This is a genomic window from Rothia sp. HMSC061C12 (assembly GCF_001815755.1).
GTDB classification, from domain to species: domain Bacteria; phylum Actinomycetota; class Actinomycetes; order Actinomycetales; family Micrococcaceae; genus Rothia; species Rothia mucilaginosa.
In genome coordinates, this window is record NZ_KV821843.1 from 122,612 (window position 1) to 179,498 (window position 56,887).

The window sequence follows — 56,887 nt, forward strand, 5'->3', positions numbered from 1 at the left end:
GACGAGGCGACCGGCCAGTTCTACCTGCACTACTTCTCCGTCAAGCAGCCCGACCTGAACTGGGAGAACCCGAAGGTCCGCGAAGAGGTCTACGACATCATGCGCTTCTGGCTGGACAAGGGCGTGGACGGCTTCCGCATGGACGTCATCAACCTGATTTCTAAGGACCTCTCCTTCCCCGAGGATCCGGCAGTCCTCGCTGGCGGCCTCGACAACTCCCTTGCTGTCGCAGCTAACGGCCCGCGCGTGCACGAATTCCTGCAGGAGATGAACCGCGAGGTCTTGAGCAAGTACCCGGTCATGACCGTGGGCGAAACCCCCTGCGTGACCGTGGACGACGCCGCACTCTACACCGGCTTCGACCGCAACGAGCTGCAGATGGTGTTCCAGTTCGAGCACATGGATGTGGACGCCTCCGAGGGCGGCGTGACGGGCAAGTGGTCCGACCGCCGCTTCAACCTGGTTGACCTGAAGAAGGTCCTCACCCACTGGCAGGAGGGTCTGCACGGCCGCGGTTGGAACTCTCTGTACTGGAACAACCACGACCAGCCCCGCACCGTCTCCCGCTTCGGTAACGACTCCCCCGAGTACCGCACCGTCAGCGCCAAGATGCTGGGCACCGTACTGCACCTGATGCAGGGCACCCCCTACATCTACCAGGGTGAAGAGCTGGGCATGACCAACGTCTTCTTCGACGACGTCAAGGACTACAACGACCTGGAAATTCACGACTCTTGGCGCAAGTACGTTGAAGAGTCGGGCCGCGTTTCCGCTGAGGACATGCTGCGCTACATCAGCGCCTCCGGTCGCGATAACGCCCGCACCCCCATGCAGTGGACCGCTGGCGAGAACGCAGGCTTCACTTCCGGCACCCCGTGGCTGAAGCTGAACCCGCGCTACACCGAAATCAACGCGGAGGCAGAGCTCGCTGACCAGGATTCGGTGTTCTACCACTACCGCGATCTGATTAGCCTGCGCCGCGAACACCCGATTGTCCTGACCGGCGAGTACCGCCTGCTGGATGAAGAGGATGACCAGGTTTACGCCTACCTGCGCGTGAACTCCGATGAGGACGCCGCCGCAACCGGCGAGCGCGCACTGCTGGTCGTCGCGAACTTCACCGATGACGCCGTTCAGCTGAACTACGCGGGCGGCAACCTGGATTCGGTGGTGCTAACCAACTCGCAGGCACTCTCCCCGACTGAGCTGAAGGCAATCGAGAACACCCCGAAGCTGATTAGCTCGAACTATCGCGACGAGAACCGCGAGTTCACCGACGAGGGTACCTTGCTGCGCCCCTACGAGGCGAAGGTGTACCTTTTCGGTAACGCCAAGTAGTCGTACCCCACTCATACTGTGCGAAGGGGGACCAGAAACGGACATTCCGGTCCCTCTTCGCCCTATACTTCAATCACAGACACCTTTTCCCTCTTCGGCGTAACCGCCGGTACAGAAAGGCAATTATGAGCAACTCCGAGGCATACGAGGTTCCCTCCTACGAAGGCCGCCAGTGGTGGAAGGAAGCCGTGGTGTACCAGGTGTACCCCCGCTCCTTCAACGACGCTAACGGCGACGGTATCGGTGATCTGAAGGGCATTACCGAGAAGCTGCCCTACCTGGCTAAGCTGGGCATCAACGTCATTTGGCTCTCCCCCGTGTTCGACTCTCCGAACGTGGACAACGGCTACGACATCTCTGACTACTTCGCGATCATGAGTGACTTCGGCACCATGGAAGACTTCGATGAGATGCTCGAAACCGCCCACAAGCACGGTATCAAGATCCTGATGGACCTGGTCGCAAACCACACCTCCGATGAGCACCCCTGGTTCAAGGAATCCCGCTCCTCCAAGGACAACCCCTACCGCGACTACTACATTTGGAAGGATCCGAAGGGCTTCGACGAGGACGGCAACCCGATTCCTCCGAACAACTGGGCGTCCGAGTTCGGCGGCCCGGCATGGGAGTGGGACGAGGCGACCGGCCAGTTCTACCTGCACATCTTCTTCAAGGAACAGCCCGACCTGAACTGGGAAAACGAGAAGGTTCGCGAGGACCTGTACTCCATGGTCCGCTGGTGGCTGGACAAGGGCGTTGATGGCTTCCGCCTGGACGCTATCAACATCATCTCCAAGCCCGAGGGCTACCCGGATGACCCCTCCACCGACTACGAGAAGCACACCTCCTCGATTCCGTTCGTCATTACGAACGGCACCATGGTGCACCCGTGGATGAAGGAGCTCACCCGCGAGACCTTCAGCCGCTACGACGTGATGACCGTGGGCGAGACCAGCGCAACCAGCCCCGAGGACGCTAAGCTGTGGGCTGGCTACCACACCGGTGAGCTGAACATGATCTTCCACTTCGATCACATGGGCGTGGATAACGACCCGAACGGCAATCTGGGCGGCAAATGGTCCTACGCGCCCTACAAGCTGACCGAGCTCAAGCGCATCCTGAACGACTGGCAGACCACCCTGGAGGGTAACGCCTGGGGTTCGTTGTACTGGAACAACCACGACCAGCCGCGCGTTGTCTCCCGCTTCGGTAACGATTCGGATGAGTTCCGCACCCTGTCCGCTAAGCAGCTGGCGACCACTCTGCACTTCATGCAGGGCACCCCGTACATTTACCAGGGTGAAGAGCTGGGCATGACCAACGTGAAGTTCGATTCGATTGAGGATTACCGCGATGGTGACTCGATCCGCTTCTATGAGGACATGCACGTTGACCACAAGCGTCTAAGCCACGAAGAGGCGATGCAAGCGATTTACATTAAGGGCCGCGATAACGCTCGTACCCCGGTTCAGTGGGATGCCTCCGCTAACGGTGGTTTCAGCCCCGAGGGTGTGACCCCGTGGATTGCTGTGAACCCGAACTACCCGGCGATTAACGCTGAGGCTGTTCTGGCTGATGAGGATTCGATTTTCTACCACTACCAGCAGCTGGTGGCTCTGCGCCGCGGCAAGCTGAAGGATCTGATGGTTTACGCAGCCTTCGCTCCGGTGGATTCGGTTCAGGTTCCGCACAACGAGGATGAGGCTGTGTACGCCTACACCCGTACCGGTGGTGCGGATGGCAGCCCCGCGAACGAGTCTTTGCTGGTGATTTCGAACTTCACTGCCGAGGAGCAGGAGCGCGACTTCGCTGTGCTTGCTGAGGCTCGTGAGGCTGGTGCTCGTGTTGAGCTGGTGAGCTCGAACTACAAGGACGACGCGGGTTCGACCCTGCGCCCCTACGAGGCGAAGGTGTACCACATCGTTCGCTAAGCGCTGTAGCTCGTTGAGTGCTACCGCGTGCCGATAAGGTGATAGACAGCAGAAGGAGGGTGAGGCTTATGCCCCGCCCTCCTTTTGTGTTGTCTCCTGCGTGGTCTCCTGTGTTCTCCCGGCGTGCTTTCTTGGCTCTACTTAGCTGGAGGCTCTACTTAGGTGGCGAAGACGAGCTGCAGGATTGGCACGGCGAGCGCTATCATTCCTATGCTGACGACCGCCCCTGCGGCGATGACGGGGGCTGCGGTGCCTTCGTGCCGGTAGTGGGTTTCTAGAATGACGATATTAGCTGCTGGCGGCAGAACAGCCAGAAGGAAAAGCACCTGCGGATGCGCGAGCAACTGGTCAAAGTGCACGCCCGCCGTATCGTGTGCCCAGCGGGCAAGCGCCAGCACGCCGACGCTGTAGACGCTCACGAGCCCGGCGCGTAGGAGAGCCCATCCGGCGGCGCGGGTCAGGTCTGTGCGGTGCAGTTTGGCGGCGCCGAGCCACATACCCAGCACGATCATTCCGATAAAGCTGAAAACCCAGGTGAGCACCCGGTAGAAACCCGCCCCGTACTGGCTCAGGATGGGCCCGGCGGGCAGGCAGAGCAGTCCCACCACCACGGCGATAACGGGCGGGCTGGTACGCAGACCCCGCAGTACCGTGCGGAGGGTTCCGCCACGGCTCCTAGCGGCTCGTGCATCCGGTGCGTTGCCCTCCCCTACCCCGGCCTCTGTCTTGGAACCACCGCGTAGCAGCGAGGTGCCCAGGATATTGCCCATGATGGAGTTGCCGATATACGCGCCAATGTACACGCGCACGGCTTCCTCGCCCCAGAATCCGGCAACCACAGGGATGCCGAAGAGTCCCGCGTTCAGGTAGACGAAGGCGAGCTTCTGCACGGGGTCGCCGGTGATGCGCCCGGCACAGAGCACGCCGAGGAGCATCAACACCATGGTGGAGGCGGCGACAAAGAACAGTTCGGGACGGCTGGTTGCGACAGTGTAGATGATGACGGCGGGAATGATCCAGCGGGTCAGCAGGGTTGAGGCGTCTTCTTTGAGGCGGGTGCTCCAGCGATCGGGTAGCAGTAGCGCGAGCCCCAGACCTAGACCTAGGTAGATGAGTGGGAGGATGATTCCCATGCTCGTTCCTTTCGCTGTAGCTCTGCTGTTTTTGCCGCGTTAGGGCGTGTCTAATAACCCTACCCTGAACCTTCAGGTTGAGGTTGATTATTTTTTCTCTGTGGTTTTCGGATTTTTCGCGTCATATTGCATCATATTCCGCCAAACCCTCGTTTTTTATGCGGTTCGCTTCTAATCTTGAAATATAGAAAGGATATATTTTCAGCGTATTCTTTCAATCTATCGCCGACACTCATTTTCTCGCATCATTAGACGCGCTGTTGTTTCTTCTCATGCGAGGTTATACGCTCAGGAGCCCGCAATGCAGCAACCGTATCTTTCTTCTCCTCCCGATGCTGGAGGCGTCCCCCACCGCTCCGCAAAGACCCCCGCGAAGGCGCAGGGGCAGCATGCCGGTGTGCATATTCCGTGGCGCTCTTCTGCGGCCCCCTCAGCAGTGAACGCTTCGACTGCAGTGGCTGAGCCTGTTGTTGCTTCTGCTGCGCCCGTAGCGTCTATGAGCGGTCCTGAACGTACGTTTAGGGTCCCGCACCCGGTGCTGAGTGCTATCTCGTGGCTGATTGCGGCTGCGAGCGCTGCGTGGCTTGTGATTCTGGGCGTCTCGTTGGCGTTGAATGTCGCCTCGGGTGTGAGTCACGATTCTGAGTTTATGATGCTAACCTACGGCGTGTACATGGCGTGCGCATTTGGGTTCTGCTGTTTTGGCACGTTTTTTGCTCTGCATTTTGGGTTGGGGTCGAGCGCTCATTGGCGTGATTCGATTCGTCATCCGCACCACCCGCATTAAAGTTTTTATTTCTCGTGTGGTTTTGTGGAGAGTTTTTAGTTCTTTTATTTGAACTCTTGTTTTAAATATTTTGGCGTTTTTCTTTAAAATTCATGCGAAAAATCTAGGCTACGGAGTATTTTCAGAAACGCTCATATGAAAGAAGCCGCCCGGCGCATCACAGCAGGATGCACCGGGCGGCTCCTTACGGGGCTTCAGCCATCTTAGGTTGCACACTCAAAGGGGTTCAGGAGCCGAACATGCAGACGCTCAAAATCTTTGACATTGCGCGTTACGAGAGTAAGACCATGAGTCAAAGCAGTTGCAGCGATCCATGCGTCGTTCTCCGGCGCTTTATCCGGCACGTGAAGCCCTGCACAACAATCAGCTACAGCTCCGTCAATGACAAGAGTTCGTTTCTGAAATTTCTCTCGAACTGCCAAAAACCACTCACGCAGATAAGCACCTTGTATCGGATCTTTACGCTCCATAGCAAGCACACCGCGCTCTAGTTCCATAAGGGTCACGACGCTAATATAGAGTGGCTTTTCTGAATAACGGCGAAACCACGACTCAAAAACAGGGTCAGCCTTACCGCGTGAGAGCTTCCACAACTCAGAAATAATATTGGTATCAAGCAGGTACATCGTTGTCCCCTAGAACTCTACAATGGGGCGCTGATGTGCGGAACGTTCTGCCGTGGGGAATTCTTCGGGCAGGTCCATACCTTCAGCAGGTTGAGGGTAGTTTGCGAAGAAATCATACAGGGAAGAGCTCTCATTCTGGCTACGCGAATACTCTTCATAGGTCATAAGGACATAGGTGGGTTCACCACGCTTAGTGATAATAACGGGTGATTGCTGAGCCTGCTTCTGGGCTTTGGCGAGATTTTGGTTGAACTCGCGGCTGGTCATAACGGTCATAATTTCCCCCTTGCTGCTCACGACATGAAAACATAAATAATGTAACTACGTAGCTACATTATATTTTCCTTTCAGTACTACGACAACCCCTCCATCTTCAGACCCGCTATATATCGTTAGGAAGATACGAAGAAGCCGCCCGGCGCATCACAGCAGGATGCACCGGGCGGCTCCTTCACAGGCTCCCAGCTACAAAGCTAGGTAGCCCACAGCGGGATTACTCCCACTCAATGGTTCCCGGGGGCTTGGAGGTAACATCCAGCACCACTCGGTTAACGTCCTTGACCTCGTTCGTAATACGGTTCGAGATCTTAGCCAGCAGGTCGTACGGCAGGCGCGACCAGTCAGCGGTCATTGCGTCTTCCGAAGAGACCGGGCGCAGAACAATCGGGTGGCCGTAAGTACGGCCGTCACCCTGAACACCCACGGAACGAACGCCAGCCAGCAGAACCACGGGGCACTGCCAGATGTGCTCGTCCTGACCTGCTGCGGTCAGCTCTTCACGCACGATAGCATCAGCGGCACGCAGGGTCTCCAGGTTCTCGCGGGTAACCTCGCCGACAATGCGGATGCCCAGGCCGGGGCCGGGGAACGGCTGACGTGCCACGATTTTCTCGGGAACGCCGAGCTCACGACCGATAGCGCGAACCTCGTCCTTGAACAGGGTGCGCAGCGGCTCCACCAGTTCGAAGGTCAGGTCGTCGGGGAGGCCGCCCACGTTGTGGTGGCTCTTAATGTTTGCGGTGCCGTCGCCGCCGCCGGACTCGACAACGTCCGGGTACAGGGTGCCCTGGACCAGGAACTTGATGTCTGCGCCCTCTTCGCCTGCTTCGGCAATCAGCTTGCGCTGTGCCTCTTCGAAGGAGCGGATGAACTCGCGGCCGATAGCCTTACGCTTCGCCTCGGGCTCGGTGATACCCTCGAGTGCGGAGAGGAAACGCTCCGACTCGTCAATGGTGATGACCTTAATGCCCATGGATGCTGCGTAGTCCTGCTCAACCTGTTCACGCTCGCCTTCACGGAGCAGACCGTGGTCGATGAAGAAGCAGGTGAGCTGGTCGCCAACAGCCTTGTGCACAAGTGCTGCTGCCACGGATGAGTCAACGCCGCCGGAGAGCGCGCAGATAACGCGGTCGTTACCGACCTGCTCGCGGATCTTTGCGACCTGCTCTTCGATGATGTTGTTGGTAGACCAGGTAGGCTTCAGGCCTGCCACATTGTAGAGGAAGTTCTCCAGAGCGACCTGGCCATAGTCGGAGTGCTTCACCTCGGGGTGCCACTGCACGCCGCCGAGCTTGCGGGACTCGTCCACGAATGCTGCCACGGATGCGCCGGGGGTCTTTGCCAGCACCTCGAAGCCTTCGGGGGCTTCGGTCACGGAGTCGCCGTGAGACATCCACACGTTCTGGGTGGTGGGGGTGCCGGTGAGGAAGGAGGAGTTCTCAGCGCAGACCACAGCGTCGGTTGCGCCGTATTCGCGCAGACCGGTCTGGGCGACGGTGCCGCCGAGGGTCTGAGCCATCACCTGGAAGCCGTAGCAGATACCGAAGATCGGCACGCCAGCTTCGAACAGGGCTTTGTCGCCCTTGGGTGCGCCATCGGCGTAGACCGAGGAGGGGCCACCGGAGAGCACAATAGCTGCCGGGTTCTTGGCGAGCATCTTCTCGGTGCTCATGGAGTGGGGGACGATTTCGGAGTAGATGCCGGCTTCACGCACGCGACGAGCAATGAGCTGCGCGTACTGTGCACCGTAATCTACCACCAGGACGGGACGCTCTTCGAGCTGGTCCAGGTTCACAGAGTTGGTCACGAAAATTACCTCAACGTGTTGGTACTAATCCGCGCACTTGCGCGGGGATATATCTATTTTACGCTATCGCGTTGTGGGGTTGAATGCCCGCGGCGCGGGAACTATTCCGCACTTTGCCGGTCATTCCACCGCATCAAGACAGCGATATAAGAAAGCACCGCCCGGCAACGGAGTTAACGTCTCCATAGCCAGGCGGTACATTATAAAAACAATTCTCTTCGTTTATCCCTTGAACTGAGACATATCAATACGCCGGTCGCAGAAGTCAGCCACCGCATCGCTGTGCGTAGCAATAATGGCACAGGCCCCAGCGTTCACCATCTCCCGCAGAATATCAAGTACCTGCGCCTCATTCTCGGCATCCAGGGCACCAGTCGGCTCATCCGCCAGAATCAGGGACGGTTGCTTCAACATAAGCCCAGCAAGCGCCACGCGCTGTTGCTCACCACCCGAGAGTTGGTAGATAAGAGACTTCTCTCGCCCAGACAAACCGACCCGCTTGAGGACGGACTCTAGCTCTTTACGGCTCGGGCGCTGCGAACGCGGCATAACCGCGAGCGGTCCGAGGACATTCTTTTCAACGCTCTCCCCTTCTACCAGGGCATAGTTCTGGAAGAGATATCCTAGACTATCACGGCGGAAATGACGGCGGGTTCGCGAGGATGAGCCGCTCAACATTGTTCCTTGGAAGGTATATTCTCCTTCGGTAAAGTCGGTCAGGGTCCCTAGACAGTTAAGGAGAGTGGTTTTTCCACTTCCGGAGGCACCAGTTAGGGCTAGCATCTGTCCTGGGGCTACGACAATGTGGACATCAGCAAAAATAGGATGCCCTGCAATACGCACAGACCCTCCGCTTACGGTCAGCAGATTTTCTGTTTTTAAGATGGACGCCATCAGTACATTTCCTTTCGCGCATGATTGGCAACTGCAACTCGGTAGCCTCTGCCAAAGGCCAATAAACTCATACCAATCGACACAATAACGGTGGACGTGAAGAGTACCGTTGCCAGCACTGCAATAACAGATGCAGTCTCAGCCCCAGCATTGAGATACTGCTCGTGGGCCAAGCTCGTTAGTTGGAGAACCCCATAGCTAATGACAAGAGTCGTTAAAACCGCCTCCCCAATGAGAACCCCACGGAAAGTCTGGGTCGGATGCATACCGTAGGTAAAGGAACGAGCAATACGCTGCTGATGTTCTGCGCAGTACACGCGTGCGTACTCCAGAAGGGTCACAAGACACAAAACGGAAAGGATAATGAGCGCATACAAGCTAATGCGTTGTTCGCTCTGCATCCTGCTTGTGAGACTAAAATATTTTTCACTCACCGGCAGAATTTCACCTACATAGCTTCGAGCCGCACTACCCTCAAGAGATTCGAGAGCTTTTTGCCGATCCTTAATGAATGCCCCGTTCTGGCTGAAGGCAGCAACGAGCATCTCCATTCTGTCGGTCAGCACAGTTTTCGGGACATACACAATAATGGGGTTCTGTACAAAGTAGTTAGCTTTGGTACCGTCACCATATGTGTAGGAGCTCGTTACAGTCTCATATGCTCTCAATTCCGAAAGCTCAGCTCGTGGAGCTTCTAAATTGTTCGAGGGAGAAGAGCTATCAGCCGAGTCAAAGGCACTAGAGGCAAGGCGCCTTATATCATCGGTGTGCTTTTCCAATTCCTGGGGATAGTAGACGCTAAGACCGCTACGACTTTCCAGGTCTTCAAGAGGAGGTAAGCCTGCTGGCAGGGATTCAGGATTACTATCCAGGTATTCACGATTCACGTACAGAAAGGTGCGACCTAAGCTCTGATCAGGTTTCAGAGAGTCTGATTCATTCTTTCCGGCTCTATAAGCTTCAATCGATTCATCGGATGTATAGACAGGGTTCTCCGCACTAGCGAGGATGACGTTATCAGATTCTACTTGTTCTTTACTCCAGCCCTGAAGGTTCTGGATGTCACTAGCCTTATACCGGAAACCATTAAAGGACACACTATATCCGCTACTCTGAAGCACCGCGGGGCGGGCTTGATTGAGTGCATGGACTTGCTGAGTCGTGTAAGCCAAAGTGATTAGAGTAGCAACAACAAGGATGAGCGCCAAAGAGCGGCACGCCCAGCTAGCCGCATAGGTAATACGCGTGGGTACCTTTCCTTTAAGGGCTTGTCCAATAGGTATAGCTACAGTAAATACACAAGCCACATAATGCAGCAGAAGCATAAGGCCCAACATCCAGCACAACAGAATAAGCTGAACTTTCAGTGTCAAGGCCGCAAAAGCCCACGAATTGTACAGAGCGAGGAATGCATAGAAAAGGGCGTAGAGGCCCAGAATTCCGCCAAGAATAGCAGGCCCTGATTCTAGCAGCTGTGCACTGTAGACACGGTTTAGGGATGCACCATGCAGACGCAGGCGCGCGCTTTTTTTCGTCTGCCGGAATACGGCACCAATCAGAGCCGTACTAAGGGCTAGGCATGTTGCGATAAAGGCATACCCGCTTGGGGTTCCCATGTAGTACCCTGTAATGCTTCGGAGATTGAGAACATCGTATTCCGTTACATGCGCACCATTTTCACGCAGGGTAGTGAGCAACTGGGCACGTTGCTGGTCACTACCGCCATAAAGGTTGTAGAGACCTCGAGCTTCTACAACCTTGCCCGGATTAAGCCTTTTGACCTCAACGCGGTCTTCAGGAGCATAGGAAGGGTATCCCGTTTGCTCCCACCTACGTACAGTATTTTCGGCACCACAGAATTCGAGTACGATACCGTGCCGAGTATCTGACACGTCAAGGGTGCGACGAGCTATAGCGATGCTGTTCTTCTCCGCTTCCTGACACATATTCTCCAGAAATTTGCGAGTATCTACGCCTTCACTGATAGAAGGAATCTGGAGGTTACGGGTATGCCCAAGAGACATCTCCGAGTTGATACTCAGAAGCATGAAGAAGGGGAACACGATGGAGGCGAGGGTCGCCCATAGATAAACTGAGGTGAGGACCGATACATACCGGCCAAATCGGAATCGGCACTTAAGCATGGGGATTCGTTTCTGTCATATGGGCGGGCCGCCTGATAGATTCGCTCAGACGGCCCGCCAAATATTTTGCATATTAGCTTCCTGCATCATCTGCAGGACCATATTGCTAGTACGCTATAAAATATTCAACGTGCTTATTTCTAACAATGGTTGTTATAGTAAGCTTCGTTAGTGTGGTTCCAGGAACGAGCAGACGAAGCCCTAGCCGTGGTAAAGGGCTTCTTACATCCGGAGTAAACCCAGTCCCTTCCCCAAACGGTTGCGCTATGCCATTCTTCTTGTGGTAATAACGAGACCACACGCCCCAGATAGACGAACCATAGTCCCAAGTACCACCACGCACATCAACAACAGTCGCCGCAGCCGGGACAGTTGCGACAGGAGCGGCGGTCAGCGCCGTCGCGCTCAATGCGATAGCGGCAAGAACCTTCTTAACAGGGGTAGCGATGATACCCATTTCTAATCTCCTTCAATAGGTATATCCATATGGTATTGAACTTACACTTTTGCATAAGTTCTTCCTGAGAATATAGACCTTAGCCATCGCTCTCACTAGATACACTACAGTGAAAATATAACCCCCGACACTATAAAATGAGAAGGTTTCACAACGTGGCATAAATTTCATTATTCCAAAGATAGTGACTCGCGCCCTATCCAAAAGAACACCTCAAAGCAATACCGCCCGGTAGCCGGAGGGATAAACCCATCAGCCACCGGGCGGTGATTCATGAAGCTACATTAGCCGCGGTACGCGGGGACCACGGTCAGGTCAGCCTTCTGGAACTTCTTCAGATCCAGGTAACCGCAGTTAGCCATTGCGCGCTTGAGCGCACCGACAATGTTGCTGGTGCCGTTCACGTGGTGCGAAGGACCGTACAGGACTTCCTCCAGGGAGCCGACAACACCCAGCGGGGTGCGCACGCCGCGCGGGAAGTCCAGCGAGTGCGCCTCGTTGCCCCAGTACCAGCCCTGGCCGGGAGCCTCGGATGCGCGAGCCAGCGGAGCACCCAGCATGACAGCGTCAGCGCCCAGTGCGAGAGCCTTCACCATGTCGCCGGAGCGGCCCAGGGAGCCGTCAGCAATCACGTGCACGTAGCGGCCGCCGGACTCATCCAGGTAGTCCGAACGTGCCGCAGCCACGTCGGCGATAGCGGTTGCCATGGGTGCGGAGATGCCCAGGCCCTGGCGGGTGGTCTGTGCGGAACCGCCGCCGAAGCCCACCAGCACGCCGGCTGCGCCGGTACGCATCAGGTGCTTAGCCTGCGAGTAGCCAGCAACGCCACCAACGATGACCGGAACGTCCAGCTCGTAGATGAACTTCTTCAGGTTCAGCGGCTCGTGCGAGGTGGAAATATGCTCAGCAGAGACGGACGCGCCACGGATGACGAACAGCTCAACGCCCGCCTTCACCACGGTCTCGTAGTGCTCCTGGGTGTTCTGCGGGCTCAGGGAGCCTGCAACGACCACGCCGGAGTCACGAATCTCTTCCAGGCGTGCAGTGATCAGTTCCGGCTTAATCGGCTCGGAGTAAATCTGCTGCATGCGGGTGGTTGCGGAGGCGGGGTCCGCCTCGGGCAGCTCAACAATCTCGTCGAGCAGCGGCTGCGGGTCCTCGTAGCGGGTCCACAGACCCTCGAGGTTCAGCACGCCCAGGCCACCCAGCTTACCCAGTGCAATGGCGGTCGCCGGGGACATGACCGAGTCCATGGGCGCACCAATGATGGGGGTGTCGAACTTGAAGGCGTCAATCTGCCAGGAGGTGTCGACGTCGCGGCGGTCGCGGGTACGGCGGGTGGGCACCAGCGCCACATCGTCCAGGGAGTAGGTGGGGCGGGCGTTCTTGGAGAGGCCAATCTGAATTTCAGACATGGGGTGAATCCTTTCGAATTCGGTTTGAGGGGTGCCGCTGGGCGTTATTCGCGCCGATGCCCGCCCGATACCTGAACGGTTATGGGGCGGGCTCAACGGCGCATGGTGTGCACACCATGCGGCGAATCATCGTTGGTGATGCGTTTTAGGCGCGGTAGTTCGGTGCCTCAACGGTCATCATGATGTCGTGCGGGTGCGATTCCTTCAGACCTGCGGGGGTGATGCGCACAAACTGACCCTTGTGCTTGAGCTCCTCGATGGTGCGGGAACCGACGTAGAACATGGTCTGGCGCAGGCCGCCTTCGAGCTGGTGAATCACTGCGGAGAGCGGGCCGCGGAAGGGAACCTGACCCTCAATGCCCTCGGGGATCAGCTTCTCTTCGCTGGAGACGTCAGCCTGGAAGTAGCGGTCCTTGGAGAAGGACTTGTGACGGCCACGAGTCTGCATCGCGCCGAGCGAACCCATGCCGCGGTATGCCTTGTACTGCTTACCGTTCATGAAGATCAGCTCACCGGGGGACTCGGTGGTGCCGGCAAGCAGGGAGCCGAGCATCACGGAGTCAGCGCCGGCAACCAGTGCCTTGCCAATCTCGCCGGAGTGCTGCATACCGCCGTCAGCAATCAGCGGCACACCTGCCGGGATAGCTGCCTTAGCGGACTCGTTGATAGCGGTCACCTGGGGAACACCAACACCGGCGATGATGCGGGTGGTGCAGATGGAGCCGGGGCCAACGCCAACCTTCACGCCGTCAGCGCCAGCGTCGATGATAGCCTGTGCGCCCAGGCGGGTTGCAGCCTGGCCACCGATGACGTCCACGTGTGCTGCGGCGGGGTCCTTCTTCAGGCGGGCAATCATGTCGAGCACGCCCTGGGAGTGACCGTTTGCGGTGTCCACGAACAGTGCGTCGACGCCAGCCTCGACCAGGGTCATTGCGCGCTCGTAGCCGTCACCGAAGAAGCCGATAGCGGCGCCGGCACGCAGGCGGCCGTCCTCGTCCTTGGTGGCGTTGGGGTACTGCTCAGTCTTGACGAAGTCCTTGAGGGTAATCAGACCGGCGAGCTTGCCTGCGTCGTCGACCAGGGGCAGACGCTCAATCTTGTTGTGGGACAGCAGCGCGAATGCTTCGTCCTTGGTGACGCTGGGGTGTGCGGTGACCAGCGGCATGGGGGTCATGATGTCGCGAACGCGAATGCCGTCGTAGTCGGAGCGGGAGATGTAGCGGATATCGCGGTTGGTGATGATGCCTTCCAACACGCCCTCTTCGCTGACGACGGGCAGACCGGAGACCTTGTAGTAGCCGCAGACCTCATCGTACTCGGCGATGGTTGCGTCAGCGCCGATGGTGACGGGGTTAATGATCATGCCGGACTCGGAGCGCTTCACGCGGTCAACGTGTGCAGCCTGATCCTCGATGGAGAGGTTGCGGTGGATAACGCCCATACCGCCCAGACGTGCCATAGCGATTGCCATAGCGGAGTCGGTCACGGTGTCCATTGCCGCGGAAATAATGGGGGTGTTCAGGGTGATGCGCTTGGACAGGCGGGTGGAGGTGTCCGCATCGGAGGGGATGACGTCGGTGTTGCCGGGCAGCAGCAGCACGTCATCGTAGGTCAGGCCGGTGAAGCCGAAGGGATCCTCGGACAGAGCGGTGGGAATGGTCATTGTCTACCTTTCGGATGCTGGCTTCATCGGTGAGAAGCTCAGCCTATACGTTGCGTATGTCAAGATGCGGTACGACCCGTCTGCTCGCACCCCACAAGGTGGTTTGAGCGCAAACGGGAGCAGCTTACCTTCTATAGTAAACCGCTAGAGGTTTCTTTGCTGAGAAGCACTCAGAGTAAGCATTCCTCAGCGGGAGGCTGTCGGCAGGTTCTAACGCCCCCGCGAACGCGAGCGCATCCGAGCCTACCGACAGCGAGTGCCCGGTACCGCCTCCATGGTGGAGGGGCGGCACCGGGCACACACACTATTTAGGCTTCTTCAGTTTCTTCGGGCTTCTCAACCACCAGGGTCTCGGTGGTCAGCACCAGAGCCGCGATGGAGGATGCGTTCTGCAGAGCCGAACGGGTCACCTTCACCGGGTCAATCACGCCGGCTTCGATGAGGTCCACGTACTCGCCGGTCTTGGCGTTGAAGCCGTGGCCCACGGGCAGCTCGGAGACCTTGGAGACGATGACGTAGCCGTCTTCGCCCGCGTTCTCAGCGATCCAGCGCAGCGGCTGAACCAGGGCACGGCGAACAATCTGTACACCCACGTTTGCGTCGTGGTTGCCCAGGTCCATGCCGTCCAGTGCCTTCAGTGCGTGAACCAGTGCGGAACCGCCGCCGGAGACGATGCCCTCTTCCAGAGCGGCACGGGTGGAGGACACAGCATCCTCGATGCGGTGCTTGCGTTCCTTCGCCTCAACCTCGGTTGCGGCACCGACCTTGATGACACCCACACCGCCGGCGAGCTTAGCCAGGCGCTCCTTGAGCTTCTCGCGGTCCCATTCGGAATCCACGCGCTCAATTTCGCGGCGCAGCTGCTGCACGCGGTCCTCGATTGCCTCGGGGTCGCCGCCGCCGTCCACGATGGTGGTGTGGGACTTGGTGACGGTCACGCGGCGTGCCGAGCCCAGGTGCTCCAAGGTGACCTGCGGCAGGTCAATGCCGAGCTCACCGGTCACGACGGTGCCGCCGGTCAGAATTGCCAGGTCCTGCATGATTGCCTTGCGGCGGTCACCGAAACCGGGAGCCTTCAGAGCGACCACGTTGATGGTGCCGCGCAGCTTGTTCACGACCAGTGCGGAGAGCGCCTCACCGTCAACGTCTTCTGCGATGATGGTCAGCGGCTTCTTCGCCTGAACAATCTTCTCGAGCACGGGCATAATCTCTGCGATGGTGGAAATCTTGCCCTGGTAGAGCAGCACGAGGCTGTTCTCCAGCACTGCTTCGCCGCGCTCAGCGTCGGTGACGAAGGAGGGCGAGAGGTAGCCCTTGTCGAACTGCATACCTTCGGTGATGTCCAGTTCGATTTCGGTGGAGGAGCCGTCTTCAATGGTGATGACGCCGTCCTGGCCGACCTTCTCGAAGGCGCGAGCCAGCAGCTCACCGATCTGCTCGGACTGCGCGGAGATAGCGGCAACGTGCGCCACCTCGGGGCCCTGCACGGGGCGTGCGTTCTCGAGCAGTCGTGCGGAGACAGCCTCCACAGCAGCCTCGATGCCGCGCTTGACGTCGGCGGGTGCCGCGCCGCTGGTGACATTGCGCAGGCCCTCGTTGACCAGTGCCTGTGCGAGCACGGTTGCGGTGGTGGTGCCGTCACCGGCTACGTCGTTGGTCTTGGTGGCGACTTCCTTCGCCAGCTGGGCGCCCAGGTTCTCGTACGGGTCGTCCAGTTCAATTTCGCGGGCAATGGACACGCCGTCATTGGTGATGACGGGTGCGCCCCACTGCTTGTCGAGCACAACGTTGCGCCCGCGCGGGCCGAGGGTTACCTTGACCGCGTTTGCCAGCTTATCGACGCCAGCCTGCAGGGACTTGCGGGCGGCATCGTTGAATTCAAGCTGCTTAGCCATGTGTTCGCTACTCCTAGTGCGTCACAGAAAGGAAAATTTGAGGGGCAGATGATAGCTCATGCGCCGTACCGGATGAGCGGTACGGCGCATGAGCATCTGAAAGTATTAGTCGACGATTGCCAGAACGTCGCGTGCGGAGAGAATCAGGTACTCTTCGCCCTGGTACTTGACCTCGGTGCCACCGTAGCGGGAGAACACGACAACGTCGCCTTCCTTGATGTCTACGGGAATGCGGTTGCCCTTCTCATCCACGCGGCCCGGGCCAACGGCGACAACGCGTGCTTCCTGCGGCTTTTCCTTCGCAGTTTCGGGGATGACCAGACCGGATGCGGTGGTCTGCTCAGCCTGCTCGATCTTGATAACGACGCGGTCTTCCAGGGGCTTGATAGCCATAATCGGTTCCTCCGGGTTGTGGATTTACGTTTGATGCGAGACAGCGGCGCAGTGGCGCGCCCGATGACTGTCTCGAGTGCTACCTCAACTCTAGTTTCACCTGTGCTTTCGGTCAAGAAAAGCGCCCCTCTGCCGGGGTGTTTCACCGCAAGGCGAACGCTGAGCAAAAAGCTGGGCAAATCGGGCTCCTCACCTCTCAAAACCGGCACCCCGTAAAATGAGGAGCATGCCTATTCCCGCATCCCCTTTTACACCCGTCGCCGAGCTTCCGTTCAGCGCCGAAGCGCTCGCGGCAGCCGATGAGCTCTACCCGCTGGGCTCGGATACGCTCAGCGCCGTTACTTCTTTGCGTTCGCGAGGTTTTAGCCCCGAGGAGTCTGCACAGATTATTTCGCTGGCGCAGGCTCGTACCCGTGCGCGCGCCAAGTTCGGCGAGCGCACCCGCACGCTCATGCTGACTCAGGAGGCGGCGGAACAGGCGACCCGCCCGGTGATTGCGCACTATCGTACTCAGCGTCTGCGCCCGGTTGCCGGCACGGTGGCTGATTTGGGTTGCGGTATCGCGTCGGATTCTGCCGTGTATGCGGCCGATCGCGGTGCCGTGGTTGCGGTGGAGTTGGACCCGTTGACGGCTTCTTTTGCGGCGAAGAACCTTGAGTTTTGCCCGCAGGCGCGCGTGTATTCGGGGGATGTGACCGATTATGTGCACGGTGAACTTCTGGACGCTGCCGGTGAGCCGGTGGGCATTGTGTGGATGGACCCGGCGCGCCGCGAGTTGCGGGGTGCGAAGAAGGCCCAGACGGAGCGCCTTTTTGATCCGGAGGCGTTCTCTCCCCCGTTCTCATTCGTGCTGAATCTGGCGCGTACGGGTGTGCCGATGGGCGTGAAGTTGGGCCCCGGTTTTCCTCATGAGGGCATCCCCTCGCCCGAAGATATTGCGTCGGAGGCGAACCCCAACCCGCGCGTTGAGGCGGAGTGGATCCAGTCGGAGGGATCCCTCGCCGAGTTGGTGCTCTGGTTTAACGCACTGGCTCAGGAGGGGGTGGCTCGCACGGCAACCTCTGTGCGCGAGTGGCCTGCGGAAGAGGCTGCCCCTAATGAAGGATCAACCGAAGGCTCAACCAAAACCGGCGCCCTACTGCCTCCCTACGAGGCGGTGAGCTTCCGCAGCCCCTTGACGGCGGAAGAGGCGGAGCAGAGTGTTGACGTTCCGGTGTCCCTGCCGCAGCCGGGTGAATACCTGCTGGAGCCTGCCCCGGCGATTGTGCGCTCGCATCTGGTCGCTGAGTTTGCGCAGAGTATTGGCGCGCACCTGCTGGATGAGCACCTGGCGTACCTGTGTTCTGCCGAGCCGGTGGAGCATCCGTTGGTTGCCTGCTACGAGGTGCTGGAGGAGATTCCCCTGCAGGAGAAGCAGCTGAAGCGTTGGGTGCGTGAGCAGGGCTTTACGGCGCTGACGATTAAGAAGCGTGGCGTGGACATTGTTCCGGAGCAGTTGCGTGCGCGCCTGCTGGGTTCGGCGGGTTCTAAGCCTTCCAAGAAGAAACAGAAAAAGAACGTTAATTCTTCTTCGGGTGCGCAGGCGGGTACTCAGGAGTCCTCGTACCGCCCAGCGACGCTGGTCTTTACCCGCATCGGTTCGGGTAGGGATTCACGCCGCGTCGGCTGGCATGTGCGCCCGCTCTAACCTCGCCAGCCCCGGCCACCCATCCCTAACTACCCAGCACTGACGGCCCAGACCCGACTGCCCAGACCCGAGGACGGGTTACCGTTCGTGACGATTCATGACGTTTCCCGTTCCGGATTCTGCACTCGACAGGGCACCGGGCACCGCAAGACCGTACACTAGATACGGTGCCTAGTAGAGGTACTCCCCCGCAAAAGCCGGCTCCCACCGGCTAGCGCACAGCCGGGTAGAGCCCACCGATAATAACTTCCATAGTCGGCACCATGCACGACCCTATTTCCAGACGCAGGAAAGGCAATATGATTGACTTTGCTACCTCCCCGCAGTCCACTCTCGGCGTGGAATGGGAGATTGCGCTCATCGACCGTGAAAGCGGTGCCCTGACCCAGCGCGCCAGCGAGGTGCTATCCATCCTGCGCGAGCGCCGCCCCGAACTGCTTGAGCCCGCCTCCAACCGGGCGCATGTGACCGGCGAGTTTCTGGAGAACACCGTCGAGGTGGTGACCGGCATCTGCCGCACCGTCGCTGAGGCGTGCCGTCAGCTGCAGGATTTAACGGATACTCTGCGCGACATCACCGATGACCTGGGCATTGAGTTCTACCCCGCCGGCACTCACCCCTTCTCCCACTGGGCTGACCAGCCGGTTGTGGCGAAGGAACGCTACCAGCGCGTGGTCGAGCGCGCCCAGTATTGGGGCCGCCACATGGTCATTTACGGTGTGCACGTACACGTGGGCGTTGACTCCCGCGATAAGGTTCTGCCGCTTATTGACGCGCTGACCAACTACGGACCGCATCTGCTGGCGCTTTCGTGCTCTTCCCCGTACTGGGATGGAGTCGATACCGGTTACGCTTCGCACCGCACCCAGCTTTACCAGCAGCTGCCCACGAACGGCCTGCCCTTCCACTTTGACACCTGGGAGCAGTACAGCGAGTACCTGGAGTCACTCGTGGCGACCGACGTGATCAACGACCCGAGCGAGGACCGTTGGGATGTTCGCCCGGTTCCGCGTTACGGCACTATTGAGATGCGCTATTGCGATGGCCTCGCGTCCCTGCCGGATGTTGCGGCGATCGTGGCGTTCACGCAGTGCCTGGTGGAGTACTTCTCCCGCCAGATTGAGGCGGGTGAAAGCGTTGAGGTGCTCGCCCCCTGGCACGCGCAGGAGAATAAGTGGCGCGTTGCCCGCTACGGCCTGGAGGCTAAGATCGTGGTCTCTAACGAGCCGGTGCAGCGTACCCTGCGTGAAGATTTTGAGCTGCTTCTGCCCAAGCTGGAGCCGGTGGCACGCGACCTTGACTGCGAGGTAGAGCTGGCACAGGTACGCCGCATCCTCGCCGAGGGTACGGGTGCTGATCGTCAGCGTGCGGTCTTTGAGAAGACCGGCTCTCTGCGTGAGGTGGCGCTGGATGTTGCTGCGCAGTCTCGTGCGCGAGCGTTGCGTTAGAGCCCCCCCGCAGCTAAAGTTTGAATACAGAAAATGCCTCGGCGCAGTCCTTTGCGAGACTGTGCCGAGGCATTTCTATGAGCATTCTCGAGGCGAGCCGCATCAACGGGCTCGCGCTAATAATCCCTGCGGAAGTAACTATTTCAGAGGTAGCCTGTTTAGAAACAGACCGTGGTCACCGGCAGAGAGGAGTCCGTCGTGAAGTCCACGCCCGAGGGCTCACGACCGGCAGCGACCAGGCGGGCACCCAGCGCCGCAACCATCGCGCCGTTATCGGTGCACAGGGTGAACTTCGGGATAATCAGACGCACCCCCTCGGAGGCGCATCGGGCGGAAAGCAGCTCACGCAGGCGCGAGTTAGCCGCCACGCCGCCACCGAGCAGCAGGGTCTTCATGCCCTGCTCGCGGCAGGCAAGCATCGCCTTCTTGGTGATAACGTCCACGACCGCCTCCTGGAAGGACGCGGCAATATCGGCAACCGGGACCTCTTCACCGGCTGCTTCAAAGCTTTCGATCACGCGCGCCACGGCGGTCTTCAGGCCGGAGAAGGAGAAATCGTAGCGGTGTGCGCCGGGCTCCTCGGCGGTGCCCATGAACTTGCGGTTCGACAGGCCGCGCGGGAACACGAAGGCGTTGCGGTTGCCATCAGCGGCGGCGCGGTCAATCGCGGGGCCGCCCGGGTAGTCCAGGCCGAGCAGTCGGGCGACCTTGTCGTAGGCCTCGCCTGCGGCATCGTCGAGGGTCGCGCCGAGCAGACGCACATCGGAGGTAATATCGCGCACCTGCAGGATTTCGGTATGACCGCCAGAGACTAGTAGCGCACCCAGGCCACCGGATCCGGCATTCGCCAGCAGGTCGGAGCCGTCTTCGGTGCCGTTGTCCTCCAGCAGGCCAACGCCAACGTGTGCGACCAGGTGGTTAATGCCGTAGAGGGGCTTGCCGGTGGCAATAGCGAGCGCCTTCGCCGCGGAGACACCGACCATGAGTGCGCCCGCCAGGCCGGGGCCGGCGGTGACGGCGATAGCGTCCACCTGATCGAGGGTGATGTCCGCTTCGGCGAGTGCCGCCTTGAGGGCGGGGATCATGGCGTCCAGGTGAGCGCGGGAGGCGATTTCGGGGATCACGCCGCCAAAGCGTACGTGCTCTTCCATGGAGGAGGAGATGGTGTTGCTGAGCAGCTGTGCACCGCGCACGATGCCGATACCGGTCTCATCGCAGGAGGATTCGATGCCCAGAACGAGGGGTTCGCGAGTGCTCATAGTCTATCTTTCTGTTGCGCTGTCTGCGCGTAGTGCTTCTAGTTGCAGTGAGGTAAGGATGCTGTGATGTAGGGATGCCGCGGCATAGAGGGCAGCGGATACTCGCCCCTATCGCATGGATTGCCGTTTAGCCCAACGGCATATTTAGAACGCGCATTCCATAATGATGGCGTCGGTTCCGTCATCGTAGTAGCCGCGGCGTACGTGAATCGCACGGTAGCCGTTGCGTTCGTAGAGGCGCTGGGCGCGCGGATTGTCGGCACGCACCTCCAGCAGGATGCGCTCGGCACCCTGCTCGCGGGCACGCTCGTGCATCTGCTCAAGCATGGCGCGACCGAAGCCGTGGCCCTCATATTCGGGGAGCACGCCGATGGTTTGAACGTCGGCGGTGTCGGCTACGACCATGGTTCCGCAGTAGCCGATAGCGCGCCAGTCGCCCTCGTTATCTTCCGAACCTTCTGCAGGCAATTCGAGCATGTAGTAGGTGCGAGTCGGGTGGGTCAGCTCCTCGAGGAACATGTCGATGTGCCAGGCGTCGGCGGGAAACAGGGCGGTTTCCATGCGGTGCATGGCCTGCACGTCGGCAAGTTCGGCAACGCGCAGGCGGGCGCCCAGTGCCAGATTATTCAGTGCCAGGTTATTCAGCGCCAGGTCGTCTCGCACGATATTGTCGGTAGCGCTCATTTAGCTCTCCTTCTGTGCGGCAGTCTGCGCAGCCTGTGCGGCCTGCTTCTGCTGGCGGGCGAGCATTGCGGCGGGGACCTTTGCGTCTGAGTCGCGCAGGTACTGGGCGGAGGTGTCCTCGCTCAGGTTCTCGATGCCCAGGCGCGCCGCGGCGGCAACCAGGTACTCGGCGTGGGGGTGAACCTCGCGGGCAGAATCAACGATGGTCCAGCCGTGCTCTTCGAGAGCCTCGGTGTACAGGCCAGCACCGTAACCGTAGGCGTAGGCGGGAGCCCCACCGGGCAGAATTTCGGAGGCGGGGCATACGTTCGGGCCGTCCACCAGGCTGTAGCCTTCGGCGTTCACGCGGTAGCGGGCGGAGTAGACTTCGCGGCGGCGCGCGTCGGAGAGTACGAGTAGCTCAGCACCTTCTACAAGCTCAGCACTTTCAGCAGAGGCGAACGCTCGTTCTACGTTCTCTTCCCCGGCAGTATCCTCGGCAGCCGCACCAGACACAGCACGCTCAGCCAGCGCGGTCAGGCTCATCATGCCGTACACCGGCACCGACCAGGCAAAACCCAGAGCGCGCGCAGTAACGATACCGGCACGCAGACCCGTAAAAGGTCCCGGGCCGGTACCGGTCAGAATCGCATCCAAATCTTCGCCGCGCACGCCAGCGTCCTGCAGGGCCGCCTGCGCGTAGGGGCCCATCACCTCGGCGTGGGAGCGGGTATCTTCACTCTCATAGCGGGCGAGGATTTCGAAGGACGCACCGGCTTCGGAGCCGTGCACACGGGCGAGCGCCACAGATGCGGTGGCGGATGAATCAAGGGCAAGTACTAGCACCCTATCATTCTAACGCGCGGGCTCTAGGCGCTCTGCAGGGCCTCTTTCAGTGCGTCAAAAGCGTGCTCCCAGCGGGGGCCGAAGGCGCGCACCCGCAGCAGGCGAGGCTCAGGGGTGTCCGCTTCCTCGTCGCTTTCGTCCTCGTCTTCGTCGTCCCAGCTGAACTCTTCGGCCCCCGAGTAGGCGAAGCGTGCATCCGCGCCGGTCAGGCGGGTGAAGTCCAGCTCCAGGCGGGAATCGCTCAGGTGCTCAGCCTTATCGCGGCCCCACTCAATGACGGTCACAGAGCGCGGCAGGGAGAACTCCAAATCCAGGTCGTCGAGCTCTTCGGCGCTGGAGAGGCGATAGGCGTCTACGTGCACCAGGTCGGGGCCGCCGGGTCGGGGGCCGTCCGGCAGGTTCGGGTGCACGCGCGAGAGCACGAAGGTCGGTGAGATAACGCCTTCGCGCACGCCCAGGCCTTCACCCAGGGAGCGGGTGAACGTGGTCTTGCCCGCACCGAGCTCGCCCGAGAGCAACAGTACGTCCCCGGCGTTCAGGTGCTGCGCCAGGGTGAGCGCCAGGCGGCGGGTATGGTCGGGGCCGGTCACATCCAGGTCGAGTGCGGCAGAAATGTACTCAGCGCTCATTAGTCCTCCTGCTCCTGCCCGGTACCCCACAGCTCGTTCAGCTCAGCTTCAACCCAGGAGCCGCCAACGTAGAGGCGCTCCACGCGGGACGAAATGCGGGTCACGATTTCGTAGTTAATGGTCTGTGCGGCATCCGCCCACTCTTCCACAGGCGGGTTCTCACCGGCACCAAAAAGGATGGCGGGCGCACCCAGGTACCCCAGGGCAGGGTCACTCAGGCCGGGTTCGCCCAGGTCAACGACCATCTGGTCCATGGCGATGCGGCCGACCACGCGGTAGGTCTTGCCTTCCGCGTTGTTAGGCCCGGAGCCGTTCTCCGCGTTCTGCGCGCCCGGGTAGATGCGCACCGGCGCGTTCTCCGCAATACGCGGCACGCCGTCAGCGTAGCCGAGCGGCACCAGCGCCAGGGTGGTTGCCTTGGGAGTGTGATAGCGCAGACCGTAGGAAACGCCCTGACCTGCAGGAACTTCCTTCACGGCGGCAATGTAGCTGCTCACCGTCATGACGGGCTTCAACCACAGGTCCTCAGCGGTGACCTCCGGCAGCGGGGAAAGACCGTACAGCGCGAGGCCGCAACGCACGCCGTCACCGAGCAGACGCTCCTCCGTATCCCAACCCTCCAGCGAGGCGGTCAGGGTCGCCGGGGAGTTCGCCAAATGCACGATCTTCGGGTCCAGGCCAGCCTCACGAGCCTGAGCCACAAAAGTATCCAGGGCATCGAGCTGCTGTGCAGTCTCGGCGCGGGTCGGCTCATCAGCAACCGCCAGGTGGCTAAAAATACCCTCAACCGTAATCAGTCCAGACTCCTCCAGACAGGCGGCGCGAGCCACCAGTGCAGGCCAATCCGCCGCGGTAGCACCGTTACGACCCAGACCGGTATCAGCCTTCAGATGCACGATAGCGCGCTCGCCGGTGCGTTCAGCGGCGGCGGCTACCGCCTCCAGGTCCCAACCGGAAACACCCAGACGGATCTTCTCCTGCAGAGCCGCCTCAAAATCGGTGGAGGGAGTGTGCAGCCACGCCATGAGCGGCGCCTCAATACCGTCAGCACGCAGTTCCAGCGCCTCGTTCACGTGCACCACACCCAGCAGGTCAGCACCGGCGGCAATAACCGAACGTGCCACCGGGTACGCGCCGTGACCGTACGCATCCGCCTTAATCACTGCAATGAGCGCGCGGTCGCCAATAAGTTCCTTGAGTCGGCGCACATTATGTTCTAGCGCATCAAGGTCAATGGTGGCGCTTCGCTCTGCCTCTGCCGGGGTGCAGGGCGGGCAGTAGAGCGGTTCGGCAGGCTGCTGAGGGTGAGTCATGGTCCTTCACGGTCCTTCTGACGGCGGGTACTACAGGCTGCGCTTGGACAGCCTCTCTTCTACTAAATTCTAGACCTCCCGGTGTGCGAAAGTCCTATCGCGCTACACTAGGTAAGGTACACCTTTGAGAGAGGAAAGCATCGATGAGCACTCTGCCGCCGGTTCGGACGGTTCACGTGTATTCCATGCACACCGACCCTTTTGCGCAGCCCGGTAGCGGAGATGCAGGCGGCATGAACGTCTATATTGCCCGGTCGGTGCATGCCATGCTGGAACTGGATCCGGAGCTGCGGGTTGAGGTTTTCACCCTGGATCGCGGTGAGGCGCTTCCGACCGATTCGCCGTTCCGTCAGCCTCCTCAGCCCGGCGAGCGCCTTGTGCGCCACAGTCTTGATCTGCCCTCCGCCCGTGGTCTTTCGAAGAATGAGCTGGCTGCGGTCACCGATGATTTTGCGCAGGCGTGCGTCGAGCAGGCACTGTACACCCCGGATATTATTCACGCCCACTATTGGCTGTCGGGTCAGGCTGCGGCTCGTGCATCCGACCTGTGGTCGGCTCAGGGCGTTGGCTTCCCGGTTCCTGTTCTTTTTACTCCACATACGACGGCTGCTGCCAAGGATGCGCGCCGCGGCGAAGGTGAGGCGCCCGAACCCGAGGAGCGCTATGCCGCCGAGCGCCTGATGAGTAGCTCCGCGAGCCGGGTGATTGTGAATACTCCCCTGGAGGCGCAGCAGATGGGCGAGTATTACGGTACGGACGCGCAGAAGCTTGCCACTATCCCGCCGGGTGTTGACACCTCGATTTTCCATACGATTCCTGGCGTGCATCCGCTCAATGACACCTCGGAGACTCGTTGCCGCATTGTGTTTGCCGGTAGGCCTCAGCCGTTGAAGGGCCCGCATCTGCTGGTGGAGGCGCTCGCGCTGCTCCCCTCCGATCTGCAGGTGGATGTGGACATTATTGGTCGTTCCGATTCGGATTATGAGCGCCGCCTGTTGCAGCGTGCAGCTGAGCTGGGTGTGGCAGATCGGGTGCATTTGAAGGATCCGGTTCCGGCATCTGAGTTGGCGAATATTTTCCGTGCTGCCGATATCGTGGCGTCCCCGTCGTCGTCTGAGACGTTCGGGTTGGTGGCTCTGGAGGCGCAGGCGTGCGGCGCGGCGGTGCTCGCTACGGATGCTGACGGTCTGCGCTTTGCGGTGGAGAACCACCGTACGGGCCTGCTGGTGGCGCCTCGTACTCCGCAGCGTTGGGCTGCAGCTATTGAGCGTCTGGTGCGTGCCCCGTATCTGCGTCATTCGTTGGGTGCGAACGCCGCGGCGCGTGCCCGCACGATGGGTTGGGAGCAGACGGCGCGTAAGACCCTGGAAGCTTATGCCGAGGTACGTGAGGGTATCTCGCAGTAATGTATTTTTCACGTTGTGAGGAGTTTTAATGTCTTTCTCGATGAGCCGCGATGAGTTCGCCGCGTACCTGGATTCTGTGCGTATTACCGGCGAGGTGGCAACCGCCCGAGAGAATAACCTGGACCATATTCAGGGTTTCCTGGATGGTAATGAGCACCTTGAGTTTGGTGTGCAGTGGACCCGCGAATGGGATTACGATTCGGTGTTTGAGGTGATGGTTCGCCGCGCGGGTCTGAACCCGGATCGTTCGCATACTCACGGCCAGGACACTATTGGTGCTGAGCAGTGCATCAGCGCGCTGGAGGAGTACGCCCGTATCTTCGGTGAGGCGGTGCGTGCGGGTTCTCGTATTCTATTTGCGACAGGTCACCCGGCGGGCCTGTTCCCCATCTATGCGGTGATGGCTGCGGCTGCGAAGGCTGCCGGTGCTGAGGTTCTCCAGATTGAGGAGGGTGAGCGCTTCCTGGACGGCGATGTCCGCCAGATTATGGATGTCGTGATGTTTGAGCAGTACGGTAATCTGCAGCATACGCATTTCCCCGGCCCGATGCGCATCGCACTGGATCAGTTGAAGGCGCGCGGTGTGACTCCGGATCTGGTGGTTTCGGATCACGGTATGGCTGGTTATGCTTCCTCGACCTGTAAGTTGCTGACGATTGGTATTGCGGATTGTAATGATCCGGGTCTGTTTGTGGCGGCTGAGCAGGGGGACCTGCCGGTGTGCGTGCCGATGGACGATAACGTTCCGCCGCGTCGTTATGAGCCGATGATTGATTTCATTTTGGATCGTGCGGGGCTTGAGCGTCCTTAATGTCTCTTTTACACCGTGTGTGTAGGGTTTGTTATTGAGCCTCCGGGGGTTGTCGTTTTATGTGCCGGTTATTGTTTTTTCTGCAGGTGTGTGAAACAGTCTGGTGTTTTTAGGAGTTTCTTAGCTCCACTAGGCATTCTTCTCGGGGGCTCTTATTCTCTTCTTTTTCTGTGATTGATTTCATCACACCGGAGCGACTTTGCCTCTTCATTCTTCGAGACGGAAGACCCCCGACCCCGTAGAATAGTTTACGGAACACGTTTATGCGCTCTGTGGGCTCATATAACGCTCCACTAGGCGTCTTACCAGCGCCTTTGCCGTAGTCTCTGCCATTATTTTCACTCAGTAAGATTAAGGGTTCACTCATTCATCAGGACAAAGACTAGGACACGATTCCCTATTCACCGATAATTAGGGGTAAATGTGCCTATTCGCCGCTCTCAGTCCACGACACAGGACAAATTTCCGGGGAAGATTACACCGTTGAAAGTACAAGATCGTCTTAAAAAAATGTGGGGTTCAGACTTCGTCGTCAAGCGAAGCTGGCATCCCAAGGTTCAGCGTGCCCTTTACTTTGGCGATTTTCTCGCCATTGCTATTGCGGTTGTCGCTGCGCATCTGATTCGTTTCGGGTGGGAGAATGCTGACCTGCCCTATGTGAACGTTTGGCCTATTAACGCCCTGGATGGCCGTATTCCCGCTATTGATTACATCTTCCTGGGCGTTGGTATGGTTGTCGGCTGGTGGTTTATCCTCCAGGTGAACGGCTCCCGCAGCCTGCGCATCATGGGGTTCGGCACTGAGGAGTACCGCCTCATTACTCGCGGTACTACTTACTTTTTCTGCCTGCTGATTATTGTGGCGTTCTTCCTTAAGGTTGACGTCACCCGTATGTACCTGCTGATTGCTTACCCGCTGGGTCTGTTCCTTCTGCTCGTTGAGCGTTGGCTGATTCGTCAGGGTCTGGTGCGTTCGCGTACTCGCGGTCGTGCGTTGACTCGCGTCATGATTATTTCTGATGTGACGACCGGTCAGCACCTGTACAAGAACCTGAAGGATGTGGTTGCTTCCGGCCTGTCCCCCGCTGCGTTCTACCTGCCCGGTTTCACCCCGGGTACTACTGTTGCTGGCGCTCCGATTCCGGTCCTTGGTTACAGCACTTCTCCGGCTGACATTATGGAGGCCATCCGCGAGAACGATATTCACATGGTCGCGGTTACGAATGGTCACCACTTGAGCCCGGATCAGGTTCGTCTGCTGGGTTGGAAGCTTGCTGATGCGCATATTTCGCTGATTATGGCTCCTGCGACGACCGATATTGCTGGTCCGCGTATGCACATGCAGCCGCTGAATGGTCTGCCGCTGGTGCACGTGTCGACGCCGCGTATTACCGGTCTGTCGGCGTTCTTCAAGCGCGCTGTGGATGTTGTGTCTTCGGGTCTGGGTTTGATTCTGCTGTCTCCGCTGTTCCTGGTGGTGGCGCTGCTGGTCAAGCGTGATGGCGGTCCGGTCTTCTTCCTGCAGAACCGTGTGGGTCTGAACGGTGAAATGTTCAAGATGGTGAAGTTCCGTTCGATGCGTACTGACGCCGAAGAGGTTAAGAAGCGCCTCCTGGAGCAGAACGAGGGTAATGGTGTGCTCTTCAAGATGAAGGACGACCCGCGTATTACCCCCATCGGCAAGTTCATCCGTAAGTACTCGATTGATGAGTTGCCTCAGCTGTGGAACGTGTTCATTGGCGATATGTCGCTGGTGGGTCCGCGTCCTCCGCTGGTTGAGGAAGTTGAGCAGTACGAGGACATTGCGTACCGCCGTCTGCTGGTGAAGCCCGGTATTACCGGTCTGTGGCAGGTTTCTGGCCGTAGTGACCTTTCTTGGGAAGAGTCGGTTCGTCTGGATCTCTACTATGTTGAGAACTGGTCGCTTACCGGTGACCTCATTATTCTTCTGCGTACTGTCCGTGCGGTTTTCGCTAAGGAAGGCGCGTACTAAGAAGAGTTGGGGGTCTCTCGCTGGTATGTATGCCGTTTTTGAAGATGCTGTTCCGGCACAGGCAGCTTGGCATCATCCATTGATATAAACGCACAGAAGGGGCGTGAATCCATTTCCGGTGGATTCACGCCCCTTCCTTTGTGCCTTCTGCCTGGTTCATTGAGAGACGCTCTAGAATCTCTGGAGGGCGTTAGGCTGGAGGCGGCGTACTGGGCGCCTCTGCCCTATTCGGCGATGAGTCGCGCAATGACTTCGGGGAGCATCTCCGCGACGCGGGTTGCCGGGGCGGGGCCCAGCAGTGCGTCCTTGACGCTTCCGGTGGCGCTGGCGCGTGCGGCTTCACCGTGCAGGTAGACTGCGAGCGCACCGATGGAGGCGTAGGTGCAGTCTTCCAGGGTTTCTCCGCGGGCTTCGAAGGCGGCTACGGTCTGGGCGAGCAGGGCGCCGTAGATGCCGGTGAGGGTGTCGCCACTGCCTGCGGTGGCGAGCCAGGGGCTTCCTCCGGCAACGCTGTAGGTGGCGCCGTTGGGTGCCGCAATGAGCGTGTAACCGCCCTTGAGCATGACGGTCGCGCCGGAGAGTTCGGAGGCGGCACGCACCCAGCGGAAGGGCTCTGCGTCAATGTCCTTGCGGCTGGGTACGATGGCTTCGCCCAGGTGCTTCTTCCAGGTTTCGGGGGCGAGCTCGTGTACGACCCGCAGGAATCGTTCGAGTTCTGCCGCGTGCGGGGTGAGAATCTTGTGGGATCCGAGGTGCTTACCGGTTGCCATGTATTCTGCCGCCAGGTCGCAGGCACCAGCGTCGAGGATTGCGGGTTCGGGCGAGTGGAGCAGGTAGCGGTTCTTGTCCAGCGAGTCGTAGCTGGAGCCGGAGCCGCCGGCCCAGACGGTGACCCTCTGCAGGGCGGGTGCGCCGCTGAAGTAGACGGTTTCGGGGTTGTGGGCGATCATGAGCTGGCGGAGCTCGTGGGAGTTGGCACCGAAGCGAACCATACCAACGCCGGTGTTGAGGGCAGCACGCACACTCATGAGGGCTGCGCCGGGGTATTCGAGGCTTCCAGTGAGCATGCCGAGTACGCCGCGAGTGTACTTGTGGGAGTGCTCGTCGGGGATTTCGATGAGTTCGCGGTAGTCTTCGCGGTCGAGAACACGCAGGGCGGGCTTGTGGGCGTCGAGGGCTTCGGGCACGCCCAGGTCGTAGAGTTTGATGTCTCCGGAGTGGACGCTGTGGCTGGTGCCTGCCGGCAGCTTGTGACCGATGAAGGTGACGGTGCGGTCGGCGCGCAGGGAGGGTTCATGCACGGTTCCGCGGTTGTTGTCGACTCCGGAGGGGGTGTCGACGGCGAGGACTGCGCCGAGCTTACCGTTGAGCTGCGCGGCGCGGAGTACGCCCAGGTATTCACCGGCGCTACCGCGTACGGCACCGCTGGAGCCGGTACCCAGGATGCCGTCGATGGTCAGGTCGTAGCCGGCAAGCTGTTCGAGGGCGTGTTCGGGGTCAAGCACGCGGGTGCCTTCGCCGCCTTCGCGGGCGATGAGTTCGAGGTTCTTTTCGCTGGAGTCGAAGATGACTGCATCAACGCTGTGCCCCTTGGCGCTGAGGCGGGCGCCGGCGTAGATGGTGTCTGCACCATTGTTGCCCGGGCCGATGAGGAGCAGGATTTTGGCGTTTTCTGTGCCGTGGAGCAGCTCCTGCGCTTCGGCTGCAACGGCGTCTGCGGCGCGTTGCATGAGGTAGCCGTCGTAGTCGGCGGCTTCAATGTAGGGCTTTTCTGCTTCGCGTACCTGGGAAGCAGTGTAGATGAGCTTCATTGCTGTCTCCTTGGGTGGCACCGTGCGGGCCTTAGGGGGGTCACCGGGGGTGGTGTTGATGTGGCTCTGCGTTTAATCGTCGGTGGCGTTAGTTTTCGTCGGTGTCGTCGCCGGTGATGACGCTGAGTCGGTAGCTTTCGGGGTTGAACTTTTGCAGGTGCGCCAGTTCTGCATCGCTGAGGTATTCGGCGGTTGCGATGGCGATGGCGATGGGTTCATCGTGGGTCAGCGAGAGGTGGATGCGGTTGATGCCGAGTTCTTTAGCACGGCGGGCGATGGTGCCCTGAATGATGAGGTAGGGTTGGCCGCTTTCGGCGGTGGCGACTTCGCAGTCTTGCCAGTTGAGTCCGGCGGGTGCTCCGAGTACTTTTGCGACGGCTTCTTTGGCGGCAAATCGTACGGCTTGGGAGCGTACATTCCGGGTACGTTCGTTGGGGGTGAAGACGCGGCGGACGAAGGCTGGTGTTTCGGCGACGATTCGTTCGAATCGTTCGATGTTGACGGTATCTACGCCGATTCCCATGATCATGAGCTTCACCTTCTGGGCTAGGGGTGGTGCCGCGTCCTGTTTGCGGTTTCTCTTGTTTTAAGTCTAGCGAGATTCGTTTCTTTTAGATGGGATAGCGGCAAATATGACGCATAGTTGATATCTGTTTCACAGCGTCTATTTTTGTTGGGTCATCCACGAATAACCACCAGGTTAAACGACAAGGGCGGTGGTCAAGTTCTCTAAGAACTCAACCACCGCCCTTGTCGTTATCGCTGAGGCGATTTCCGAGGATTACTCCAGAGGATTACTCCACGGTCACGGACTTTGCGAGGTTACGCGGCTGGTCAACGTCCAGGCCCTTAGCTTCTGCCAGTGCGCATGCGAAGATCTGCAGGGGCACAGTTGCCAGCAGGGGCTGCAGCAGCGAGGGGCATGCCGGGACGGTGATGAGGCGGTCTGCGTAGGGCTTGACGGCCTCGTCGCCTTCCTCGGCGATGACGATGGTGAAGGCGCCGCGAGCGCGCACTTCCTGGATGTTGGAGACGACCTTGCCGTGCAGGGAGTCGCGACCGTTTGCGGAGGGAACCACTACGATGACCGGCTGGCCTTCATCGATCAGTGCGATGGGGCCGTGCTTGAGCTCGCCTGCTGCGAAGCCTTCAGCGTGGATGTAGGTGATTTCCTTGAGCTTGAGTGCGCCTTCCATTGCGACGGGGAAGCCCACGTGGCGGCCAAGGAAGATCACGGAGGAGGCATCCTTCATTTCGACGCCCAGTTCCTTGACCTGGGTGTCGTTGTCGAGGACCTTCTGGATCTTTGCGGGCATGTTCTGCAGCTCGGCAAGGATCGAAGCAATTTCGTCCTTGTACTTGTTGCCGCGCAGCTGTGCCAGGTACAGGCCAAGCAGGTATGCTGCGGTGATCTGTGCCAGGAATGCCTTGGTGGATGCCACTGCGATTTCGGGGCCTGCGTGGGTGTACAGCGCAGCGTCGGATTCGCGGGGCAGGGTCGAGCCGTGGGTGTTGCAGATGGAGATAACCTTTGCACCCTGTTCGCGTGCGTGGCGCACTGCCATCAGGGTGTCCATGGTTTCGCCGGACTGCGAGAGTGCCACGATGAGGGTCTTCTCGTTCACGATGGGGTCGCGGTAGCGGAACTCATGTGCGAGCTCAACCTCGGTGGGGATGCGGCACCAGTGCTCGATGGCGTAGCGTGCCACCTGGCCTGCGTATGCTGCGGTACCACATGCGACGACGATGATCTTGTCGATGGTGCGCAGCACCGAGTCGTCAATGTTCAGTTCGTCGAGGGTGAGGTTGCCGTTTTCGTCGAGGCGGCCCATGAGGGTCTGCTCAACTGCGGTGGGCTGCTCGTGGATTTCCTTCTCCATGAAGGAGTTGAAGCCGCCCTTTTCAGCTGCTGCGGCGTCCCATTCGATGTGGAAGGGCTTGCCCTCTGCGGGGTTGCCTTCGAAGTCGATGATGGAGTAGTCGCTGCCGGTGATGGTCACGATCTGGTCCTGACCCATTTCGACGGCTTCCTTGGTGTAGTCAATGAACGCGGAGACGTCAGAGCCGAGGAAGTTCTCGTTCTCGCCCAGGCCGATGACCAGCGGGGAGTTGCGGCGGGTTGCCACAACGCGGTCCGGGTGGTCGGCGTGGATAGCCAGGATGGTAAATGCACCTTCGAGGCGGTTGGATGCGACGCGTACTGCCTCGGTGAGGTCACCGGTACCGAGCTTGTTGTAGATGCTTGCGATGGTTGCTGCAGCTACCTCGGTGTCGGTCTGAGATGCGAACTCTACGCCTTCGGCGAGCAGTTCGGCACGCAGTTCTGCGAAGTTTTCGATAATACCGTTGTGTACGACGGCGAGGCGGCCGTTGTCGACAACGTGGGGGTGAGCGTTGTTGTCGGTGGGTCCACCGTGGGTAGCCCAACGGGTGTGACCGATACCAATCTGGGAGTCCGGCAGGGGGTTTTCCTTAACCTCGTTTTCGAGGTTCAGGAGCTTGCCTGCCTTCTTACGGAATACGATGCCGTCGGGGCACACGAGTGCCACGCCAGCAGAGTCATAGCCGCGGTATTCCTGGCGGCGCAGACCTTCGAGGACCACATCGTATGCGTTGTGGTCAAACTTGTTACCGTCCGGAGCAGTGTCCAGACCTACATATCCTACGATTCCACACATGCTATAAGTTTATCCCACAAGTATCCAGATATGCGCACGGTGAAATACCGTTATACGTCACGTTTATTGTGGCTTTCCTGGCTTTTTCAGGTTTTACCCTTTTCTTTCCATACATTTATTTCTTCAGACATACCGTGAGAGTAGATATTTTCCCCACGGGCTGAAAGTTCGTACACTTAGATAAATGAGCACCGCACCGTATTTTTCTGGCGATGACCGCTTCATGCATCTTGACCGTTCCCGTTGGTCGCACCTAGCCGATGAGATTTCTGTTCCCCTCAGTGCTGAGGAAATTGAGTCTCTTCGAGGCCTGGGTGAAACTGTCGACCTTGAGGAGGTGCAGCGTATTTATCTGCCGGTTTCTCGTCTTCTTAACCTGTATGTGACTGCTGCTTCTTCGTTGAACCATATGACGAATGATTTTCTGCATGTGTCTCAGCGCCGCGTCCCGTTCATTATTGGTGTGGCGGGTTCTGTTGCTGTGGGTAAGTCGACGACGGCACGTATTTTGCAGGCTCTTTTGAGCCGTTGGCCTTCGACTCCGAAGGTTCAGTTGGTGACTACGGATGGTTTCTTGTACCCGAATGCGGAGCTTCAGCGTCGCGGCATTATGCACCGTAAGGGTTTCCCGGAGTCTTATGATCGCCGTGCCCTGTTGAATTTTGTGTCGCAGGTGAAGTCCGGTGCCGAGCGTGTGGTGGCGCCGAAGTATTCGCATCTGTATTACGACATCATGCCGGATGAGCATATTGAGGTCACCGCACCGGATGTTCTGATTCTTGAGGGTTTGAATGTTTTGGCGCCTTCTCAGGCTGAGGGTCCGGAGACTTCCGATCTGACGCTGAGCGATTTCTTTGATTTCTCTATTTATGTGGATGCCCGCACTGAGGATATTGAGCGCTGGTATGTGAATCGTTTCTTGACTCTGCGTTCTTCGGCTTTTGCGAACCCGGAGTCGTATTTCAAGCGTTATGCGGAGCTAAGCGATGAGCAGGCGGTTGAGGTGGCGACCGGCATTTGGAAGAGTGTGAATGAGCCGAATCTGTTGCAGAATATTTTGCCGACTCGTGCTCGTGCGCATTTGATTCTTCAGAAGGGTGCCGAGCATACCGTGGAGCAGGTTCTTCTGCGTAAGAATTAGAGGTTCTTTAGGTTTTTAGTGTTCGCGTGCGGCTTTTAGCCGGTATTGTGGTGCATTCTAGTAGAAGGCGCCGGAGGCTCCACTCCCTCGCGGGGTAGGTTTAGGCTTCCGGCGCTTTTTGTTTGCATCTACGCCATGATGAGGAGTTATTGTGAAGTCCCTGCACCGTACGTCTACCGCTCAGGAGTCTCTTAATAGTTCTGTGGTGAACCGCCGCACCCTCTTGGGCGCCGCGCTGGGAGTTGGCGGCACGGCGCTATTGGCGGCTTGTGGTTCGCAGGGTGGTTCGCAGGGTCAGGGTGCCTCCTCTTCATCTTCTGCAGCGAGCGCTTCTGCCTCTGAGTCTGCGACGGCTTCTTCTAGTGTCTCTTCCACTGCGGCAGCCTCTTCTGCCGCGCCCTCCCCTGTTGCTTCTGCGACCGGTGCTTCTGCCAGCACTTCAGCTTCTGCGAGCACGTCTTCTTCCCCGTTGGCTCTTGCTCAGCCGAGTGTTGAGTCTCAGCCGGACTCGTTGCGTTGCCTCGTGAATAAGATGCGCCCTTTTGCGCAGCAGGACTGGGAGCCGAGTGACCTGGTGGAGTTCTACGGCCATCAATTGCGTGCTGAGGCGGCTAAGGCGGCGGACACGATGATTGATGCGGCGGCGACCGACGGCGTGACCCTGCTTGTTTCTAGCGCGTATCGTTCGTATGCGGTGCAGCAGCAGACCTATCAGTATTGGGTTTCGGTGAACGGCCAGCAGGTGGCAGACCAGTTGTCGGCTCGTCCCGGCTATTCGGAGCATCAGACGGGTTTGGCGATTGATTTTGCTTCTCCTGAGGGTTGCCGTCTGGAGGAGTGTTACCGCGATACGCTGGCTGGTCAGTGGTTGGCGAAGAATGCTCCGCGTTACGGATATATTTTGCGTTTCCCTGATGGTCGTCAGTCGGTGACCGGTTATCGTTTTGAGCCGTGGCATTACCGTTATGTGGGTGTGCAGATTGCTCAGGAGTATGTGTCTTCGGGTGCGAAGACTTTTGAGGAGTTCATCGGTACGGGTGCGGCACCCGATTATGCAAGTGCGAGCTAGGCTCTGGGCTAAGCTTTCAGCTTTGCCAGGTGCGCTAAGCGGTGATGTGTGTCGTATTTCTAGGTTTCGTACCGGGAATAAATAGGCACAGTAGATGCATATTTTTTCGCGTACACGCCGCGTAAATCCGCGATTTTTCGCAGGTTTCAGAGATTTTTACTCACCTTTATATGACCTAGACCTTAAGTATTGGGTACCACAGAACCACTGTGAAGAAAAACACATGCTTTACAGTGAAAATTTTCTCAGAATATGGCATTTTGAACACCTAAAAGGCGCTATTCTATATCTCATGCTTAAGGGTTTTAAAGATTTTCTGATCCGCGGTAACGTCATCGACCTCGCAGTTGGTCTGATTATGGGTACCGCCTTCACCGCTGTGGTGACCTCGCTTGTCCAGGCCGTCCTGATGCCCGCTATCTCGATGCTGGTTAAGTCCCCCAACTTCGATGAGTTCCTGGTCTTCGGCCAGATCAAGGTTGGCGTGTTCCTGACCGCTGTTGTCAACTTCATCCTGATTGCAGTTGCTGTGTACTTCGCAGTTGTTGTCCCCACTCAGAAGCTGACTGAAATCGCACTGGCTAAGAAGAAGGCTGAAGACGAGGCTGCTGAAGAAGAGGAAGAGACCGAGATTGCCCTCCTGAAGGAGATCCGCGACGCTCTGGCAAAGAAGTAATTTCTCTGCTCTCTAACACTAACTTTCGAACCCCCGTATCCCTGTGGATACGGGGGTTTTCCGTATCCACATCCCCTACGACCACCCAAGATAACGAAGAAGGGCTGGGAAGGTAACACCTTCCCAGCCCTTCTCTATCCTCCACTGCGGTCTTCACACCGGAAGAATACGTTTAGAGTGCCAATTCCTTAGCCACAACGTCAGCCAGCTGCTGAGCAACCTCATCAGCCTGCTCCTGGGTTGCAGCCTCAACCATCACGCGGACCAGAGGCTCAGTGCCGGATGCACGCAGCAACACACGGCCGCTCTCACCCAGTACTCCTTCAGCCTCGCTCACAGCGGTAGCGAGCGCCTCGTTGGTCTTGACCGCCGCACGGTCAACGCCCTTGACATTGATTAGGCGCTGCGGGGTGGGCTGCATGCGGGATGCCAGCTCCGAGAGGGTCTGACCGCTACGTGCCACCTCTGCAGCCAGCTGGATGCCGGTCAGAACGCCGTCACCGGTGGTTGCGTAGTCGCTCATGATAACGTGGCCGGACTGCTCGCCACCGAGGTTGTAGCCGTGCTCGCGCATAGACTCGAGGACGTAGCGGTCGCCCACAGCGGTGCGGCCGAGGGTAATGCCGTGCTCGCGCAGGTACAGCTCCAGGCCCAGGCTGCTCATTACGGTTGCGACGAGGGTGTCCTTTGCGAGCTTGCCTTCGCGCTTAGCGGCAACAGCCAGGATAGCCATAATCTGGTCACCGTCTACCAGATTGCCCTTTTCGTCAACTGCCTGGCAACGGTCCGAGTCGCCGTCGTGGGCGATGCCGAGGTCCGCGCCGTGCTCAACGACTGCTGCCTGCAGCTTCTCGGGGTGGGTGGACCCCACGCCGTCGTTGATGTTGGTGCCGTTGGGCTCTACAGCCAGTGCGACAACCTCTGCACCCAACGCTTCGAAAGCTGCGGGAGATGCTGCGTATGCCGCACCGTTTGCGCAGTCCAGAACAATCTTCTTGCCTGCGAGGGGCTTGCCTTCAGGCAGGGTGGAGACCAGGTGCTTCACGTAAGCCTCGGTACCGTTCTCCAGGGGCTTGACGGTACCCACAGCACCACCGGTCGGGTAGCGGAAGGACTTCTCACGGTAAACGCGCTCAATGGCGTCCTCAACGGAGTCTTCCAGCTTCTGGCCGCCTCGGGCCAGGAACTTAATACCGTTGTCCGCTGCCGGGTTGTGCGATGCAGAAATCATCACGCCGAAGTCAGCACCGGTGTGTGCCACCAGGTAAGCTGCTGCGGGGGTGGGGACAATGCCGGCGTCCAGCACGTCAACACCTGCGCTAGCGAAGCCAGCCTTCATCGCAGAAACAATAAAGTCTGCAGAGGATCGGGAGTCATTTGCAATCACGGCACGGGGGCGTATGCCCTCTTCTACCGTGTCAAAGCCCAGCACAATAGAAGCCGCCTGTGCGAGCTCCATAGCCAGAGCGGGAGTAATTACATCGTTTGCCAGACCGCGTACGCCGTCGGTTCCAAAAAGTCGTTCAGTCACCCTTTTATTTTACGTTGTGCGTAACTCTGCTTAGGCGCATACACCGTAAATTCTTCATAATCAGAAAGTGATTTTCAGCGGCTATATATCTGCTTCATAGCTAATGTTTCTATAGACACGCAAAGGTGCCTGCTCTCAGTTCCCAGAGAGGGAAAAGAGAGGCAGGCACCTTCATAGTGCAAGCTGTTTGGCGGTTCTATCGCCGCAGGGTTGAGTTATTGCTCTCCCCTATCTATCAACGCTTACTTGACGACCGGGAAGCCGTCGGGAGAGTCACCGGACTCATCCTCGAAAACGTGCGATGCAGAGCGGACGATCAGCGAGTCGAGCTCGCCCACGACTGCCTCATCCTTGGAGGGGTAGTCGAACTGGGAGAGCACGTAACGCATTGCTTCCAGACGTGCGCGCTTCTTGTCGTTGGACTTGATAACGGTCCAGGGGGCATCACCGGTGTGGGTGTAGAAGAACATTGCTTCCTTCGCCGCGGTGTAGTCGTCCCACTTGTCCAGGGATGCCAGGTCGGTGGGGGAAAGCTTCCACTGGCGAACCGGGTCGGTACGGCGGGAGGTGAAGCGTGCAAGCTGCTCTTCGCGGGTGACGGAGAACCAGAACTTGATGATGTGGATACCGGAGTTCACCAGCATGCGCTCCAGGTCCGGAACTTCGCGCATGAACTCGAAGTACTGTGCCTGGGTGCAGTAGCCCATAACGCGCTCAACGCCGGCACGGTTGTACCAGGAGCGGTCCATCAGAACGATTTCGCCGCCGGAGGGCAGGTGCTTGATGTAACGCTGGAAGTACCACTGAGTCTGCTCGATATCGGTCGGCTTCTCCAGTGCCACAACGCGAGCGCCACGGGGGTTCAGGTGCTCGGTGAAGCGCTTGATGGAGCCACCCTTACCTGCTGCGTCACGGCCTTCGAAGATGATGAGGATCTTCTGACCGGTGGACTTAGCCCAGAGCTGCAGCTTCAGCAGCTCAATCTGCAGGGCACGCTTTTCCTTCTCGTATGCCTTACGGCTGAGCTTGGTGTCGTAGGGGTAACCCTTCTTCCATGCCTGCGAGGTTTCGTCGTCCTTCTTGTCCTTGCCGAGGGCGCGGGTGAGGGAAGCCATTTCGTCCAGCTCTGCCGAGTAGTCTTCGACAACGGAGGTGCGGCGTGCCTGGGGCTTCAGGGCTTCCTTGATGGCTTGTTTCTTCTCAGAACCGGTGTGTGCGTGTGCGCCTTCAGCGGCGTGCTGGTGGGCTTCAGCCTGAGGAGCCTCCACTGCCTTCTCTTCGGGCTGGGTGGAGGGATTCTGCTCTGCCATGAGTACTCTTTTCTTCCTGTCTGCTTTGACTCTTTAACTCTACCGGTGTGCTCTTCGATGAACAAACGTAACAGTTATATGCACCTATAACCTTGTAACGCTCACGGTGGATAGATACGCAAAACGCCCCGATTCTCCCGAAGGAGAAGCGGGGCGTAACGCTTCGTAAAAACCAGCGATTAACGCTTGGAGAACTGCGAAGCCTTGCGTGCCTTCTTAAGACCAGCCTTCTTACGCTCGATGACGCGTGCGTCACGGGTCAGGTAGCCAGCCTTCTTCAGTGCGGGGCGGTTGTTCTCGCGGTCGATCTCGTTCAGTGCACGAGCGATACCCAGGCGCAGAGCACCTGCCTGACCGGAGGGGCCACCACCGTTGATGCGTGCGATGACGTCGTATGCACCCTCGAGCTCCAGGAGCTTGAAGGGCTGGTTGACGTCCTGCTGGTGCAGCTTGTTGGGGAAGTAGTCTTCCAGGCTACGACCGTTGATGGTCCAGTTGCCGGAACCCGGCACAACGCGAACGCGTGCCACTGCTTCCTTGCGGCGACCAACTGCTGCGCCTGCAACGGTCAGTGCCGGACGTGCTGCCTTAGCCGCTGCGGGGGCAGCGGACTCCGAGGTGTAGCTGGTCAGCTCTTCCTCGACTACGATCTGCTCTTCGTTCTGAGCCACGATTTCTCCTATTGTTTCTTCGTAGGCCCGAATTACTGGGCGACCTGGTTGAATTCGTAGGTCTTGGGCTGCTGTGCCGCGTGCGGGTGCTCGGGGCCAGCGTAGACCTTCAGCTTCTTGAGCTGCTGTGCAGCAAGCTTGTTCTTGGGCAACATGCCCTTAACAGCCTTCTCAACCGCGCGAACGGGGTTGGTCTCAAGCAGCTCTGCGTAGTTCACGGACTTCAGACCGCCGGGGTAACCCGAGTGGCGGTATGCACGCTTCTGCTCGAGCTTTGCACCGGTCAGGGCGACCTTCTCAGCGTTCACGATGATAACGAAGTCACCGGTGTCAACGTGGGGAGCAAAAGTCGGCTTGTGCTTACCGCGCAGCAGGATAGCGGTCTGGCTTGCGAGGCGGCCGAGAACAACGTCGGTGGCGTCAATGACGTGCCACTGGCGCTCGACTTCGCCGGGCTTGGGAGTATAAGTGCGCAAAATATTGGCCTTTGTCTCGAAATGTACATACGGCGCTTAGTTGGGTATCGCGCCTTTTACTTACGTGCATGACGAACACCCGGGTGAGGACCGAGCTGCCGCCCGTTCTGCCCGTACTCTAGACCGCCTTAACGTCCTGCAACTAGACAGCGATTTAGAGCGCGCTCGGGTAGAACACGCACAACATATCAAGACTATACAGGACGTCGAGTGCTTAATCCACCGCCAAAGCCTTAAAAATAGGGCTTTTTTGCCTTAAACACATTTTAAATTCCATCCGTGTAATTCATCTGAGGTAGTTGCGCTCCCCCGCGATGGTTCACGGTGCATGAGCAACGTGACGGGGCTCAATATATACAGGGCGTTAAGCGCTCTGTGCTTCGTGGTCTTCACGCTTTGCTCGAGCACGTTCCGCTTGCTCTCCATACAACTCCGGAGCAGGGTAGTAAATCTCAGCCAGAGCGAGCGCATGCGGAGGCGCCAGAGTCAGCGAAGCCTCGCGTCCCGGGTTCTCGATCCGCTCACGCAACCAGGCGGCGTCACGTTTACCCGTGCCGTAGAGCACCAACGCGCCCACAAGTGAACGCACCATGTGATGGCAGAAAGCATCAGCCACCACACGCACCTCAATAAGGCCACTTTCAGTACGAGTGAAGCTAAGCTCTCGCAGCTCACGAATCGTGGTCGCGCCTTCACGCGGCTTGCAGAAGGAGAGGAAATCGCGCAGACCGAGTAGCTGCTGCGCCGACTGGTTAAGATCAGCACAATCCAGGTGCTCAGGTACCGCCCAGGTGTAGGTACGGTGCAGAGGATTAAGACCGTCCGCCGCGCCATCTGCAATGCGATATACGTAGCGGCGACCGGTAGCCGAGAAGCGCGCATCAAATTCAAAAGAAACTTCGCTCACGCGGTGAATCTGAATAGCGCCCTGCAGAATACCGCGGACATTCTTCGGCAAGTTCAACTGCTCTTCCGCATCGTAAAGACAACGCTGAAGAGCGCCGGTGAGGCGGCGCCCCAGGGCAGCCGTCGGGTCGTCCTCCCCCGTTCGGCCTTGCAGGCGAGTCCAATCCTCATCGTTCAGATCGCAATGCAGAGTCTGAGCCTCCGCATGCACACCGGCATCGGTTCGACCCGCGACCACCACGCGGTGAGGCGCCCGCAAAATCAGTTCAAGGGCATTCTCAATGACCCCCTGCACGGTAACCAGGTTCGGTTGGGCAGCCCACCCGCTAAAAAGAGAACCGTCGTAGGCACAATCAATTCGCACGCGGTGCGTAGCAGTGAAGGGCTGTTCTTCACGGTTCTCTAAAGCAGTAGCGTTATGCATTGGTGTGCCTTTCAGCGGTAAAGGACGGTTGAAGAATACGGATCGGCTCTTGTATAGCGAATGCGCAAAGAACCGTCTCCTCGTTAAGTATGCAGATACACCAATCCGCCGCCCACAGCAGTGGACGGCGGATTGACATATTTTAGGCTTAGCCTAAATCAGCTGGGATCCGTATTACTCGGAAACCTTCTGTGCTGCTGCGCCACCTGCGGGGGCGTAACCTGCAGCCTCTGCCGACTCAGCGGAGTCGAACCAGATTTCAGCCTTGGTGCTGGAGTACCAGCGGGAACCGGGCACGTGGTACTTCATGGAATCGGCGTTACCCTTAACCTCGAAGCCCTCGGGAGCCTCGCCGGACTCCAGGGGTGCGTGGGAACCTGCGGGCAGGCCCTCAGCCGCTTCAGTCTTGGGAGCCTCAGCTGCCTTCTCAGCAACCTTGGTTGCCTCAGCAACTGCACCCTTGGTTGCAACGGGCTCCATGACGAGCTCGATGACTGCCATGGGAGCGTTGTCACCCTTACGGTTACCGATCTTGATGATGCGGGTGTAACCACCGGGGCGCTCTGCCATTGCCGGAGCAATAACGGTGAAGAGCTCGTGCACGACGGACTTGTCGGTGATGGAACGCAGCACGCGACGGCGAGCAGCCAGGTCGCCCTTCTTACCGAAGGTGATGAAGCGCTCTGCCACCGGACGCAGGCGCTTTGCCTTGGTCAGGGTGGTGGTGATGCGCTTGTGCTGGAACAGCTGCGCCGACAGGTTGTTGAGCATGTGGCGCTCGTGGGTCGGGGAACCGCCGAGGCGGGGACCCTTAGTGGGAGTAGGCATAGTTAAATCTCCATAGTTGCGTTCCCTAACGCCCCAGCAGCGGAGCCTCTTAGGGAATCAAGTTTGACTGATCCCGGTGGAACCGGGTGAACTATTCGGTCGAAATTATTCGCCGGAACCGTCTTCGTCATCAAGCGGGCGTGCAGCAGGCTCGAAACCGGGAGGGGAGTCCTTCAGAGCCAGGCCGAGCTCAATGAGCTTTGCCTTGACCTCGTCAATGGACTTAGCACCGAAGTTACGGATGTCCATCAGGTCAGCTTCACTGCGGGTCACGAGCTCACCCACGGTGTGGATGCCCTCGCGCTTGAGGCAGTTGTAGGAGCGGACGGACATGTTCAGGTCCTCGATCGGCAGTGCCAGATCAGCGGCCATGGACTCGTCGGCGGGCGACGGGCCAACTTCGATACCCTCAGCTGCAATGTTCAGCTCACGTGCCAGGCCGAAGAGCTCGACCAGGGTGCTGCCTGCAGAAGCAACGGCGTCACGCGGTGCGATGGCTTCCTTGGTTTCGACGTCCAGGGTCAGGCTGTCGAAGTCGGTGCGCTGCTCAACACGGGTCGCGTTCACGCTGAAGGTAACCTTCAGAACCGGGGAGTAGATGGAGTCAACCGGGATACGGCCAATCTCGCCATCGCCGACCTTGTTCTGAGCTGCAGTCACGTAGCCGCGACCGCGCTCGATAACCAGCTCAGCGTTGAAGTTTGCCGAGGCGTTCAGGGTTGCTAGGTGCAGTTCCGGGTTGTGGATCTCCACGCCAGCGGGAACCTCGATGTCGCCTGCGGTCAGTTCACCTTCGCCCTGCTTGCGCAGGTAGGCCACGACGGGCTCGTCGTTCTCAGAAGAGATGGAGAGCTTCTTGATGTTCAAGATGATCTCAGTGACGTCCTCGGTCACGCCGGGAACGGTGCTGAACTCGTGCAGTACACCATCAATGCGGACGCTGGTAACAGCGGCGCCGGGGATGGAGGACAGCAGAGTACGGCGGAGGGAGTTACCCATGGTGTAGCCGAAACCGGGCTCCAGAGGCTCGATGGTGAAGCGCGAGCGGTTGGGCGCTACGACCTCTTCAGTCAGAGTGGGGCGCTGTGCAATAAGCACTTTGTTTCCTTTCGGTGAGCTCCGCTATATGAGCCCACAGGTTGGGGAAAACATATCTTAGGAAGCAGACGGGTGTCTGTACTCTCCGGGTACAGCTCCGTGGAGCGTACCCGTCGAGGGATTAGGTCAGGGACCTAATTAGACGCGGCGGCGCTTCGGGGGACGGCAACCGTTGTGTGCAACGGGGGTAACGTCCTGAATCGAACCGACCTCGAGGCCTGCAGCCTGCAGGGAGCGGATTGCGGTTTCGCGACCGGAACCGGGGCCCTTGACGAACACGTCAACCTTGCGGACGCCGTGCTCCTTGGCGCGGTTTGCAGCAGCCTCAGCAGCCAGCTGTGCGGCGTAGGGGGTGGACTTACGGGAGCCCTTGAAGCCCATGTCGCCAGCGGAGGACCAGGAGATCACTGCACCGGTGGGATCGGTGATGGAGACGATGGTGTTGTTGAAGGTCGACTTGATGTGAGCCTGACCAGCAACGATGTTCTTGCTAACCTTGCGGCGGTTGGTCTTACGAGCTGCCGCAGCGCGAGTCTTGGGAGGCATTTTTGATTCTCCTACAAAGGTTTTCTAATACGTTGGTCGGATAGAGATATCCAACAGAGCAACGTTGCTTACTTCTTCTTACCTGCGACGGTACGCTTCGGGCCCTTGCGGGTACGTGCGTTAGTCTTGGTGCGCTGACCGTGAACCGGCAGGCCGCGGCGGTGGCGCAGGCCCTGGTAGGAACCGATTTCAACCTTACGGCGGATGTCAGCTGCAACCTCGCGGCGAAGATCACCTTCAACCTTGTAGTTGCCTTCGATGAAGTCACGAAGTGCCACGAGCTCCTGGTCGGTCAGGTCCTTGACGCGGGTGTCAGGGTTGACGCCGGTAGCAGCGAGGGTTTCGTGTGCACGGGTCTTACCCACGCCGTAGATGTAAGTGAGAGCAACTTCCACGCGCTTTTCGCGGGGAATATCAACTCCAGCGAGACGTGCCATACTGGCTTCTCCTTGTTGTTTTCCAGAGGTCTATAGCATCACTGCCCGGGTTGTTCTGACCCGGTCCCCGGCCTCTGAGTCCGGAGGTATCCGAAGGCGCCTCGTGGGCGTTGCTTCGGAGCGGTGCCTATGACAATTCCGCCCTCTTATGGGGCGACTATGAAGTCAGCTGCTAGGGATTAGCCCTGGCGCTGCTTGTGGCGCGGGTTTTCGCAGATCACCATGACCACACCGTGACGGCGGATCACCTTGCACTTATCGCAGATCGGCTTAACGCTCGGCTTGACCTTCATCGCATTCCTTTTGATTGCAACTTGATTACTGGCGAGATAAGAGGTTCCCTCACTTACGTTGGGGAACTGCGTTATCCCTTTGAACACGATTTAAACGCCGCCAGGGGCGACGCTTATCTCGGGTTTACTTGTAACGGTAGACGATACGACCTCGGGAAAGGTCGTAGGGGCTCAGTTCCACTACTACTCGGTCCTCAGGCAGGATGCGAATGTAGTGCTGACGCATCTTGCCCGAGATGTGTGCGAGAACCTTGTGGCCGTTATCCAGCTCAACACGGAACATCGCGTTGGGCAGAGCTTCAACCACAGAGCCTTCAATCTCGATGACGCCGTCTTTCTTAGCCATATCCTCCGCTAACGTCGGTGCCCGTCGCAGGTGCGGCGGGCAGATGTATCTTCTGTTTGTGAGCTCACCGCGGTGAGGTGCTGGGGCGTTTTAAGGCGCACTTAACACTGGCACAAACAACCAACTGTTAACTCTACGGCAAAGAGCTGGGAAAAACAACCGTGATATTTATGACATCAGGCACTTAATGTTTAAAAGGAAGAAGCCCCTCCCCCACGTTCCTGAAAGTCTTATTGACTTCCCTCCGCAGGAAAGGGGCACCGTTCACCGGTCACAGCTCAACTGCTTAGTCTTCCTTAGCGGCAAGCTGACCGCATGCTCCATCAATATCGGAACCGCGAGTATCACGAATAGTCGTCGGAATACCGTGGGCACGCAGACGCTCCACAAAGTTCTGCTCAACGCCCTTACGGGATGCCGTCCACTTCGAACCCGGGGTCGGGTTCAGCGGAATCGGGTTCACGTGCACCCAACCACGGCCGCGCTGCGCCAGCTTCTTACCGAGCAGATCCGCACGCCAGCCCTGATCGTTAATATCGCGAATCAGCGCGTACTCAATGGAGACGCGGCGGCCGGTCGTACGGTAGTAGTCGTACGCAGCGTCCAGAGTCTCGTCGACCTTCCAACGCTGGTTAATCGGGATTAGCTCATCACGCAGCTCATCATCCGGAGCGTGCAGGGACAGCGCCAAAGTAATGGGCAGCTTCTCCAGCTCAAACTTACGAATGCCGGGCACCAGACCCACGGTCGACATGGTCAGACCACGAGCAGAAATACCGAGGCCCTCGGGGGAAGGATCAATCAGGCGGTGCACAGCACCCATGGTTGCCTTGTAGTTAGCGAGCGCCTCGCCCATACCCATGAAGACAATGTTGGAAACACGCAGCGGACGAGTATCCTCAGAGCCGCCTTCTGCTTCTTCCAGGCCCTTCATCTGCTTAAGGTAGCGGGCACCGGCAACGACCTGCTCCACAATTTCTGCAGTGGACAGGTTACGGGTCAAACCCTGCTGACCGGTTGCGCAGAAGGGGCAGTTCATACCGCAGCCAGCCTGCGAAGAGATGCACATGGTCACGCGGTTGTCATAGCGCATGATGACGGACTCGATGAGCGCACCGTCAAAGAGGCGATGCACAACCTTCAGGGTATCGCCACCGTCAGCCTCGAGGGTACGGACCGGGGTCAGAAGCTGGGGCATCGCCTGTGCGACCATCTGCTCGCGGTCCTTAGCCGGCAGGTCAGTCATTTCGGCGGGGTCAGTGACCAGACGCTCAAAATAGTGCTTGGACAGCTGGGACGCACGGAACGACTGGTAGCCCAGTTCCTTCAGAAATTCGCGGCGACCAGCCATGTCGAAGTCAGCGATGTGCTTGGGCGGCTTCGCACGGCGCGGTGCTTTCAAGGCAATCTGGCCGGGTGCGGGGCGAACGTTCGAGATTTCAACCGGCACCTTGGTCGTAGCGGGTGCGGTTGCCTCGCTGCTGTTGAGAGTTTCGCTCATGGAGCTTCTTCCTTGTGATGTGGATGCTTTCGGATGCGCTATCACGCACCGGACCGGATTCGCCGGTTTCTTCGGGTGGAGGTGGGGCAGCTAAAGGTGGGTTCCCCTCCCCAGCGGTGAGAGTTAGGCGGGGATCGGAACCGGGATTACGCCGAAGCGAGCAAGTTCGCTGGCGCCGCCGTCTTCTGCGGTCAGAACCCAGATGCCGTCGCTGTGCACAGCAACGGAGTGCTCCCACTGGCACGCATCGGAGCCGTCAACGGTCACAACGGTCCAGTCATCGGAGAGCACCTTGGTCTCGATGGAACCGGTGACGAGCATCGGTTCGATAGCGAAAGCCATGCCGGGCTTGATCTTCGGGCCCATGTCACGTACTGCGTAGTTCAGTACGTCCGGCGCCATGTGCATCTGGGAACCGATACCGTGACCCACGTAGTCTTCAATGATGCCGTACTTGTCGCCGTATTCTTCGGTCACATATGCTTCGATGGCAAGGCCGATTTCGCCGACCTTCTTTGCGGTTGCCAGAGCGGCGATGCCGTGCCACATTGCCTCGCGAGTGACGGCGGAGAGCTCTGCGCGTGCTTCGCTCACATTGTCACCGACCAGCACAGTACGTGCCGAGTCGCCGTGCCACTGGCGGTTGGTTGCGGGGTCGATAACGTATGCGCCACCGTCGATAGAAAGGATGTCGCCGTCCTTGAGCACGTAGTCGCCGGGGATGCCGTGAACGACCTCATGGTTGACGGAGGTGCATACGGTTGCCGGGTAGTCGTAGTAGCCGTAGAAGTTGGAGGTGCCACCCAGTTCCAGCATGGTGCGTTCAAAAGCGGCGTTCACCTCTGCGGTGGTTGCGCCGGGGCGAGCTGCCGCCACTGCCGCATCGAGCGCGCGGCTGGTGATGACTCCTGCACGAGCCATCTGCTGAAGCTGTGCATTGGTTTTAATTTCGACTCGTGCCATTCTGGCTCCTTAGGTATAGGGGCGGTGCGCCCAAGCTTAGAACTCTACAGACAGCACTGTACCCCCGCAAGTCTTTGTGATGCATCATGCACCTCAAATTGCGGGGGTACAGCAGAAGATTACTTCAGAGCGTCGAGGATGCGCTCGGTGACTTCAGCAATCTCGCCGAGGCCGTTAACTTCCTTGACGATGCCGCGTTCGCGGTAGATTGCGATCAGCGGTGCGGTCTCTTCTTCGTAGACCTTCAGGCGGTGACGAATGACCTCTTCGTTGTCATCGGTACGACCCTGCTCTGCTGCGCGGTTGAGCAGACGCTCAACGAGTTCGTCGTTGTCTGCAACCAGCAGGAGAACTCGATCGATCTTCTCACCCTTGGCTTCGAGGATGGAGTCTAGCTCGTGCACCTGGGAGGTGTTGCGGGGGTAGCCGTCGAGCAGGAAGCCGTTGACGACGTCGCTTTCCTCCAGACGTGCGCGCACCATGTTGTTGGTGACAGAGTCGGGAACCAGGTTGCCGGAGTCGATGTACGACTTCGCTTCCTTGCCCAGCTCGGTCTCTTCCTTGATGTTCTTACGGAAGATATCACCGGTGGAAATCGCGGGAATCTTCAGCGCTTCAGCGATCTTGACGGCCTGGGTGCCCTTACCTGCACCGGGAGGGCCGACGATGAGCAGACGGTTCATCGGAGCAGTCCTTCGTAGTTTCGTTGTTGGAGCTGAGCGTTGATCTGCTTGAGAGTATCAAGACCAACACCCACCACGATCAGCAGCGAGGCGCCGCCGAACGGGAAATTCTGGTTTGCGTTGAATAGGATAAGCGCTACCAGGGGAATCATGGAAATTACACCCAGGTAAAGTGCGCCAGGCAACGTAATTCGGTTGAGTACGTAGCTGAGGTAACGCGCGGTGGGCTTACCCGCACGGATGCCGGGAATGAAGCCACCGTACTTCTTCATATTGTCCGCTACTTCTACCGGGTCGAAGGTGACCGCCACGTAGAAGTACGCGAAGCCAATAATCATGAAGAAGTAGAGAGCAATGTACAGCGGGTGATCGCCGCGCACCAGGTATGCGTTAATCCAGTTGACCCAGTCCGGCGGGGTGGAGCCGTCGGTGGGGGTGTTGAACTGGGCAATCAGGCCGGGCAGGGTCAGCAGGGAGGACGCGAAGATCAGCGGGATCACGCCGGCCATGTTGACCTTCAGCGGGATGTAGGTGCTGGTGCCGCCAATGGTGCGTCGACCAATCATGCGCTTTGCATACTGCACGGGGATACGGCGAACGGACTGTTCCACGTAGACCACGGCAAGCATGACCAGCAGGCCAATACCGCAGACAGCCGCGAAGATACCCCAACCGTGGGTGCGCTGGATGGAGCCCAGAGCGCTCGGGAAGGAGGAAGCGATGGAGGTGAAGATCAGCAGGGACATACCGTTGCCGACGCCACGCTCGGTAATCTGCTCACCCATCCACATGATGACGGTGGTACCTGCACACAGGGTGACGATAATCAGCAGGATGTGCAGTACGTCGTCCTGGGGGATGATGCCCGGGCAGTTACCCAGCAGAACGCCAGAGCGTGCCATCGAGACGATGGTGGTTGCATTCAGCAGAGCAAGAGCGATGGTCAGGTAGCGGGTGTACTGGGTGAGCTTTGCCTGACCCTGCGCGCCCTCATCGTGCAGCTCCTGGAATCGCGGGATGACCACGCGTAGCAGCTGGATGATAATGGACGCGGTAATGTACGGCATCACGCCGAGGGCAAAGATCGAAAGCTGCAGCAGTGCGCCACCACTGAAGAGGTTGACGATATCGTAGACGCCACCGCTTGTAACATTGGCGTTCAGACACTGCTGTACATTTCCGTAGGAAACGCCTGGCGCGGGGATGAAAGTGCCCACGCGGTACAGCACAATCATTGCCAGGGTAAACAGCAGCTTACGCCGCAAATCGGCGGTCTTGACGACTCGCCCGAATGCGCTCAGCACATGTCCTCCTGTAAGTCTATGGGGCGCCCATCCCTCTCAAAGAGTTTTAGGGCGCAGTAAACACATCTTCCAGTCTATCGTGTTTGGAGCGGGTAACGATAACTCCCTAGCAGATTATGTAGCTTTTATATTCTCTTAGCGTGATTTTTGAACGCCAAATGTGGCGCACACCAAGCGTTCAAATATACGAATACAGGAATATATCCCGTTGTGAGTCTTTCCGAGCAGCAAAAAGCCCCCGCCGTACAGTGTACGGACGGGGGCTTTCTCGTCTTGAAGACTACTTAACGGTTACAGAACCGCCAGCGGCCTCGATCTTCTCAATAGCGGAAGCCGATGCCTTGTCAACAACAACGTTCACCTTGACGGAGATTTCGCCGTTGCCCAGAACCTTCACGAGCTCGTTCTTGCGAACGGCACCCTTAGCAACCAGTGCCTCGACGGTGACGTCGCCACCGTTGGGGAACAGTTCCTGGATGCGGTCCAGGTTAACAACCTGGTACTCGGTGCGGAAGGGGTTCTTGAAGCCGCGCAGCTTCGGCAGGCGCATGTGCAGCGGCAGCTGGCCGCCTTCGAAGCCTGCACGAACCTGGTAACGTGCCTTGGTACCCTTGGTACCGCGACCTGCGGTCTTACCCTTGGAGCCTTCACCGCGGCCAACGCGGGTCTTTGCCTTGTGGGCACCCGGTGCCGGGCGCAGATCGTGAATCTTGATAGCTTCTGCCATCTTTACTTGACCTCCTCAACCTTCACCAGGTGAGCAACGGTGTTAACCATGCCAACGGTGACGGGGTCAGCAGTGCGGACTACCTTGTTGCCGGGGCGCTTGAGGCCCAGGGAACGCAGGGTGTCGCGCATGTTCTGCTTCTGACCAACATAGGACTTGACCTGGGTGATTTCCAGCTTTGCGTCGCTGGGCTGAATACGCTTGGCCATTACTACGCACCTGCCTTTTCAGACTTGGTGTTGCGCAGGTAGCTGGGGATAACCTCATCGGTGGGCAGGCCACGGCGGGCTGCCACTGCCAGGGGCTCCTCGAGCTCCTTGAGTGCTGCAACAGTTGCGTGAACGATGTTGATCTGGTTGGAGGAACCGAGCGACTTGGACAGCACGTCGTGAATGCCTGCGCACTCGAGTACTGCACGCACGGGGCCACCTGCGATAACACCGGTACCAGCGGTTGCCGGGCGGAGCATCACAACGCCTGCAGCTGCCTCACCCTGCACACGGTGCGGGATGGTGCGGCCTTCGATGCGGGGAACGCGGAAGAAGTTCTTCTTTGCTTCCTCGACACCCTTGGAGATTGCTGCGGGAACTTCCTTAGCCTTACCGTAGCCAACGCCGACCAGGCCGTTACCGTCACCAACGACGACCAGTGCGGTGAAGCTGAAGCGACGACCACCCTTGACGACCTTGGAAACGCGGTTGATGGTCACAACGCGCTCGATGTACTTGTCCTTCTCCTCCTCGCGAGCGCGGTTGTTACGGCGCTCACCACGGCCACGACGCTCGCCGCGGTTGTTGCGGCGCTCCTCGCGCTGGTTGGAGGTCTCAGCGGTTTCAGCTACTACTGCTTCGCTCACCTGAGTTTCCTTTACGTTCTGCTCGCTCATTAGAGTGCAAGACCTCCCTCGCGTGCACCGTCAGCAACGGCTGCAACACGGCCGTGGTACTTGTTACCACCGCGGTCGAACACGACTGCCTCAACACCAGCTGCCTTGGCGCGCTCTGCAACGAGCTCACCAACGCGCTTTGCCTTAGCGGTCTTGTCCAGGTCAGCTGCACGCAGCTCTGCTTCCATGGTGGAAGCGGATGCCAGGGTTACGCCCTTGACATCGTCGATAACCTGAACGAACATGTGACGGGTCGAACGGGTGACGCACAGGCGCGGACGCGCAGCGGTACCCGAAACGTACTTGCGGATGCGAGCGTGACGACGTGCACGCTGCGCTGCCTTCGACTTGATAGCCATGTTTACTTACCAGCCTTTCCGACCTTGCGGCGGATGTGCTCACCTGCGTAGCGAACACCCTTACCCTTGTAGGGATCGGGCTTACGCAGACCACGAATGTTTGCTGCAACCTGACCAACGAGCTGCTTGTCGATACCCGACACGGTCAGCTTGTTAGCACCCTCCACTGCGAAGGTAATACCCTCGGGAGCGGTGATGTTGATCGGGTGGGAGTAGCCCAGAGCGAACTCCAGGTCGTTACCCTTCGGGGTCACACGGTAACCGGTACCAACGATTTCCAGCTTCTTTTCGTAGCCGGAGGTAACGCCGATAATCAGGTTCTGAATCAGGGTACGAGTCAGACCGTGCAGCGAGCGAGACAGGCGCTCGTCGTTCGGACGAGATACAACGATCTCGTTTTCGTTCAGAGCCACGGTGATGGGGGAAGCTACCTTGTGGGAGAGCTCGCCCTTCGGGCCCTTAACGGTAACCAGGTTGCCATCGACCTTAACCTCAACGCCGGCGGGAACCGAGATGGGGAGACGTCCAATACGTGACATTATTCTCTTCCTTTCTCTTCTAACCGACTACCAGATGTAAGCGATGACTTCGCCGCCCACGCCCTTCTTCGCAGCCTGCTTGTCAGTGAGCAGACCCGAAGAGGTGGACAGGATTGCGATGCCGAGGCCACCCAGAACCTGGGGCAGGTTGGTGGACTTTGCGTAGGTACGCAGGCCCGGCTTGGAAATACGACGCACGCCAGCGATGGAACGCTCGCGGGACGGACCGTACTTGAGGACGAGGGTCAGGGTCTTGCCGACCTTTGCATCCTCAACCTTCACGTCGGCGATGTAGCCCTCAGCCTTCAGGATCTCAGCAATGCGAGCCTTCAGCTTGGAGTAGGGCATGGATACGGTGTCGTGGTATGCGGAGTTTGCGTTACGCAAACGGGTCAGCATATCTGCGACCGGATCAGTCATAGTCATTGTGGGCTTTAGCCCTTCCTCGTTGTGGTTTCCCTACCCCGCGGTAACGGGGTCTGGACCTACAACGTAGTCGTTAGTTGGTCTTGAACGGGAAGCCCAGTGCCTTCAGGATTGCACGGCCTTCTTCGTCGGTCTTCGCGGAGGTCACCACGGTGATGTCCATACCACGCACGCGGTCGATCGAGTCCTGATCGATTTCGTGGAACATGGACTGCTCGGTCAGACCGAAGGTGTAGTTACCATTACCGTCGAACTGGCGGTCCGAGAGGCCGCGGAAGTCGCGGATTCGGGGCAGCGCCAGGGTGACGAGGCGGTCCAGGAATTCCCACATGCGGTCGCCACGCAGGGTGACGTGTGCGCCGATGGGCATACCTTCGCGCAGCTTGAACTGTGCGATGGACTTCTTAGCGCGGGTAACAATCGGCTTCTGACCGGTGATTGCGGTGAGATCGCGGATTGCGCCGTCCATGAGCTTTGCGTCGCGAGCTGCCTCGCCAACACCCATGTTTACGACGACCTTAACGATCTTCGGGGTCTGCATGACGTTCTCGTACTTGAACTCTTCCTGCAGAGCGGGAACGACGACCTCAGCGTACTTGGTCTTGAAGCGGGGGGTGATCTTGGTTTCGGTCATTAGATGTCCTTACCCGAACGCTTAGCAACGCGCACGCGAACGGTGCGCTCCTTGCCGTCACGCTCTACAGTCTCGAGGCGGAAACCAACACGGGTCGGCTTCTTGGTCTCGGGGTCAACAATCGCAACGTTAGAAACGTGGATCGGTGCCTCAACCTTCTGAATGCCGCCTGCTGCGCCGGTCAGGGGGTTAGCCTTGGTGTGCTTGGTGACGACCTTGACGCCCTCAACAATCACACGGTTTTCCTTGGGGAGAACCTTCAGAACCTTGCCCTGCTTGCCCTTATCTGCACCGGAAATAACCTGAACCAGGTCGCCGGACTTGATCTTAGCCATGAATTAGAGCACCTCCGGAGCCAGCGAAACGATCTTCATGAACTTCTTGTCGCGAAGCTCACGACCCACGGGGCCGAAGATACGGGTACCACGGGGATCACCATCAGTGTTCTTCAGGATCACTGCGGAGTTCTCGTCGAACTTGATGTAGGAGCCGTCGGGACGACGGGTTTCCTTCTTGGTGCGGACGACGACTGCCTTAACAACGTCACCCTTCTTTACGGTACCGCCGGGGATTGCATCCTTGACGGTTGCGACAATGATGTCGCCGATGCCTGCGTAGCGACGCGAGGAACCACCGAGAACACGGATGGTCAGGATTTCCTTCGCACCAGTGTTGTCGGCGACCTTCAGTCGCGACTCCTGCTGAATCATATTTCTCCTGTCGTCTCGCCGGTTCCGACTCGCTTTAGGCGCGAGCCAGCCTTGCGGAACATTTTTACGGGATTGGTTGACGCCCCGGGCCCCAACTCTATGGAAGGGGTTAGCGGAAACGCCTGGGGCAAACCCATGCCAGAAGCATTTGGACCCGCGTGAAGCGGGCGTATCCCACCCGTAAATAGCGGCATTATGCACTGGCACGAGAAGCCCGTGGTTGTGCGGCTATTTGGATACAGCCACACAGTCTTAACACTGTACAGGAAGCAGGTATGTAGCGCAAGAGTTTGCCGACTATGATTTCAGTCTCCTCCACCCTATCTCTGGGGATAGCCGGGCTTAGAGAGCAAAAACCCCATACCCCACATCACCATCGATTGAGAAGGCCCCTTATTTGACACTTAAAGCAGGAGGCCCCTTCGTGTAGTTCCTGACGCATAAGAAACTGAAGGGGCCTCGAGAAATCTATCAAACAATGTGTCAAACAAAGAAGATAGATATTAATATTTTACTACGCTTTAATGTCCCTCCACGACAGACTTGCCGCGGGGCTGGCGGGAGATCACCGCGGTTCCGCTCCTTACACAAACATGCATACGACGCGAGAGCACAGCAGACACGACATAGGCGGCTCAGCCGCTCTTCACTCATCAGCTAGGGCATATATACTTTCGCGATACCGTCACGAACGATAGGGCGAGGAGGTTCTCCCGGTCGAGTCTCTTCTGCAGCCTCGTAGTATTCGCCAGAGTTTGCATCCAGCACGTAGGGAACCTCAGCTGCGGGGTAGTCTCCTGCTTTATCGACAGCAATGACACTCCCGTCCTTCAACAGGACCTGGTGGTTAATGCGGGTGGGAGCCACCTGCACGGTGTCAATAATGGCTCGATTGAGCGTATTAATGACGGTAATAGTTCCGCCACCAGCAACTGCCGCCTCCCCCTTGCCACCGAAATCAGCAACATAGAGCAGGTGACGTTCTGCATCGAGCAAGATATCGGTGGGCATCTTTCCGAACGGAAGATAAGCGAGGTGCTCACCCTCAAAGCTCAGAACATACAGACCGCCATTCTTACCCTCGCGCCCTTGCGCAGAGACATATAGTTCACCGCGCGTCGAAACAATCTCCACACCGTGAACACCGACTGGAGTATTGGCGTCTTCCCCGCCAATTACGGGCAGCTTGCGTGCAAGCTCCCAGGTATTCATATCCACAACCCAGATTTCATCTCGCATAATATTCGGGATGTACAGGAGGCTACGGCTTTCGTCCGCTACGGGTCCTAGTAGCATGGCAGGGCCTTCCCCTTGAAGGGGGCTAACCCTACGTTCCCCCTCTGCGGTGGGTGCAGAAATCACCTGGTAGCCGCCCATTCCGGTAACGAGTACGGCACCGTTGGGTGCGACGTATAGCTCACGCGGAGTCAGCATCTCTACTTCTAGAACGAGAGAATCCCATACGCGCGATAGGTCCTTTTGGGAGTATGCGGTAACCGAGTTTGTGTGGGTTCCTCCGGTCCAGAGAAGCCCCCGTTCATTGTCTGCGGCTAACCCATAGGCAGCTTGAACCTGGAAGAGGTTTGCTAGTTCGGGGTTATTTTCCGGGATAACGGGCAGAGTAGCCGTCTGCTCAATCTGCAGGGTATCCGCGTTTATGCGAGCAATTGTGGCGCAGAGAGTGCCGTGGGTCTTTGTGTGGTTATAGCTTCCACTTACAAAAAGAACGTTCTCTTCAGGGTTGTATGCCACTTGATACTGGCCAGCAAGTCCCGCGGAACGATCCACGGAAAAACGCTTAGCATCCGGCACGTTCTTCTGCTCTTCTCCTGCGACAGGGGGAACCATAAGTATCTCCAGAGTTGTGTAGTTTGGAGGCTAGCTCACCTTATATTTTGCGGGCTTAGCATCCGGAGCTTTCTGCTGTATATCTTACGCTTTGCCCACCATTTTGAGGCTTTTCTAGTGCAGTCCATGCACTACGAAATTCATCCTCAAGAGGTCCTATATTGGCATCCGGAGCTGTTCTCCCCTCCGGCTCTGAGCGGGGCAAATTTACCCCATGAAAGCTTTACAATCTAAACATAATTAGCATAAAAGACATATATCTAGAACTATCGGCATCTTCTAGAACTAAAAGACTTATATCGAGTCGACCAGAGCCATAGATTTTGTAATATTTCTTCACCTCTGACCCCCTCAAAACAGCGTTCTGAAAAAATCTGCTTAAAAATTTAGAAATTAAGGGTTGTTTTTTCAAAAATCAAGTTTTTTAGCAAAAATCGCGATTCAAGGTGCGAAAATCAGCGAGATGTACCATAATAGAAGAGACGCATGCGTCAAACAAGAGGTTCGGTCCTTATCGGACAGATTTCTTGGGTCCCTTTTTCCTCGCTAATCCGTTTGTCTAGGGACCGAACCTCGCTTTGACACTAAACCCGCACTTCGGTGCGGGTTTTCTTCGTATTTGAGGCGTTAGAATCCCGCACTTCATTCTTCAGGCTGTTAACTCGTCAAATAAGGGCGGGCGAGCGCAGAGGGTGCGCTTCACCCTTCCTCCGCTTCTCTTCCGCTCTCCCCCGCTACTACTTCTGATCCTGGTCTAGGCCTTCCGCTCGAATACAGACGTATAGGCAAAACGATAGGGGCGGTACCCATCGGTTCGATGGGTACCGCCCCTTTCAGCGCCTATCGGCAGTTTCAGAGAGTCAAGCGGGTTCTTGAATATCTAGCAGATCCCGCTCTACCTCTTTCGCTACCGCCAAGCGGTAGTATCGTGGGCTGCCGTGGGGTACGGGCTATGCCTTGCGGCGACGTGCTACCAGCACGGTTGCGCCAACGACCAGGGCAAGAACGCCGATTCCTGCAGCAACGACGACGCCCGAAGCACCGGTGTTAGCCAGCGAAGACTTCGAGGAGCTCGAAGCGGTGGAGCCGTTGTTGGAAGAGGTGACGTTCTGCGACGAAGAGCCGGAGGTCTTCGGTGCAGTGCTGTCCTTCTTCTGAGCATCAGACTTCAAAGAATCCGCGGGAGCCTTGGACTGATCCTTAGCGTTTTCCTTTACCTGTTCCTTGGAGTCTGCCGGTGCGGAAGGCGC

Annotated in this window: 56 protein-coding genes (1 of these 56 only partly in view); 11 read left to right on the plus strand and 45 right to left on the minus strand. The window is 58.4% G+C overall.

Features of this window, described 5'->3' with window-relative positions; all coding sequences use genetic code 11:
• Positions 1-1,338: alpha-amylase family glycosyl hydrolase (locus HMPREF3055_RS02005; RefSeq protein ID WP_070737681.1), on the plus strand; the 1,338-nt coding region annotated here is incomplete at its 5' end.
• A 125-nt stretch (positions 1,339-1,463) separates the two neighbouring features.
• Entirely contained in the window at positions 1,464-3,269 is a 1,806-nt protein-coding gene (locus HMPREF3055_RS02010; protein WP_070737684.1) for a glycoside hydrolase family 13 protein, read from the plus strand.
• A gap of 158 nt (positions 3,270-3,427) precedes the next feature.
• On the opposite strand, the gene HMPREF3055_RS02015 is transcribed toward HMPREF3055_RS02010, so the two are convergent.
• Entirely contained in the window at positions 3,428-4,402 is a 975-nt protein-coding gene (locus HMPREF3055_RS02015) for an AEC family transporter (RefSeq protein WP_070737687.1), read from the minus strand.
• Between the two features lie 301 nt (positions 4,403-4,703).
• Here HMPREF3055_RS02015 and HMPREF3055_RS09190 point away from each other — a divergent pair, with 301 nt between their 5' ends.
• Complete coding sequence (locus tag HMPREF3055_RS09190) at positions 4,704-5,189, plus strand: hypothetical protein (RefSeq protein ID WP_141758465.1); 486 nt, start codon at positions 4,704-4,706, stop codon at positions 5,187-5,189.
• 203 nt (positions 5,190-5,392) lie between these two features.
• On the opposite strand, the gene HMPREF3055_RS09065 is transcribed toward HMPREF3055_RS09190, so the two are convergent.
• From HMPREF3055_RS09065 to groES, 10 genes are all read right to left on the minus strand, one after another.
• Positions 5,393-5,815 (minus strand): type II toxin-antitoxin system VapC family toxin, encoded by a 423-nt coding sequence (locus tag HMPREF3055_RS09065; protein ID WP_083301090.1) that lies wholly within the window; start codon positions 5,813-5,815, stop codon positions 5,393-5,395.
• 9 nt (positions 5,816-5,824) lie between these two features.
• On the minus strand, positions 5,825-6,091 hold the full coding sequence (locus HMPREF3055_RS02025) for a type II toxin-antitoxin system Phd/YefM family antitoxin (RefSeq protein ID WP_070593719.1): 267 nt from the start codon (positions 6,089-6,091) through the stop codon (positions 5,825-5,827).
• Between the two features lie 217 nt (positions 6,092-6,308).
• The gene (guaA, locus tag HMPREF3055_RS02030) at positions 6,309-7,901 is read right to left on the minus strand and encodes a glutamine-hydrolyzing GMP synthase (protein WP_070688570.1); all 1,593 of its coding nucleotides are present in this window, start codon (positions 7,899-7,901) and stop codon (positions 6,309-6,311) included.
• A 222-nt stretch (positions 7,902-8,123) separates the two neighbouring features.
• Positions 8,124-8,795 carry an ABC transporter ATP-binding protein gene (locus HMPREF3055_RS02035; RefSeq protein WP_083309206.1) on the minus strand — a complete coding sequence of 224 codons (672 nt, stop codon included), beginning with the start codon at positions 8,793-8,795 and terminating at the stop codon, positions 8,124-8,126.
• Positions 8,795-10,819: a hypothetical protein gene (locus HMPREF3055_RS02040; protein ID WP_141758466.1), complete on the minus strand. Its 2,025-nt coding sequence runs from the start codon at positions 10,817-10,819 to the stop codon at positions 8,795-8,797. Before HMPREF3055_RS02040 ends, HMPREF3055_RS02035 begins: the two co-directional genes overlap by 1 nt.
• Positions 10,820-11,045: 226 nt before the next feature.
• Positions 11,046-11,396 (minus strand): hypothetical protein, encoded by a 351-nt coding sequence (locus HMPREF3055_RS02045; RefSeq protein ID WP_070737692.1) that lies wholly within the window; start codon positions 11,394-11,396, stop codon positions 11,046-11,048.
• Positions 11,397-11,680: 284 nt separating this feature from the next.
• Entirely contained in the window at positions 11,681-12,811 is a 1,131-nt protein-coding gene (locus HMPREF3055_RS02050) for a GuaB3 family IMP dehydrogenase-related protein (RefSeq protein ID WP_005505070.1), read from the minus strand.
• A gap of 145 nt (positions 12,812-12,956) precedes the next feature.
• Positions 12,957-14,474 carry an IMP dehydrogenase gene (guaB, locus tag HMPREF3055_RS02055; RefSeq protein ID WP_049353339.1) on the minus strand — a complete coding sequence of 506 codons (1,518 nt, stop codon included), beginning with the start codon at positions 14,472-14,474 and terminating at the stop codon, positions 12,957-12,959.
• A gap of 308 nt (positions 14,475-14,782) precedes the next feature.
• Positions 14,783-16,369, minus strand: coding sequence for a chaperonin GroEL (groL, locus tag HMPREF3055_RS02060; RefSeq protein ID WP_049341811.1), 1,587 nt, complete (start codon positions 16,367-16,369; stop codon positions 14,783-14,785).
• Positions 16,370-16,474: 105 nt separating this feature from the next.
• Entirely contained in the window at positions 16,475-16,762 is a 288-nt protein-coding gene (gene groES, locus HMPREF3055_RS02065) for a co-chaperone GroES (protein WP_005505066.1), read from the minus strand.
• A 226-nt stretch (positions 16,763-16,988) separates the two neighbouring features.
• On the opposite strand from groES, the gene HMPREF3055_RS02070 reads away from it, so the two are divergent.
• Together HMPREF3055_RS02070 and HMPREF3055_RS02075 are read left to right on the plus strand one after the other, a co-directional pair.
• A complete protein-coding gene (locus HMPREF3055_RS02070; RefSeq protein ID WP_246826877.1) occupies positions 16,989-18,449 on the plus strand; it encodes a class I SAM-dependent methyltransferase in 1,461 nt (486 codons plus the stop codon).
• 299 nt (positions 18,450-18,748) lie between these two features.
• Positions 18,749-19,897 (plus strand): glutamate--cysteine ligase, encoded by a 1,149-nt coding sequence (locus HMPREF3055_RS02075; protein ID WP_070642913.1) that lies wholly within the window; start codon positions 18,749-18,751, stop codon positions 19,895-19,897.
• A 158-nt stretch (positions 19,898-20,055) separates the two neighbouring features.
• Here the strand turns inward: HMPREF3055_RS02075 and tsaD are convergent, their stop codons facing one another.
• From tsaD to alr, 5 genes are all read right to left on the minus strand, one after another.
• Complete coding sequence (gene tsaD / locus HMPREF3055_RS02080) at positions 20,056-21,156, minus strand: tRNA (adenosine(37)-N6)-threonylcarbamoyltransferase complex transferase subunit TsaD (RefSeq protein WP_070642916.1); 1,101 nt, start codon at positions 21,154-21,156, stop codon at positions 20,056-20,058.
• Positions 21,157-21,300: 144 nt separating this feature from the next.
• Positions 21,301-21,840 carry a ribosomal protein S18-alanine N-acetyltransferase gene (gene rimI, locus HMPREF3055_RS02085; RefSeq protein ID WP_070737698.1) on the minus strand — a complete coding sequence of 180 codons (540 nt, stop codon included), beginning with the start codon at positions 21,838-21,840 and terminating at the stop codon, positions 21,301-21,303.
• Positions 21,841-22,665, minus strand: coding sequence for a tRNA (adenosine(37)-N6)-threonylcarbamoyltransferase complex dimerization subunit type 1 TsaB (gene tsaB, locus HMPREF3055_RS02090; RefSeq protein ID WP_070642921.1), 825 nt, complete (start codon positions 22,663-22,665; stop codon positions 21,841-21,843).
• Between the two features lie 23 nt (positions 22,666-22,688).
• Entirely contained in the window at positions 22,689-23,294 is a 606-nt protein-coding gene (gene tsaE, locus HMPREF3055_RS02095) for a tRNA (adenosine(37)-N6)-threonylcarbamoyltransferase complex ATPase subunit type 1 TsaE (RefSeq protein ID WP_070615083.1), read from the minus strand.
• Positions 23,294-24,607: an alanine racemase gene (gene alr, locus HMPREF3055_RS02100; RefSeq protein WP_070737700.1), complete on the minus strand. Its 1,314-nt coding sequence runs from the start codon at positions 24,605-24,607 to the stop codon at positions 23,294-23,296. The genes tsaE and alr overlap by 1 nt, the downstream gene beginning before the upstream one ends.
• A 143-nt stretch (positions 24,608-24,750) precedes the next feature.
• On the opposite strand from alr, the gene HMPREF3055_RS02105 reads away from it, so the two are divergent.
• From HMPREF3055_RS02105 to HMPREF3055_RS02115, 3 genes are all read left to right on the plus strand, one after another.
• Positions 24,751-26,013 carry a glycosyltransferase gene (locus HMPREF3055_RS02105; protein WP_070737703.1) on the plus strand — a complete coding sequence of 421 codons (1,263 nt, stop codon included), beginning with the start codon at positions 24,751-24,753 and terminating at the stop codon, positions 26,011-26,013.
• A gap of 28 nt (positions 26,014-26,041) precedes the next feature.
• Complete coding sequence (locus HMPREF3055_RS02110) at positions 26,042-26,824, plus strand: phosphatase (RefSeq protein ID WP_049338094.1); 783 nt, start codon at positions 26,042-26,044, stop codon at positions 26,822-26,824.
• A gap of 510 nt (positions 26,825-27,334) precedes the next feature.
• Entirely contained in the window at positions 27,335-28,816 is a 1,482-nt protein-coding gene (locus tag HMPREF3055_RS02115; RefSeq protein WP_044150222.1) for a sugar transferase, read from the plus strand.
• A gap of 224 nt (positions 28,817-29,040) precedes the next feature.
• On the opposite strand, the gene HMPREF3055_RS02120 is transcribed toward HMPREF3055_RS02115, so the two are convergent.
• The 3 genes from HMPREF3055_RS02120 to glmS all read right to left on the minus strand — a co-directional run bounded on the left by HMPREF3055_RS02120 (position 29,041) and on the right by glmS (position 33,305).
• Positions 29,041-30,627, minus strand: a complete 1,587-nt coding sequence (locus tag HMPREF3055_RS02120; protein ID WP_070737706.1) for a bifunctional ADP-dependent NAD(P)H-hydrate dehydratase/NAD(P)H-hydrate epimerase — start codon at positions 30,625-30,627, stop codon at positions 29,041-29,043.
• An 88-nt stretch (positions 30,628-30,715) separates the two neighbouring features.
• The gene (locus HMPREF3055_RS02125; protein WP_049341794.1) at positions 30,716-31,156 is read right to left on the minus strand and encodes a holo-ACP synthase; all 441 of its coding nucleotides are present in this window, start codon (positions 31,154-31,156) and stop codon (positions 30,716-30,718) included.
• Positions 31,157-31,421: 265 nt separating this feature from the next.
• Positions 31,422-33,305 carry a glutamine--fructose-6-phosphate transaminase (isomerizing) gene (glmS, locus tag HMPREF3055_RS02130; RefSeq protein WP_070506897.1) on the minus strand — a complete coding sequence of 628 codons (1,884 nt, stop codon included), beginning with the start codon at positions 33,303-33,305 and terminating at the stop codon, positions 31,422-31,424.
• A 184-nt stretch (positions 33,306-33,489) separates the two neighbouring features.
• On the opposite strand from glmS, the gene coaA reads away from it, so the two are divergent.
• From coaA to mscL, 3 genes are all read left to right on the plus strand, one after another.
• Entirely contained in the window at positions 33,490-34,446 is a 957-nt protein-coding gene (coaA, locus tag HMPREF3055_RS02135; RefSeq protein ID WP_049349270.1) for a type I pantothenate kinase, read from the plus strand.
• A gap of 151 nt (positions 34,447-34,597) precedes the next feature.
• Positions 34,598-35,515: a M15 family metallopeptidase gene (locus HMPREF3055_RS02140; RefSeq protein ID WP_070688576.1), complete on the plus strand. Its 918-nt coding sequence runs from the start codon at positions 34,598-34,600 to the stop codon at positions 35,513-35,515.
• A 292-nt stretch (positions 35,516-35,807) separates the two neighbouring features.
• Complete coding sequence (gene mscL, locus HMPREF3055_RS02145; protein WP_049349266.1) at positions 35,808-36,191, plus strand: large conductance mechanosensitive channel protein MscL; 384 nt, start codon at positions 35,808-35,810, stop codon at positions 36,189-36,191.
• Positions 36,192-36,363: 172 nt separating this feature from the next.
• Here the strand turns inward: mscL and glmM are convergent, their stop codons facing one another.
• From glmM to HMPREF3055_RS02275, 26 genes are all read right to left on the minus strand, one after another.
• Positions 36,364-37,722 (minus strand): phosphoglucosamine mutase, encoded by a 1,359-nt coding sequence (glmM, locus tag HMPREF3055_RS02150; protein WP_049349264.1) that lies wholly within the window; start codon positions 37,720-37,722, stop codon positions 36,364-36,366.
• Between the two features lie 242 nt (positions 37,723-37,964).
• Positions 37,965-39,032 carry a polyphosphate kinase 2 gene (gene ppk2 / locus HMPREF3055_RS02155; protein ID WP_070541458.1) on the minus strand — a complete coding sequence of 356 codons (1,068 nt, stop codon included), beginning with the start codon at positions 39,030-39,032 and terminating at the stop codon, positions 37,965-37,967.
• A 179-nt stretch (positions 39,033-39,211) separates the two neighbouring features.
• Positions 39,212-39,703 carry a 30S ribosomal protein S9 gene (gene rpsI / locus HMPREF3055_RS02160; protein WP_005505036.1) on the minus strand — a complete coding sequence of 164 codons (492 nt, stop codon included), beginning with the start codon at positions 39,701-39,703 and terminating at the stop codon, positions 39,212-39,214.
• Between the two features lie 32 nt (positions 39,704-39,735).
• Entirely contained in the window at positions 39,736-40,179 is a 444-nt protein-coding gene (gene rplM / locus HMPREF3055_RS02165) for a 50S ribosomal protein L13 (protein ID WP_005505035.1), read from the minus strand.
• Between the two features lie 364 nt (positions 40,180-40,543).
• Entirely contained in the window at positions 40,544-41,509 is a 966-nt protein-coding gene (truA, locus tag HMPREF3055_RS02170; protein WP_049353769.1) for a tRNA pseudouridine(38-40) synthase TruA, read from the minus strand.
• Positions 41,510-41,683: 174 nt separating this feature from the next.
• Positions 41,684-42,337, minus strand: a complete 654-nt coding sequence (rplQ, locus tag HMPREF3055_RS02175; protein WP_070688577.1) for a 50S ribosomal protein L17, sunset domain variant — start codon at positions 42,335-42,337, stop codon at positions 41,684-41,686.
• A gap of 105 nt (positions 42,338-42,442) precedes the next feature.
• Positions 42,443-43,435, minus strand: a complete 993-nt coding sequence (locus HMPREF3055_RS02180; protein WP_005505031.1) for a DNA-directed RNA polymerase subunit alpha — start codon at positions 43,433-43,435, stop codon at positions 42,443-42,445.
• 138 nt (positions 43,436-43,573) lie between these two features.
• Complete coding sequence (gene rpsK, locus HMPREF3055_RS02185; protein ID WP_005505028.1) at positions 43,574-43,981, minus strand: 30S ribosomal protein S11; 408 nt, start codon at positions 43,979-43,981, stop codon at positions 43,574-43,576.
• A gap of 68 nt (positions 43,982-44,049) precedes the next feature.
• Positions 44,050-44,418, minus strand: coding sequence for a 30S ribosomal protein S13 (rpsM, locus tag HMPREF3055_RS02190; protein ID WP_005505026.1), 369 nt, complete (start codon positions 44,416-44,418; stop codon positions 44,050-44,052).
• A 179-nt stretch (positions 44,419-44,597) separates the two neighbouring features.
• On the minus strand, positions 44,598-44,711 hold the full coding sequence (gene rpmJ / locus HMPREF3055_RS02195; RefSeq protein ID WP_004005257.1) for a 50S ribosomal protein L36: 114 nt from the start codon (positions 44,709-44,711) through the stop codon (positions 44,598-44,600).
• 124 nt (positions 44,712-44,835) lie between these two features.
• Positions 44,836-45,057, minus strand: coding sequence for a translation initiation factor IF-1 (gene infA / locus HMPREF3055_RS02200; protein ID WP_005505018.1), 222 nt, complete (start codon positions 45,055-45,057; stop codon positions 44,836-44,838).
• 286 nt (positions 45,058-45,343) lie between these two features.
• A complete protein-coding gene (rlmN, locus tag HMPREF3055_RS02205; RefSeq protein WP_049349259.1) occupies positions 45,344-46,558 on the minus strand; it encodes a dual-specificity RNA methyltransferase RlmN in 1,215 nt (404 codons plus the stop codon).
• A 123-nt stretch (positions 46,559-46,681) separates the two neighbouring features.
• The gene (map, locus tag HMPREF3055_RS02210; RefSeq protein ID WP_070737709.1) at positions 46,682-47,521 is read right to left on the minus strand and encodes a type I methionyl aminopeptidase; all 840 of its coding nucleotides are present in this window, start codon (positions 47,519-47,521) and stop codon (positions 46,682-46,684) included.
• A 119-nt stretch (positions 47,522-47,640) separates the two neighbouring features.
• Positions 47,641-48,204, minus strand: coding sequence for an adenylate kinase (locus HMPREF3055_RS02215; RefSeq protein WP_005505015.1), 564 nt, complete (start codon positions 48,202-48,204; stop codon positions 47,641-47,643).
• Complete coding sequence (gene secY, locus HMPREF3055_RS02220; protein ID WP_012903060.1) at positions 48,201-49,508, minus strand: preprotein translocase subunit SecY; 1,308 nt, start codon at positions 49,506-49,508, stop codon at positions 48,201-48,203. The genes HMPREF3055_RS02215 and secY overlap by 4 nt, the downstream gene beginning before the upstream one ends.
• A gap of 280 nt (positions 49,509-49,788) precedes the next feature.
• Positions 49,789-50,235 (minus strand): 50S ribosomal protein L15, encoded by a 447-nt coding sequence (gene rplO / locus HMPREF3055_RS02225; RefSeq protein ID WP_005505008.1) that lies wholly within the window; start codon positions 50,233-50,235, stop codon positions 49,789-49,791.
• Between the two features lie 2 nt (positions 50,236-50,237).
• Positions 50,238-50,444, minus strand: coding sequence for a 50S ribosomal protein L30 (gene rpmD, locus HMPREF3055_RS02230; protein WP_004005265.1), 207 nt, complete (start codon positions 50,442-50,444; stop codon positions 50,238-50,240).
• Between the two features lie 2 nt (positions 50,445-50,446).
• Positions 50,447-51,091: a 30S ribosomal protein S5 gene (rpsE, locus tag HMPREF3055_RS02235; protein WP_171840195.1), complete on the minus strand. Its 645-nt coding sequence runs from the start codon at positions 51,089-51,091 to the stop codon at positions 50,447-50,449.
• 29 nt (positions 51,092-51,120) lie between these two features.
• The gene (gene rplR, locus HMPREF3055_RS02240) at positions 51,121-51,480 is read right to left on the minus strand and encodes a 50S ribosomal protein L18 (protein ID WP_005505006.1); all 360 of its coding nucleotides are present in this window, start codon (positions 51,478-51,480) and stop codon (positions 51,121-51,123) included.
• A gap of 2 nt (positions 51,481-51,482) precedes the next feature.
• Positions 51,483-52,019 (minus strand): 50S ribosomal protein L6, encoded by a 537-nt coding sequence (gene rplF / locus HMPREF3055_RS02245; RefSeq protein ID WP_005505004.1) that lies wholly within the window; start codon positions 52,017-52,019, stop codon positions 51,483-51,485.
• A gap of 27 nt (positions 52,020-52,046) precedes the next feature.
• On the minus strand, positions 52,047-52,445 hold the full coding sequence (gene rpsH / locus HMPREF3055_RS02250; protein ID WP_005505003.1) for a 30S ribosomal protein S8: 399 nt from the start codon (positions 52,443-52,445) through the stop codon (positions 52,047-52,049).
• A 73-nt stretch (positions 52,446-52,518) separates the two neighbouring features.
• On the minus strand, positions 52,519-53,079 hold the full coding sequence (rplE, locus tag HMPREF3055_RS02255; RefSeq protein ID WP_005505001.1) for a 50S ribosomal protein L5: 561 nt from the start codon (positions 53,077-53,079) through the stop codon (positions 52,519-52,521).
• On the minus strand, positions 53,079-53,414 hold the full coding sequence (rplX, locus tag HMPREF3055_RS02260) for a 50S ribosomal protein L24 (protein ID WP_005504988.1): 336 nt from the start codon (positions 53,412-53,414) through the stop codon (positions 53,079-53,081). Before rplX ends, rplE begins: the two co-directional genes overlap by 1 nt.
• Before the next feature lie 3 nt (positions 53,415-53,417).
• Positions 53,418-53,789: a 50S ribosomal protein L14 gene (gene rplN / locus HMPREF3055_RS02265; RefSeq protein ID WP_005504986.1), complete on the minus strand. Its 372-nt coding sequence runs from the start codon at positions 53,787-53,789 to the stop codon at positions 53,418-53,420.
• A gap of 657 nt (positions 53,790-54,446) precedes the next feature.
• Entirely contained in the window at positions 54,447-55,223 is a 777-nt protein-coding gene (locus HMPREF3055_RS02270; protein ID WP_239663299.1) for a YncE family protein, read from the minus strand.
• 1,364 nt (positions 55,224-56,587) lie between these two features.
• Positions 56,588-56,887, minus strand: the 3' end of a protein-coding gene (locus HMPREF3055_RS02275) for an LPXTG cell wall anchor domain-containing protein (RefSeq protein WP_049347278.1). The gene runs 2,433 nt beyond the window's last position; the window shows 300 of its 2,733 coding nt (coding positions 2,434-2,733); its start codon lies beyond the right edge, outside the window — the gene reads right to left on this strand; its stop codon occupies positions 56,588-56,590.

Excerpts from the sequence above, each read along its gene's own strand:
- rlmN (WP_049349259.1), bottom strand. The coding sequence starts at position 46,558 with ATGAGCGAAACTCTCAACAGCAGCGAGGCAACCGCACCCGCTACGACC.
- alr (WP_070737700.1), bottom strand. The coding sequence starts at position 24,607 with ATGACTCACCCTCAGCAGCCTGCCGAACCGCTCTACTGCCCGCCCTGC.
- guaB (WP_049353339.1), bottom strand. The coding sequence starts at position 14,474 with ATGACCATTCCCACCGCTCTGTCCGAGGATCCCTTCGGCTTCACCGGC.
- coaA (WP_049349270.1), top strand. The coding sequence starts at position 33,490 with ATGAGCACCGCACCGTATTTTTCTGGCGATGACCGCTTCATGCATCTT.
- HMPREF3055_RS02115 (WP_044150222.1), top strand. The coding sequence starts at position 27,335 with ATGTGGGGTTCAGACTTCGTCGTCAAGCGAAGCTGGCATCCCAAGGTT.
- HMPREF3055_RS02015 (WP_070737687.1), bottom strand. The coding sequence starts at position 4,402 with ATGGGAATCATCCTCCCACTCATCTACCTAGGTCTAGGTCTGGGGCTC.
- rplQ (WP_070688577.1), bottom strand. The coding sequence starts at position 42,337 with ATGCCTACTCCCACTAAGGGTCCCCGCCTCGGCGGTTCCCCGACCCAC.
- rplE (WP_005505001.1), bottom strand. The coding sequence starts at position 53,079 with ATGACCGAAACCAAGATCACCCCCCGCTTCAAGACCAAGTACGCTGAG.
- groL (WP_049341811.1), bottom strand. The coding sequence starts at position 16,369 with ATGGCTAAGCAGCTTGAATTCAACGATGCCGCCCGCAAGTCCCTGCAG.
- HMPREF3055_RS02050 (WP_005505070.1), bottom strand. The coding sequence starts at position 12,811 with ATGTCTGAAATTCAGATTGGCCTCTCCAAGAACGCCCGCCCCACCTAC.
- HMPREF3055_RS02070 (WP_246826877.1), top strand. The coding sequence starts at position 16,989 with ATGCCTATTCCCGCATCCCCTTTTACACCCGTCGCCGAGCTTCCGTTC.
- rpsK (WP_005505028.1), bottom strand. The coding sequence starts at position 43,981 with ATGCCTCCCAAGACTCGCGCTGCGGCAGCTCGTAAGACCAACCGCCGC.
- infA (WP_005505018.1), bottom strand. The coding sequence starts at position 45,057 with ATGGCTAAGAAAGACGGCGTCATCGAGATTGAAGGCTCTGTGGTTGAA.
- rpsH (WP_005505003.1), bottom strand. The coding sequence starts at position 52,445 with ATGACTATGACTGATCCGGTCGCAGATATGCTGACCCGTTTGCGTAAC.
- HMPREF3055_RS09190 (WP_141758465.1), top strand. The coding sequence starts at position 4,704 with ATGCAGCAACCGTATCTTTCTTCTCCTCCCGATGCTGGAGGCGTCCCC.
- rplX (WP_005504988.1), bottom strand. The coding sequence starts at position 53,414 with ATGGCTAAGATCAAGTCCGGCGACCTGGTTCAGGTTATTTCCGGTGCA.
- ppk2 (WP_070541458.1), bottom strand. The coding sequence starts at position 39,032 with ATGGCAGAGCAGAATCCCTCCACCCAGCCCGAAGAGAAGGCAGTGGAG.
- HMPREF3055_RS02010 (WP_070737684.1), top strand. The coding sequence starts at position 1,464 with ATGAGCAACTCCGAGGCATACGAGGTTCCCTCCTACGAAGGCCGCCAG.
- tsaD (WP_070642916.1), bottom strand. The coding sequence starts at position 21,156 with ATGAGCACTCGCGAACCCCTCGTTCTGGGCATCGAATCCTCCTGCGAT.
- HMPREF3055_RS02105 (WP_070737703.1), top strand. The coding sequence starts at position 24,751 with ATGAGCACTCTGCCGCCGGTTCGGACGGTTCACGTGTATTCCATGCAC.
- HMPREF3055_RS02270 (WP_239663299.1), bottom strand. The coding sequence starts at position 55,223 with ATGCTGACTCCGCGTGAGCTATACGTCGCACCCAACGGTGCCGTACTC.
- rplN (WP_005504986.1), bottom strand. The coding sequence starts at position 53,789 with ATGATTCAGCAGGAGTCGCGACTGAAGGTCGCCGACAACACTGGTGCG.
- groES (WP_005505066.1), bottom strand. The coding sequence starts at position 16,762 with ATGGCTATCAAGCCCCTGGAAGACCGCGTCGTTATCAAGATCGAGCAG.
- HMPREF3055_RS02025 (WP_070593719.1), bottom strand. The coding sequence starts at position 6,091 with ATGACCGTTATGACCAGCCGCGAGTTCAACCAAAATCTCGCCAAAGCC.
- HMPREF3055_RS02035 (WP_083309206.1), bottom strand. The coding sequence starts at position 8,795 with ATGGCGTCCATCTTAAAAACAGAAAATCTGCTGACCGTAAGCGGAGGG.
- mscL (WP_049349266.1), top strand. The coding sequence starts at position 35,808 with ATGCTTAAGGGTTTTAAAGATTTTCTGATCCGCGGTAACGTCATCGAC.
- glmS (WP_070506897.1), bottom strand. The coding sequence starts at position 33,305 with ATGTGTGGAATCGTAGGATATGTAGGTCTGGACACTGCTCCGGACGGT.
- map (WP_070737709.1), bottom strand. The coding sequence starts at position 47,521 with ATGGCACGAGTCGAAATTAAAACCAATGCACAGCTTCAGCAGATGGCT.
- HMPREF3055_RS02125 (WP_049341794.1), bottom strand. The coding sequence starts at position 31,156 with ATGATCATGGGAATCGGCGTAGATACCGTCAACATCGAACGATTCGAA.
- HMPREF3055_RS09065 (WP_083301090.1), bottom strand. The coding sequence starts at position 5,815 with ATGTACCTGCTTGATACCAATATTATTTCTGAGTTGTGGAAGCTCTCA.
- truA (WP_049353769.1), bottom strand. The coding sequence starts at position 41,509 with ATGCATAACGCTACTGCTTTAGAGAACCGTGAAGAACAGCCCTTCACT.
- rpmD (WP_004005265.1), bottom strand. The coding sequence starts at position 50,444 with ATGGCCAAGCGTATTCAGCCCAGCGACGCAAAGCTGGAAATCACCCAG.
- HMPREF3055_RS02215 (WP_005505015.1), bottom strand. The coding sequence starts at position 48,204 with ATGAACCGTCTGCTCATCGTCGGCCCTCCCGGTGCAGGTAAGGGCACC.
- rplF (WP_005505004.1), bottom strand. The coding sequence starts at position 52,019 with ATGTCACGTATTGGACGTCTCCCCATCTCGGTTCCCGCCGGCGTTGAG.
- rimI (WP_070737698.1), bottom strand. The coding sequence starts at position 21,840 with ATGAGCGCTACCGACAATATCGTGCGAGACGACCTGGCGCTGAATAAC.
- HMPREF3055_RS02075 (WP_070642913.1), top strand. The coding sequence starts at position 18,749 with ATGATTGACTTTGCTACCTCCCCGCAGTCCACTCTCGGCGTGGAATGG.
- rplO (WP_005505008.1), bottom strand. The coding sequence starts at position 50,235 with ATGGCAGAAGCTATCAAGATTCACGATCTGCGCCCGGCACCGGGTGCC.
- HMPREF3055_RS02110 (WP_049338094.1), top strand. The coding sequence starts at position 26,042 with ATGTCTTTCTCGATGAGCCGCGATGAGTTCGCCGCGTACCTGGATTCT.
- rplR (WP_005505006.1), bottom strand. The coding sequence starts at position 51,480 with ATGGCTATCAAGTCGAAGGCAGCGCAGCGTGCACGTCGTCACGCTCGC.
- HMPREF3055_RS02040 (WP_141758466.1), bottom strand. The coding sequence starts at position 10,819 with ATGTCTCTTGGGCATACCCGTAACCTCCAGATTCCTTCTATCAGTGAA.
- tsaE (WP_070615083.1), bottom strand. The coding sequence starts at position 23,294 with ATGAGCGCTGAGTACATTTCTGCCGCACTCGACCTGGATGTGACCGGC.
- rpmJ (WP_004005257.1), bottom strand. The coding sequence starts at position 44,711 with ATGAAGGTCAAGCCGAGCGTTAAGCCGATCTGCGATAAGTGCAAGGTG.
- HMPREF3055_RS02120 (WP_070737706.1), bottom strand. The coding sequence starts at position 30,627 with ATGAAGCTCATCTACACTGCTTCCCAGGTACGCGAAGCAGAAAAGCCC.
- rpsM (WP_005505026.1), bottom strand. The coding sequence starts at position 44,418 with ATGGCACGTCTCGCTGGAGTTGATATTCCCCGCGAAAAGCGCGTGGAA.
- HMPREF3055_RS02045 (WP_070737692.1), bottom strand. The coding sequence starts at position 11,396 with ATGGGTATCATCGCTACCCCTGTTAAGAAGGTTCTTGCCGCTATCGCA.